At 61.9% G+C, this 56,284-nt stretch carries 57 protein-coding genes (1 of these 57 cut by a window edge); 42 read left to right on the top strand and 15 right to left on the bottom strand.

Annotated features, from left to right (window positions below; translation table 11 throughout):
* From rplO to EN845_RS00195, 17 genes are all read left to right on the top strand, one after another.
* Positions 1-324, top strand: the 3' portion of a protein-coding gene (rplO, locus tag EN845_RS00275) for a 50S ribosomal protein L15 (protein WP_095775807.1). Its footprint begins 150 nt before the window's first position; 324 of the gene's 474 nt are visible here — the last part of the coding sequence; its start codon lies beyond the left edge, outside the window; it ends in the stop codon at positions 322-324.
* Between the two features lie 193 nt (positions 325-517).
* Positions 518-1,858, top strand: coding sequence for a preprotein translocase subunit SecY (secY, locus tag EN845_RS00270; protein ID WP_015317976.1), 1,341 nt, complete (start codon positions 518-520; stop codon positions 1,856-1,858).
* Positions 1,855-2,451 (top strand): adenylate kinase, encoded by a 597-nt coding sequence (locus tag EN845_RS00265; protein ID WP_127869365.1) that lies wholly within the window; start codon positions 1,855-1,857, stop codon positions 2,449-2,451. Before secY ends, EN845_RS00265 begins: the two co-directional genes overlap by 4 nt.
* A 217-nt stretch (positions 2,452-2,668) precedes the next feature.
* On the top strand, positions 2,669-3,037 hold the full coding sequence (gene rpsM / locus EN845_RS00260; RefSeq protein WP_006205445.1) for a 30S ribosomal protein S13: 369 nt from the start codon (positions 2,669-2,671) through the stop codon (positions 3,035-3,037).
* Positions 3,038-3,198: 161 nt separating this feature from the next.
* Entirely contained in the window at positions 3,199-3,588 is a 390-nt protein-coding gene (gene rpsK / locus EN845_RS00255) for a 30S ribosomal protein S11 (RefSeq protein WP_006205444.1), read from the top strand.
* A gap of 102 nt (positions 3,589-3,690) precedes the next feature.
* Positions 3,691-4,701, top strand: coding sequence for a DNA-directed RNA polymerase subunit alpha (locus EN845_RS00250; protein ID WP_006205443.1), 1,011 nt, complete (start codon positions 3,691-3,693; stop codon positions 4,699-4,701).
* A 104-nt stretch (positions 4,702-4,805) separates the two neighbouring features.
* Entirely contained in the window at positions 4,806-5,234 is a 429-nt protein-coding gene (gene rplQ / locus EN845_RS00245) for a 50S ribosomal protein L17 (RefSeq protein ID WP_127279754.1), read from the top strand.
* Positions 5,235-5,415: 181 nt separating this feature from the next.
* Entirely contained in the window at positions 5,416-6,909 is a 1,494-nt protein-coding gene (locus EN845_RS00240) for a DegQ family serine endoprotease (RefSeq protein WP_127869364.1), read from the top strand.
* A gap of 41 nt (positions 6,910-6,950) precedes the next feature.
* The gene (locus EN845_RS00235) at positions 6,951-8,258 is read left to right on the top strand and encodes a replication-associated recombination protein A (protein ID WP_127279756.1); all 1,308 of its coding nucleotides are present in this window, start codon (positions 6,951-6,953) and stop codon (positions 8,256-8,258) included.
* A 17-nt stretch (positions 8,259-8,275) separates the two neighbouring features.
* Positions 8,276-8,935, top strand: a complete 660-nt coding sequence (locus EN845_RS35930; RefSeq protein ID WP_245511632.1) for a DUF930 domain-containing protein — start codon at positions 8,276-8,278, stop codon at positions 8,933-8,935.
* A 157-nt stretch (positions 8,936-9,092) separates the two neighbouring features.
* Entirely contained in the window at positions 9,093-9,923 is an 831-nt protein-coding gene (locus EN845_RS00225) for an aspartyl/asparaginyl beta-hydroxylase domain-containing protein (protein ID WP_127869363.1), read from the top strand.
* Positions 9,924-10,274: 351 nt separating this feature from the next.
* Positions 10,275-11,930 carry a hypothetical protein gene (locus tag EN845_RS00220; protein WP_127869362.1) on the top strand — a complete coding sequence of 552 codons (1,656 nt, stop codon included), beginning with the start codon at positions 10,275-10,277 and terminating at the stop codon, positions 11,928-11,930.
* 75 nt (positions 11,931-12,005) lie between these two features.
* Entirely contained in the window at positions 12,006-12,380 is a 375-nt protein-coding gene (crcB, locus tag EN845_RS00215; protein WP_127869361.1) for a fluoride efflux transporter CrcB, read from the top strand.
* A gap of 107 nt (positions 12,381-12,487) precedes the next feature.
* Positions 12,488-13,468: an RluA family pseudouridine synthase gene (locus tag EN845_RS00210; RefSeq protein WP_127869360.1), complete on the top strand. Its 981-nt coding sequence runs from the start codon at positions 12,488-12,490 to the stop codon at positions 13,466-13,468.
* 2 nt (positions 13,469-13,470) lie between these two features.
* Positions 13,471-14,388 carry a DMT family transporter gene (locus tag EN845_RS00205; protein WP_127869359.1) on the top strand — a complete coding sequence of 306 codons (918 nt, stop codon included), beginning with the start codon at positions 13,471-13,473 and terminating at the stop codon, positions 14,386-14,388.
* 11 nt (positions 14,389-14,399) lie between these two features.
* Positions 14,400-15,191, top strand: a complete 792-nt coding sequence (locus EN845_RS00200) for an ATP12 family chaperone protein (RefSeq protein ID WP_127869358.1) — start codon at positions 14,400-14,402, stop codon at positions 15,189-15,191.
* Positions 15,192-15,375: 184 nt separating this feature from the next.
* Positions 15,376-17,265, top strand: a complete 1,890-nt coding sequence (locus EN845_RS00195) for an MFS transporter (protein WP_127869357.1) — start codon at positions 15,376-15,378, stop codon at positions 17,263-17,265.
* An 80-nt stretch (positions 17,266-17,345) separates the two neighbouring features.
* Here EN845_RS00195 and EN845_RS00190 read toward each other — a convergent pair whose 3' ends face one another.
* Positions 17,346-17,540, bottom strand: coding sequence for a DUF2735 domain-containing protein (locus tag EN845_RS00190; RefSeq protein ID WP_127869356.1), 195 nt, complete (start codon positions 17,538-17,540; stop codon positions 17,346-17,348).
* Positions 17,541-17,852: 312 nt separating this feature from the next.
* Between EN845_RS00190 and EN845_RS00185 the strand changes: the two genes are divergently transcribed.
* Positions 17,853-18,893, top strand: coding sequence for a glutamine synthetase beta-grasp domain-containing protein (locus EN845_RS00185; protein ID WP_127280110.1), 1,041 nt, complete (start codon positions 17,853-17,855; stop codon positions 18,891-18,893).
* Between the two features lie 118 nt (positions 18,894-19,011).
* Here EN845_RS00185 and EN845_RS00180 read toward each other — a convergent pair whose 3' ends face one another.
* Both EN845_RS00180 and EN845_RS00175 read right to left on the bottom strand, forming a co-directional pair.
* Positions 19,012-20,178 (bottom strand): P1 family peptidase, encoded by a 1,167-nt coding sequence (locus EN845_RS00180; protein WP_127869355.1) that lies wholly within the window; start codon positions 20,176-20,178, stop codon positions 19,012-19,014.
* Positions 20,179-20,212: 34 nt separating this feature from the next.
* Positions 20,213-20,815, bottom strand: a complete 603-nt coding sequence (locus EN845_RS00175; RefSeq protein WP_127869354.1) for a TetR/AcrR family transcriptional regulator — start codon at positions 20,813-20,815, stop codon at positions 20,213-20,215.
* A 146-nt stretch (positions 20,816-20,961) separates the two neighbouring features.
* Between EN845_RS00175 and EN845_RS00170 the strand changes: the two genes are divergently transcribed.
* Positions 20,962-22,386: an APC family permease gene (locus tag EN845_RS00170; RefSeq protein ID WP_127869353.1), complete on the top strand. Its 1,425-nt coding sequence runs from the start codon at positions 20,962-20,964 to the stop codon at positions 22,384-22,386.
* A gap of 812 nt (positions 22,387-23,198) precedes the next feature.
* Here EN845_RS00170 and glnA read toward each other — a convergent pair.
* Together glnA and EN845_RS00160 are read right to left on the bottom strand one after the other, a co-directional pair.
* Positions 23,199-24,608 (bottom strand): type I glutamate--ammonia ligase, encoded by a 1,410-nt coding sequence (glnA, locus tag EN845_RS00165; RefSeq protein WP_127279623.1) that lies wholly within the window; start codon positions 24,606-24,608, stop codon positions 23,199-23,201.
* A 66-nt stretch (positions 24,609-24,674) separates the two neighbouring features.
* Positions 24,675-25,013, bottom strand: coding sequence for a P-II family nitrogen regulator (locus EN845_RS00160; protein WP_006205430.1), 339 nt, complete (start codon positions 25,011-25,013; stop codon positions 24,675-24,677).
* Positions 25,014-25,370: 357 nt separating this feature from the next.
* Between EN845_RS00160 and EN845_RS00155 the strand changes: the two genes are divergently transcribed.
* Positions 25,371-26,900 carry an NAD(P)H-hydrate dehydratase gene (locus EN845_RS00155; protein ID WP_127869352.1) on the top strand — a complete coding sequence of 510 codons (1,530 nt, stop codon included), beginning with the start codon at positions 25,371-25,373 and terminating at the stop codon, positions 26,898-26,900.
* Between the two features lie 26 nt (positions 26,901-26,926).
* Here EN845_RS00155 and EN845_RS00150 read toward each other — a convergent pair whose 3' ends face one another.
* The gene (locus EN845_RS00150) at positions 26,927-28,459 is read right to left on the bottom strand and encodes an acyl-CoA carboxylase subunit beta (protein ID WP_127869351.1); all 1,533 of its coding nucleotides are present in this window, start codon (positions 28,457-28,459) and stop codon (positions 26,927-26,929) included.
* Between the two features lie 411 nt (positions 28,460-28,870).
* On the opposite strand from EN845_RS00150, the gene EN845_RS00145 reads away from it, so the two are divergent.
* Positions 28,871-30,295 (top strand): DEAD/DEAH box helicase, encoded by a 1,425-nt coding sequence (locus EN845_RS00145; RefSeq protein ID WP_127869350.1) that lies wholly within the window; start codon positions 28,871-28,873, stop codon positions 30,293-30,295.
* A 104-nt stretch (positions 30,296-30,399) separates the two neighbouring features.
* On the opposite strand, the gene EN845_RS00140 is transcribed toward EN845_RS00145, so the two are convergent.
* Positions 30,400-31,374, bottom strand: coding sequence for an alpha/beta fold hydrolase (locus EN845_RS00140; protein WP_127869349.1), 975 nt, complete (start codon positions 31,372-31,374; stop codon positions 30,400-30,402).
* 92 nt (positions 31,375-31,466) lie between these two features.
* Positions 31,467-32,288, bottom strand: coding sequence for an SDR family oxidoreductase (locus tag EN845_RS00135; protein ID WP_127280474.1), 822 nt, complete (start codon positions 32,286-32,288; stop codon positions 31,467-31,469).
* A 225-nt stretch (positions 32,289-32,513) separates the two neighbouring features.
* Between EN845_RS00135 and EN845_RS00130 the strand changes: the two genes are divergently transcribed.
* From EN845_RS00130 to EN845_RS00105, 6 genes are all read left to right on the top strand, one after another.
* Positions 32,514-33,548, top strand: coding sequence for a cysteine synthase A (locus EN845_RS00130; protein WP_127869348.1), 1,035 nt, complete (start codon positions 32,514-32,516; stop codon positions 33,546-33,548).
* Positions 33,548-34,291, top strand: coding sequence for an alanyl-tRNA editing protein (locus tag EN845_RS00125; RefSeq protein ID WP_127869347.1), 744 nt, complete (start codon positions 33,548-33,550; stop codon positions 34,289-34,291). The genes EN845_RS00130 and EN845_RS00125 overlap by 1 nt, the downstream gene beginning before the upstream one ends.
* Positions 34,292-34,327: 36 nt before the next feature.
* Entirely contained in the window at positions 34,328-35,194 is an 867-nt protein-coding gene (gene sseA / locus EN845_RS00120; protein WP_127280901.1) for a 3-mercaptopyruvate sulfurtransferase, read from the top strand.
* A 4-nt stretch (positions 35,195-35,198) separates the two neighbouring features.
* Positions 35,199-35,762 carry a GNAT family N-acetyltransferase gene (locus EN845_RS00115; RefSeq protein WP_127280900.1) on the top strand — a complete coding sequence of 188 codons (564 nt, stop codon included), beginning with the start codon at positions 35,199-35,201 and terminating at the stop codon, positions 35,760-35,762.
* 98 nt (positions 35,763-35,860) lie between these two features.
* On the top strand, positions 35,861-36,418 hold the full coding sequence (locus EN845_RS00110) for an OmpA family protein (protein ID WP_127869346.1): 558 nt from the start codon (positions 35,861-35,863) through the stop codon (positions 36,416-36,418).
* A gap of 187 nt (positions 36,419-36,605) precedes the next feature.
* Positions 36,606-37,073: a DUF1203 domain-containing protein gene (locus tag EN845_RS00105; protein ID WP_127869345.1), complete on the top strand. Its 468-nt coding sequence runs from the start codon at positions 36,606-36,608 to the stop codon at positions 37,071-37,073.
* A 234-nt stretch (positions 37,074-37,307) separates the two neighbouring features.
* Here the strand turns inward: EN845_RS00105 and EN845_RS00100 are convergent, their stop codons facing one another.
* Both EN845_RS00100 and ald read right to left on the bottom strand, forming a co-directional pair.
* Positions 37,308-38,612: an outer membrane beta-barrel protein gene (locus EN845_RS00100; protein WP_127869344.1), complete on the bottom strand. Its 1,305-nt coding sequence runs from the start codon at positions 38,610-38,612 to the stop codon at positions 37,308-37,310.
* 215 nt (positions 38,613-38,827) lie between these two features.
* Positions 38,828-39,943 (bottom strand): alanine dehydrogenase, encoded by a 1,116-nt coding sequence (gene ald / locus EN845_RS00095; protein WP_019858003.1) that lies wholly within the window; start codon positions 39,941-39,943, stop codon positions 38,828-38,830.
* Positions 39,944-40,099: 156 nt separating this feature from the next.
* On the opposite strand from ald, the gene EN845_RS00090 reads away from it, so the two are divergent.
* Positions 40,100-40,573 (top strand): Lrp/AsnC family transcriptional regulator, encoded by a 474-nt coding sequence (locus tag EN845_RS00090; RefSeq protein ID WP_015317948.1) that lies wholly within the window; start codon positions 40,100-40,102, stop codon positions 40,571-40,573.
* On the opposite strand, the gene EN845_RS00085 is transcribed toward EN845_RS00090, so the two are convergent.
* Positions 40,570-40,992, bottom strand: a complete 423-nt coding sequence (locus tag EN845_RS00085) for a hypothetical protein (protein ID WP_127280884.1) — start codon at positions 40,990-40,992, stop codon at positions 40,570-40,572. The two genes, EN845_RS00090 and EN845_RS00085, sit on opposite strands and share 4 nt — an antisense overlap.
* Before the next feature lie 198 nt (positions 40,993-41,190).
* Positions 41,191-41,841, bottom strand: coding sequence for a 5-formyltetrahydrofolate cyclo-ligase (locus tag EN845_RS00080; RefSeq protein WP_127280883.1), 651 nt, complete (start codon positions 41,839-41,841; stop codon positions 41,191-41,193).
* Between the two features lie 164 nt (positions 41,842-42,005).
* On the opposite strand from EN845_RS00080, the gene EN845_RS00075 reads away from it, so the two are divergent.
* Both EN845_RS00075 and EN845_RS00070 read left to right on the top strand, forming a co-directional pair.
* Positions 42,006-43,271, top strand: coding sequence for an NAD(P)/FAD-dependent oxidoreductase (locus tag EN845_RS00075; RefSeq protein ID WP_127869343.1), 1,266 nt, complete (start codon positions 42,006-42,008; stop codon positions 43,269-43,271).
* A gap of 151 nt (positions 43,272-43,422) precedes the next feature.
* A complete protein-coding gene (locus EN845_RS00070) occupies positions 43,423-45,402 on the top strand; it encodes a bifunctional 2',3'-cyclic-nucleotide 2'-phosphodiesterase/3'-nucleotidase (protein WP_127869342.1) in 1,980 nt (659 codons plus the stop codon).
* Between the two features lie 181 nt (positions 45,403-45,583).
* Here the strand turns inward: EN845_RS00070 and EN845_RS00065 are convergent, their stop codons facing one another.
* Together EN845_RS00065 and EN845_RS36725 are read right to left on the bottom strand one after the other, a co-directional pair.
* On the bottom strand, positions 45,584-46,840 hold the full coding sequence (locus tag EN845_RS00065; protein WP_127280092.1) for a cyclopropane-fatty-acyl-phospholipid synthase family protein: 1,257 nt from the start codon (positions 46,838-46,840) through the stop codon (positions 45,584-45,586).
* A 143-nt stretch (positions 46,841-46,983) separates the two neighbouring features.
* Positions 46,984-47,052, bottom strand: coding sequence for a hypothetical protein (locus EN845_RS36725; RefSeq protein ID WP_348629826.1), 69 nt, complete (start codon positions 47,050-47,052; stop codon positions 46,984-46,986).
* 124 nt (positions 47,053-47,176) lie between these two features.
* On the opposite strand from EN845_RS36725, the gene EN845_RS36605 reads away from it, so the two are divergent.
* From EN845_RS36605 to EN845_RS00040, 6 genes are all read left to right on the top strand, one after another.
* Entirely contained in the window at positions 47,177-47,311 is a 135-nt protein-coding gene (locus tag EN845_RS36605) for a hypothetical protein (RefSeq protein WP_272482999.1), read from the top strand.
* Positions 47,312-47,467: 156 nt separating this feature from the next.
* A complete protein-coding gene (locus EN845_RS00060; RefSeq protein ID WP_127869341.1) occupies positions 47,468-47,758 on the top strand; it encodes a Dabb family protein in 291 nt (96 codons plus the stop codon).
* Positions 47,759-47,896: 138 nt separating this feature from the next.
* Positions 47,897-48,784 carry a VOC family protein gene (locus tag EN845_RS00055; RefSeq protein ID WP_127869340.1) on the top strand — a complete coding sequence of 296 codons (888 nt, stop codon included), beginning with the start codon at positions 47,897-47,899 and terminating at the stop codon, positions 48,782-48,784.
* On the top strand, positions 48,781-49,641 hold the full coding sequence (kdsA, locus tag EN845_RS00050; protein WP_127869339.1) for a 3-deoxy-8-phosphooctulonate synthase: 861 nt from the start codon (positions 48,781-48,783) through the stop codon (positions 49,639-49,641). Before EN845_RS00055 ends, kdsA begins: the two co-directional genes overlap by 4 nt.
* A gap of 85 nt (positions 49,642-49,726) precedes the next feature.
* A complete protein-coding gene (locus EN845_RS00045; protein ID WP_120015277.1) occupies positions 49,727-49,930 on the top strand; it encodes a dodecin family protein in 204 nt (67 codons plus the stop codon).
* Between the two features lie 83 nt (positions 49,931-50,013).
* Positions 50,014-50,379, top strand: a complete 366-nt coding sequence (locus EN845_RS00040) for a PRC-barrel domain-containing protein (RefSeq protein WP_127869338.1) — start codon at positions 50,014-50,016, stop codon at positions 50,377-50,379.
* A gap of 57 nt (positions 50,380-50,436) precedes the next feature.
* Here the strand turns inward: EN845_RS00040 and EN845_RS36600 are convergent, their stop codons facing one another.
* Entirely contained in the window at positions 50,437-50,562 is a 126-nt protein-coding gene (locus EN845_RS36600) for a hypothetical protein (RefSeq protein ID WP_127281032.1), read from the bottom strand.
* Positions 50,563-50,763: 201 nt separating this feature from the next.
* Between EN845_RS36600 and eno the strand changes: the two genes are divergently transcribed.
* The 6 genes from eno to EN845_RS00005 form a co-directional block, all read left to right on the top strand.
* Positions 50,764-52,038, top strand: a complete 1,275-nt coding sequence (gene eno, locus EN845_RS00030) for a phosphopyruvate hydratase (RefSeq protein ID WP_127869337.1) — start codon at positions 50,764-50,766, stop codon at positions 52,036-52,038.
* A 152-nt stretch (positions 52,039-52,190) separates the two neighbouring features.
* The gene (locus EN845_RS00025) at positions 52,191-52,514 is read left to right on the top strand and encodes a septum formation initiator family protein (protein WP_127869336.1); all 324 of its coding nucleotides are present in this window, start codon (positions 52,191-52,193) and stop codon (positions 52,512-52,514) included.
* A 191-nt stretch (positions 52,515-52,705) separates the two neighbouring features.
* The gene (pdhA, locus tag EN845_RS00020; protein WP_127869335.1) at positions 52,706-53,743 is read left to right on the top strand and encodes a pyruvate dehydrogenase (acetyl-transferring) E1 component subunit alpha; all 1,038 of its coding nucleotides are present in this window, start codon (positions 52,706-52,708) and stop codon (positions 53,741-53,743) included.
* Between the two features lie 14 nt (positions 53,744-53,757).
* Positions 53,758-55,158: a pyruvate dehydrogenase complex E1 component subunit beta gene (locus EN845_RS00015; protein WP_127869334.1), complete on the top strand. Its 1,401-nt coding sequence runs from the start codon at positions 53,758-53,760 to the stop codon at positions 55,156-55,158.
* Between the two features lie 12 nt (positions 55,159-55,170).
* Positions 55,171-55,458, top strand: a complete 288-nt coding sequence (locus EN845_RS00010; protein ID WP_127280532.1) for a hypothetical protein — start codon at positions 55,171-55,173, stop codon at positions 55,456-55,458.
* 3 nt (positions 55,459-55,461) lie between these two features.
* The coding region (locus EN845_RS00005) for a biotin/lipoyl-containing protein (protein WP_135897761.1) at positions 55,462-56,284 on the top strand (823 nt) is incomplete at its 3' end.

Here is a 56,284-nt window from a genome sequence, read left to right as displayed (position 1 = left end):
GGTGGCCAGATGCCGCTTTACCGGCGCCTGCCGAAGCGTGGCTTCAACAACATCTTCGCCAAGAGCTTCGTTGTCGTCTCGCTGGCCCGCATCCAGGAAGCCGTCGATGCCAAGAAGCTCGACGCCAAGGCAACCGTGACGGCCGAGGCGCTTGTCGCCGCCGGCGTCATCCGGCGCGTCAAGGATGGCGTGCGCGTGCTGTCCGATGGCGAACTCAAGGCCAAGCTCGCCTTCGACGTTGCCGGCGCCTCCAAGGCCGCGATCGAGAAGATCGAAAAGGCCGGCGGGTCGGTCAAGCTGCCGGAAAAGGCAGCTGCCGAGTAACGGCAATTTGAAGCGCGGTCGGCAAGAGTGGCATCCGTTTTTGCTTTCGATCGCGCTTTGATCTGCTCAATTTAGCGGCCGCGTCAACGCGGCCGCTTGCATGTTTACAGCCCGGAGCTTATCTCGTGAGCTTCGGTGAAACGCACCGCCTGACCTCACGGGCCATCAAGCGTTACCAAGCGGAGAATCAGGCATGGCTTCGGCTGCTGAACAACTAGCCTCGAATCTGAATTTCTCGGCCTTCGCCAAGGCGGAGGACCTGAAAAAACGCATCTGGTTCACCATCGGCGCGTTGCTCGTCTATCGCCTCGGCACCTATATCCCGCTTCCCGGCATCAATCCCGACGCCTTCGCCCAGGCCTTCTCCTCGCAGAGCAAGGGCGTGCTCGGCATGTTCAACATGTTCGCCGGCGGTGCCGTGCAGCGCATGGCGATCTTTGCGCTCGGCATCATGCCCTACATCTCCGCCTCCATCATCATGCAGCTGATGACATCGGTCATTCCCTCGCTGGAAGCGCTGAAGAAGGAAGGCGAGCAGGGCCGCAAGGTCATCAACCAGTACACGCGCTACGGCACCGTGCTGCTGGCGCTGGTGCAGGCCTACGGCATTTCGGTGGGGCTGGAGAACGGCAACGGCATCGTCAGCGATCCCGGCATGTTCTTCCGCATCTCCACCGTCGTCACGTTGGTCGGCGGCACCATGTTCCTGATGTGGCTCGGCGAGCAGATCACCGCGCGCGGCATCGGTAACGGCATCTCGCTGATCATCTTCTCCGGCATCGTCGCTGGTCTTCCGCACGCCATTTCCGGCACGCTGGAACTCGGCCGCACCGGCGCCCTGTCGACCGGCCTGATCCTGGCGATCATCGTGCTGGCCATCGTCGTCATCGCGCTCATCGTCTTTTTCGAGCGCGCCCAGCGCCGCCTGCTGATCCAGTATCCGAAGCGCCAGGTCGGCAACCGCATGTTCCAGGGCGATACCTCGCATTTGCCGCTCAAGCTCAACACATCGGGCGTCATTCCGCCGATCTTCGCGTCGTCGCTGCTCCTGCTGCCGGCCACCGTCGCCGGCTTCTCCCAGACGACCAACATGCCGGCCTGGGCGAGCACCATCCTGGCCTCACTCGGCCACGGCCAGCCGCTCTACATGGCATTCTACGCGGCGATGATCGTGTTCTTCGCCTTCTTCTACACTGCGATTGTCTTCAACCCGAAGGACACCGCCGACCAGCTCAAGAAGCATTCGGGCTTCATCCCGGGCTATCGCCCGGGCGAGCGCACCGCCGATTACATCGATTACGTTCTCACCCGCATCACCGTCGTCGGCGCCATCTATCTGGTGCTGGTGTGCCTGCTGCCGGAGTTCCTGATCTCGGCGACTGGCGTACCATTCTACCTTGGTGGCACATCGCTTCTGATCGTGGTCAGTGTCACGCTCGATACGGTTGCGCAGATTCAGGGTCACCTGATCGCGCACCAGTATGAAGGCCTGATCAAGAAGTCGAAGCTGCGCGGGGGGAAGAAAGCCAGATGAGGTTGATTTTGCTTGGGCCGCCGGGGGCGGGCAAGGGGACACAAGCACAAAGACTGGTAGAAAAACACGGCATACCCCAGCTCTCGACGGGTGACATGCTGCGTGCCGCCGTCCAGGCGGGTACCGAGGTCGGCAAGCGCGCCAAGGCGGTGATGGATGCCGGAGAACTGGTGTCCGACGCCATCGTCAACGCCATCGTCGCTGAACGCATCGATCAGGCCGACTGCGCCAAGGGATTCATCCTCGACGGCTACCCGCGTACGCTGGTGCAGGCCGATGCGGTTGAATCGATGCTCTCGGAGCGCGGCATTGGTCTCGATACGGTTATCGAACTCGTCGTCGATGACAGGGCCCTGGTCGGCCGGATCGTCAAGCGCGCCGATGATGCCAAGGCCGCCGGCCAGCCGGTGCGCAAGGACGACAATCCCGCTGTGTTCGAAGAGCGCCTGCGGGAGTACTACAAGAAGACCGCTCCGCTGACCGGCTACTACTATGCCAAGGGCAAGCTCAAGACTGTGGACGGCATGGCCAGTATCGACGCGGTGACCGCCGAGATCGAGACCGTGCTGGCAGCGGCCGCGAAGGCGCGGTAAGGGAATTTAAAGATTAAGCTTGACGGAGACGGTTCGCTGCGGTATGGCGGCCCGTCTTCCTATCAGGTGCGCACTTTGCTTGTCCGCAAGGGCAAGGCAGTCGCTTTGAACTGGAAACTCCCGCAAGGGCCGGCCTCCACCGGACGCGGGGAAATTTGAACAGCGCCGGGATCTACCTTGTTGAAGGTTGTCCGGTCCACATGGAGAAGAGAAGAACATGGCTCGTATAGCCGGCGTCAACATTCCGACCAACAAGCGCGTCGTCATCGCGCTTCAGTACATTCACGGCATTGGCAAGAAGTTCGCCCAGGAGATCGTCGACAAGGTCGGCATCCCGGCCGAGCGCCGCGTCAACCAGCTGACCGACGCGGAAGTGCTGCAGATCCGCGAGACCATCGACCGCGATTACCAGGTCGAAGGCGACCTGCGTCGCGAAGTGTCGATGAACATCAAGCGTCTGATGGATCTCGGCTGCTACCGCGGCCTGCGTCACCGCCGCTCGCTGCCGGTTCGCGGTCAGCGCACCCATACCAATGCACGTACCCGCAAGGGCCCGGCCAAGTCGATTGCCGGCAAGAAGAAGTAATTTTTTAGGGGAATAAGGGAGTAGGGGAGTAAGGCAGTAGGGAATGCCCGTCGATCGGGTCGCATTTTTCCCTACTCCCTTACTGCCCTATTCCCCTACTCCCTTAGTAAGGTGGAGCCGCTGGCATTACGGCGGTGTAGAGATCAACTGAAAGGACTACCATGGCCAAGGAAGCCGCACGTGTTCGCCGCCGCGAACGCAAGAACATTTCGTCGGGCGTTGCCCACGTCAATTCGACCTTCAACAACACGATGATCACCATCACTGACGCGCAGGGCAATTCGATCGCCTGGTCGTCGGCCGGTGCCCAGGGCTTCAAGGGTTCGCGCAAGTCGACCCCGTTCGCCGCCCAGATGGCTGCCGAGGACGTTGCCAAGAAGGCCCAGGAACACGGCATGCGCATGCTCGAAGTCGAGGTCTGCGGACCGGGCTCGGGTCGTGAATCGGCGCTGCGCGCCCTGCAGGCGGCCGGCTTCACCATCACCTCGATCCGCGATGTGACGCCGATCCCGCACAATGGCTGCCGCCCGCGCAAGAAGCGCCGCGTCTAACATTATTGAACGCCGCGCGAACGCTCACGAAAGCGTTCCTCCACGGTATTCCAGGTCGCCCGCCACGATTGGATGGTGGCGGGTCAACGGAAGGAAAGCATCATGATCCAGAAAAATTGGCAGGAACTGATCAAGCCGAACAAGATCGAGTTCTCGTCGAAGAAGAAGACGCTGACCACGCTGGTCGCCGAACCGCTCGAGCGTGGCTTTGGCCTTACCCTCGGCAACGCGCTTCGCCGCGTGCTTCTGTCTTCGCTGCGCGGTGCGGCTGTCACCGCCGTGCAGATCGACGGCGTACTGCATGAATTCTCGTCCATCGCCGGCGTGCGCGAGGACGTGACCGACATCGTCTTGAACATCAAGGAAATCGCCATTCGCATGGAAGGCGACGGCCCCAAGCGCATGGTCGTGCGCAAGCAGGGACCGGGTGCGGTTCTCGCCGGCGACATCCAGACGGTTGGCGACGTCGAGATCCTCAACCCCGACCACGTCATCTGCACGCTGGACGAAGGCGCTGAAATCCGCATGGAATTCACCGTCGACACCGGCAAGGGCTACGTGCCGGCCGAGCGCAATCGCGCCGAGGACGCGCCGATTGGCCTGATCCCGGTCGACAGCCTCTATTCGCCGGTCAAGAAGGTCTCCTACAAGGTCGAGAACACCCGTGAGGGGCAGGTTCTCGACTATGACAAGCTGACCATGACCATCGAGACCGATGGCTCGATCTCGGGTGAGGACGCGGTGGCTTTCGCCGCCCGCATCCTGCAGGACCAGCTTGGCCTGTTTGTCAACTTCGACGAGCCGCAGAAGGAAGTCGCCGCCGAAGCCGTCACCGAGCTCGCCTTCAACCCGGCGCTGCTCAAGAAGGTCGACGAACTCGAGCTTTCGGTGCGTTCGGCCAACTGCCTGAAGAACGACAACATCGTCTACATCGGCGATCTCATCCAGAAGACCGAAGCCGAGATGCTGCGCACCCCGAACTTCGGCCGCAAGTCACTGAACGAGATCAAGGAAGTGCTGGCGGCTATGGGCCTGCACCTCGGTATGGAAGTGCCGGACTGGCCGCCGGAAAACATCGAAGACCTCGCCAAGCGTTACGAAGACCAATATTGAGCATGAACTCCAAGGATCGGCGGCGTGAGCCGCTCGGTCCGACGGTCATGCGGAAAACCATCAGAGGCCGTGGCCTCTTGAACAACTGAAGAAGGAAAAGAGCCATGCGCCACGGTTTCAAAGGCCGCCGCTTCGCCCGCAGCATAAGCCACCGCAAGTCGATGTTCGCCAACCTGGCGGTGTCGCTGCTCGAGCACGAGCAGATCGTCACCACCTTGCCGAAGGCGAAGGACTTGCGTCCGATCGTCGAGAAGCTGGTCACGCTCGGCAAGCGCGGCGACCTGCACGCCCGCCGCCAGGTGATCGCGCAGATCGGCAATGAAGGCGTCGTCAAGCGCCTGTTCGACACCATCGCCCCGCGCTACGCCACCCGCAACGGCGGCTATCTGCGCATCATGAAGGCAGGCTTCCGTCACGGCGACAATGCCGCGATGGCCGTCATCGAGTTCGTCGACCGCGACACCGACGCCAAGGGCGCCGGCGACCGCGCCCGCCTTGAGGCGGAAGGCACGGACGAAGCCGCGGCCGCATAAGGCTTCGTCTTTCCAGATTGAATTAAAGGGGCCTGCGGGCCCCTTTTTCATATTCTGTGCGCGCCAGGCCGTGCCCAAAACTATTGATTGGCGCGAAAATAATCGGATTTCAGCGGCTTAGCCTTTCATTTTGCACATTCGTCGGGACAATGCGCCCGAACTCGCCTTGGAGGATTCGCGAATGCTCGCCAAAAGACTGTCCCTTGTTCTGCTTTGCGCCTTCATGGTGTTCGCAGCCGCACCGGCAGTCCGGCAGGCTCTGGCCGAGGACGCCGCCAAGCCCGCCGATCCGGGGCTCTCCGATGTGCTGACCGACCTGCTGCATGGCGTTGAAGGCGAGAATGCCACTTCAGGCCCGGACAAGCGCGTGCCGTTCGGTCGTGAGGAAGTGCAATTGTCGTTCGCGCCTCTGGTCAAGCAGACCGCGCCGGCCGTGGTCAATGTCTATGCCTCGCAGACAGCCAAGGTGACATCGCCTTTCGAAGGCGATCCGTTCTTCGAGGAGTTTTTCGGCCGCGCCCAGCCGCGTGCTCAGTCTTCCCTGGGCTCGGGTGTGCTCGTTGATCCGAGCGGTGTCATCGTCACCAATTTCCACGTCATCAAGGACGCCGACGAGGTCAAGGTGGCGACCGCCGATGGCCGTGAATTCGCCAGCAAGGTGATGCTGAAGGACGAAACGCTCGACCTTGCCGTGCTCAAGATTGAGTCCGACAAGCCGTTCCCGGTGATCGCCATCGGCGATTCCGACGCGCTCGAAGTCGGCGACCTGGTGCTGGCCATCGGCAATCCCTTCGGCGTCGGCCAGACCACCACCAGCGGCATCGTTTCCGCCCTTGCGCGCAGCCATATCGGCGTCTCGGACTCGGGCTATTTCATCCAGACCGACGCCGCCATCAATCCCGGTAATTCCGGCGGCGCGCTGATCAACATGGGCGGCCAACTGGTCGGCATCAACACCGCCATCTACAGCCGCAGCGGCGGCTCGATCGGTATCGGCTTTGCGATCCCAGCCAACATGGTGCGGGCTTTCGCCGATGCCGCCAAGGCCGGCCTCGATTTCTTCGAACGGCCCTATATCGGCGCCGAGTTCGAAGCGGTGACGCCGCAGATCGCCGAATCGCTCGGCATGGAAAAGCCTACCGGGGCGCTGGTCTCGTCCGTCGACGCGACAGGCCCCGCCGGCAAGGCAGGACTGAAGCCGGGCGATGTCGTGCTGCAGATCAATGGCAAGCCGGTCGAGAGCATCGAGGCGCTCGACTATCGCATGGCGACGCTGTCGATCGGCGCCAAGGCGAATTTCGCGATCCTGACCAAGGGCCAGCAGGCAGCGATGGATATCGCGTTGGAGCGGGCGCCGGAGGGTGCGAAAGCCTCGGAAGTGACGCTGCATGGCCGCAGCCCGTTCTCGGGCGCCAAGGTCTCGGAACTGTCGCCGCGGCTTGCCCAGAAGCTCGGCCTGCGCACGGACCTCAAGGGCGTGACGGTGATCGACATCAACCGTGATTCGCCGGCCGCCGATTTCGGTTTCCAGCCGGGCGACATCGTGCGCGAGGTCAACGGCACCAGCATCGACACCGCCGCAACACTGGCGCAGGTAGCCCAGCAGGATACGCGCTGGTGGCGCTTTACCGTCGAGCGCGGCGGGCAGATACTGCGCCAGGTGTTGCGTTACTGAGTTCGATCTGAAGGGATCGCGCTCCAAACCAAAAGAAGTGCATGGCCGATCTGTTCAGTGTCGATGAACCGGAAAAGGTGCCGCCCGGGCGGCCGCTGGCCGACAGGCTGCGGCCGAAAAACCTTGGCGAGGTCGTCGGCCAGGAGCATCTGACGGGTCCCGATGGCGCGCTGACCCGGCTGATCGGTTCCGGTTCGCTGGGGTCGATGATCTTCTGGGGTCCGCCCGGCACCGGCAAGACCACGGTGGCAAGGCTGCTTGCCGGCGAAACCAGTCTTGCCTTCGAGCAGATATCGGCCGTGTTTTCCGGCGTCGCCGATCTGAAGAAAGTGTTCGAGGCGGCCAAGCTGCGCCGCGCCAACGGGCGCCAGACGCTGCTCTTCGTTGACGAGATTCACCGCTTCAACCGCGCCCAGCAGGATTCTTTCCTCCCCGTCATGGAGGATGGGACGGTGGTCCTGGTTGGCGCCACCACCGAAAATCCATCCTTCGAACTCAACGCGGCCTTGTTGTCGCGCGCACGGGTCATGGTCTTCCATTCGCTCGGCGAAGACAGCATCGCCAAGCTGATGATAAGGGCGGAGGAGACGGAGGGTAGGGCGCTGCCGCTCGATGACGAGGCGCGGGCGATGCTGATCCGCATGAGCGATGGCGACGGACGTGCATCGCTGACATTGGCCGAGGAAGTCTGGCGTGCAGCCAAGCCTGGCGAGATATTCGATCCCGAAGGGCTGCAGCGCATCGTCCAGCGCCGTGCGCCAATCTACGACAAGGGCCAGGATGGCCATTACAATCTGATCTCGGCGCTGCACAAGTCGGTGCGCGGCTCGGATCCGGATGCCGCGCTCTACTATCTGGCGCGCATGTTCGATGCCGGCGAGGATCCGCTCTATCTTGGCCGCCGGCTGGTGCGTATGGCGATGGAGGACATCGGGCTGGCCGATCCGCAGGCACTGGTCGTCGCCAACGCCGCCAAGGATGCCTATGACTATCTTGGCTCTCCCGAGGGCGAGCTCGCTTTCGCCGAGGCCACCGTCTATCTCGCCACCGCGCCGAAATCCAACGCCGTTTATACGGCCTTCAAGGCAGCCACGCGGGCCGCGAAGGAACATGGCTCGCTGCTGCCGCCCAAGCATATCCTCAACGCGCCGACCAAGCTGATGAAAGAGGAGGATTACGGCGCCGGCTACCGTTACGACCATGATGAGCCGGACGCCTTTTCAGGCCAGGACTATTTTCCCGAAAAAATGGGTCGACAGACCTTCTACGATCCGCCCGAACGTGGTTTCGAGCGCGATATCAGGAAGCGGCTCGACTACTGGGCAAAGCTGCGCAAAGAGCGGGAATAGCCAGTTTGCGGAGACCGGTGGCCTTGGCGGTGCGAAACGAGGCCTCGCCCTGGGGGATTTCCACTTCGGTTCTCCTGCACGCGCTGCTCGCCGCCACGGTTATGTTGATACCACTGCCGAAGCCCCCGAACCGGCGTGAGGAGGAGGAGCGTGTGTCGGTCGCCATCCTGACGCCACAGCAGTTCGAGGCTTCGACAAGACCCCCTTTACCGCCCGCCGAGGCGCCCGGCGCGCCCATGCCCGCGGCCCCTGCGCCGACGCCAAGCGCTCCCCGGTCTCCGGTCGCGCCGGCCATGATTCACCCGACGCGGATGCTGTCGGCCAAGACGCTCGCCGATCCGCGCAGCAAGCAGGCCCGCGCCGATCTCGAGACCTTGGCGTCCGACGAGCGCATGGTGCAGCTTTGCAATCTGGAGGCCATGGATCAGATCCGCCAATGGCGCGCGGATTTCCAGCCGGAGCGGGTGGTGCCCTATGCAACCGCCGAGGAAAAGATCACCGGCACGACGATCGCCGCCGATGGTGCGGCTTTTCGCAGCGGTAAAAACTGGTACGGCCTGAAGTTCAAATGCCAACTCGCGCAGGACGGCGAAAGCGTCATCGGCTTTGAGTTTCTGGTCGGCGATCCCGTGGCCAGGGATAGATGGAACGAGCTTGGCTTGCCGGCGGTGCATTGACAGCCCGGCATGCTCCACCAGGCAGCCAGCCCGGCCGGATACCATGGCCGTTGTGCGGTGACCCAAAAAACCTTATCAAGGCGCACGGTCGGGCGGTGGCCGTTGCCATGATTTGGGCACCTCATTCGCAACAGGATCGCGCGTCGCGCGTGGAAAAATGACAAAAACCCTTCGCAAATCCCTTCGCAAATTCGCCATTGCCATCCCGCTTCTCGCCCTTGGCTTCTATTTCATCCCGATGCTGACGACGATCTTCATCGTCTGTGGCCTGATCGACGTACTGCGCAACAGCAGGAAGGATCTGGCGCTGTTCAGCGGCTACTTCCTTGGCAACGGGCTCTTCACCTGGTTGCTCTCACCCTTCAACCTGCTGGTCGATCTTCTGTGCTACAGAAATCCGGGCGTGTGGAAGCTGGAGCAGTTTCCCGCCGACTATCAGCGTGAGGTCAACGAGGTCCTTGATGTCTTCAAGGCGCGCAAGGACGAGATCATCGCCGACATCGACGCCAATTTCGGCACCGGCCGGCGTGGCATGTATGTCTATCAATGGTACGGCAAGCACCGGATCGACAACGTCGCTGAATTCAACAAGGATTTCAAATACATCAAGACCATTGCCGTTTCGGTCTTCAGGGGCAAGGAATCGACCTCCTGGCATTTCGGGCCGCTGCGGCTCAGCCTGCGCATTCTCTACAATCTGCTGCCGGTAAAGGCGGAGGTTTTCGTCGAGTGCAACAACGCCAGGAACTACTGGCATGACAATCCGCTCTACATTTTCGACGACACGCTGCTGCATCGTTCGGTCAACGAATATGACGGCCGCCGCTACTGCGTGTTCATGGACATTGTCAGGCCGTCGCCATTCCCGGGCCTCATCGCGGGGCTTCTCGCCATCGTCTCGGTGAGCGTCGAGCGCATCAATTCGATGTTCTACAAGAACTGGAAGATGATTGGCTCCACAAAGCCGAAGAAGGTCGAAACCACCTGAGTTGAAGATCCATCGATGCTGCCGGCTCTGCCGGCAGCATCCTGAATGCGTTAGGGCAGTTCCAGGAAACGCAGACGGCTTTCCGTCGCGAATTGCGTCAAACCAAGAGCCGCTGCCGGCGCTCCTGCATTGGTTTGAGCACCGCCAGGCAATGCTCTGACAAGCCATGCTCTGACAAGACGGGCAGCTTTAGCGTTACGTCGGTTCAGACCTCGGCCTCTTTGGGCCGTCGCCAATTCATTATATGACCTATGTCGCAGGATTCGCATTTGCCCGCACGGCTCCGGCTGCGTCAGGGTATCTCGATTCTGCCCTCGGCAGTTCTGTCTCTTCCTTCCTTGGCGGATCCAAGTGTCAAAGCACAAAGCCTTCGGAGTCTGGGCGGGAACCTACATATGCACCGTGATGCTAGGCATTGCCATCAGCGCCGCGTACATAAATCTTGAAGAACCGGTCTACTATTGGGACTACGCTGCTTATTTCAATGTGTTCAACCAGCAGGGCGCGCTCCTGGTCGAGGACCCCTTCAACTGGCTGAACCAGGTGGGTACTTCCATTGCCACGCAAGATTATGGTGTGGCTATCCTGGTGCCGTTGATGCCCTTTCACATCGTCTTCGGTGGTTCGAGGCTTTCCTTCGTCGCTGGAATAGTCTCGGTCTACCTGGTTCCAGCGGTTCTTTTCATAGGTAGAATAAGTTATCTCGAGGCGGTCTCCGAGGCACCTTCTCGCAGCTGGCCAGCCGTTTGGATCGCGGCCTTGCTCTACACGCCGTTCTGGGCGCCGACACTGCGTGGAATGCCTGATGTTGCCGGTTGTCTCGCTCTCACCGCGGCAACCTATGTCCTGTGGAAGTCAAAATTCCTGACCCGCGAACCGGTGGTGAGCGGAATATCGGTCGGCGCCAGCCTATGGTTGGCCTTCATGCTGCGGCGCTGGTACGCCTACGCTGCTATCGGGGTCACCCTTTCCGCGGCGTTCCTGGGCCTGCTGCAGATCGCAAGGGATCGGGACCTTCCGGCATTCCGCGCTGCGGCAGGGGGTGGCCTGTGTGCGATCTTCGTTGTCACCGCAACCGCATTGAACTTCCAGCTGCCGCTGATCGCCAGAATTCTGGGAACGAGCTACGGCGACCTCTACAGCGGATACAAGACGACCTTTGGCACTGAACTCGGTGAAATGGGGAGCCGGCTCAGCTATGTGAATTGGCTGCTGATCATTGCCGGGCTTTACATCTCCATTGCTCGCCGCAACAGGTTCTCCCTGTTCTGCGCCATCGCCTCGCTGCTGACATTTTTGATTTTCACCCGGACGCAGGATCCGGAACCCCATCATTCACTGCCGATGTTCCTTTGGCTTTTCCCTGCATACGTCCAAGCCATCGTCGCGATCGTTTCCGTGCCGGCGCTGAAATCGCGATGGTGGACCGCAGGCATGGCGGTTGCCGCTGGCCTCGCTTTCCTGGGCACATTTTTCCCGACAGGTCGTCAGCTCCTGTCTCCGATCGATTTCGTTTTTGCGCGGGAGGCCACACTCCCCCTCCACCTCGACAATCTCCCCGAATACAGGCGCATGATCGATGATCTGGCCGGCAGAATGGGGCCACAGGATCGCTTTTCGGTTTTTGCCTCGGGGGCAGTCATGAGCGACGCGCTGTTGTTCGGGATGGATCGGGACCTCGTTCCCCATATCGGCTGGATTTGCCAGGTGGATAGTCGTGACAGGTTTCAGCCGGACGCATTGAAATCCAGATTTGTGATTGTGACCGACCCGCCGGTTACTCATCTGCAACCGGGCGCGCAGATTTGCGTCACGCTTCCGAACCAATATATTCTTGACGGGCAAGGCATCGGTGCCGCGTACAAGCGCATTGCGCGGTACCAATTGTCCGGCGGCGTTACCGGCTATCTCTATGAGCAGATGCGCCCGGTCACGCAGCAGGAACTCAATGCGCTGTACGGCGAATTCAGGAAGAGATATTCGGACTGGACAACGCCTGTCTGGTGAACCGCGACAGGCGGATCTGGCGCTGACCGAGCCCAAGGGATTGACGCCGGCGGTCTCTCAGGGGCAGTAACGGCTATGTTCAATCTGCTTCTTGTTGCTGTCGGCGGTGGCATCGGTGCCGGCATCCGCCATTTGACCAGTATGGGCGCGCTGCGCCTCGTCGGCCCCAACTATCCCTGGGGCACGATGGCGATCAACATCATCGGCTCCTTTGCTATGGGGCTGTTCATCGCCATTCTGGCGCGCCGCGGCGGATCGAACGAGCTCAGGCTATTCGTCGCCACCGGCATTCTTGGCGGCTTCACTACCTTTTCCGCCTTTTCCCTCGATTTCGCGACGCTGTGGGAGCGGGGAGCCACGCTACCTGCGCTTGGTTACGCGCTTGCAAGCGTCATTGGTGCGATCACTGCGCTGTTTCTGGGACTTTGGCTCGCAAGAAGCCTGCCATAAAGCACGCGATGGCGTGCTTTGTGGTTTTGGGCGGCGTGCATTAGTGCTATTGCCGCGCCAAACGCAGGCCAAGAGCCCTGCTCGGGAAACGGATAAGCGAAAAAGACATGGCAGGCGTTGAACTGATCACGGTGGAGGCCGGCGAGGCGGGCATGCGGCTCGATCGCTGGTTCAAGACCCATTTCCCGGGTCTTGGCTTCGGCCATCTGCAGAAGCTGCTGCGCTCCGGCCAGATCCGCGTCGATGGCGGTCGGGTCAAGGCCGACACCCGTGTGGAGCCGGGCCAGATGGTGCGTGTGCCGCCGCTCGAGGTGGACAAAAAGGGCGAGAGCGCGCTCACGGGCCACTCGATCCGCAACCAGGGCGACGCCGATGTGCTCGCCAAGATGCTGATCCATGAGGACCCGAAGGTCTTCGTCTTCAACAAGCCGGCGGGCCTTGCCGTTCAGGGCGGCTCCGGCGTCACGCGCAATGTCGACGACATGCTGGAAGCCTGGCGCAACCAGAAGGGCGAGAAGCCGCGGCTGGTGCATCGGCTCGACCGCGATACGTCGGGCGTGCTGGTCGTCGCCCGTACCAGGCTGGCAGCCATGAAGCTCTCCGAGGCGTTTCGGGCGCGGGAAACCAAGAAGACCTACTGGGCGCTGGTCAAGGGCGTGCCACCCAAGCGCGAGGACAAGATCTCGACCTGGCTGATCAAGGAGGCGACGCCGGACGGCGACCGCGTGCGCATCGCCGCGCATGGCGAAAAAGGCGCCGACCACGCCGTGTCCTATTACCGCATCATCGAGCAGGCGGCACAGACCATGACCTGGCTGGAGATGGAGCCCTATACAGGCCGCACGCACCAGCTCCGCGTCCACGCCGCCTATATTGGCTGTCCGATCATCGGCGACCCGAAATACTTCGAGGCCGACACCAACTGGGATTTTCCAGGCGGCATTCAAAACCGCCTGCACCTGCACGCGCGCCGCATCATTATTCCGCACCCGGACAAGGGCGTCATCGATGTCACCGCGCCGATGCCGCCGCACATGCGCCAAAGCTGGAACCTGATCGGCTTCGACGACGCCAGCGCGGAGGATTGACCGTGAGCGGCGCCACCGACGCGCTCGATCGGCGCGACACGGTCGATGTGGCCGCCGCCGCCATCATGGTCGGCCTGACCTTTTCGTGGGGGCTGAACTACGTCGCCGCCAAAATCTCCTATGCCGGCTACGACCCCGTCTTCCTGTCGATCGCGCGTTCGGTCATAGGTGGTTTCTGCGTTTTCCTCTGGTGCCGCTGGCGCGGCATTGCGCTGTTCACCAGGGATGGGACACTGCTGGCCGGCATCGCGGTCGGCGTGCTTTTCGGCGTCGAGTTCCTTTGCCTCTATGTCGGCCTGGAGCATACGACCGTTGCCCGAAATACGCTGCTGGTCAACTCGATGCCGTTCTGGATGCTGATCGGCGGCCACTTCCTGCTCGGCGAACAGATCACCACGCGCAAGTTCCTTGGCCTGCTGTTGGCCTTTACGGGTCTCGCCACCGTTTTTTCCGACAAGCTTGGCGGTAGCGGAGACATGCTGTTCGGCGATCTCCTCAGCCTTGGTTCCGGGTTTTTCTGGGCTCTGACCAACATCCTCATCAAACGATCGAGACTGGTCGAGGCAACCGCGGAGAAGCTGCTGCTCTGTCAACTCGCCGGCGCGGCGGTCGTTGGCCTGTTGGTGATGCCTCTCGCGGGCCCGCCGGTTCGCGATCCAGCCTTGCTGCCGACATTGGCGCTGCTTTTCCAGGCGATCTATATCGTCGCCTTTACCTACGTGCTGTGGTTCTGGCTGCTGCGCCGCTATCCGGCCTCCGGCCTGTCGAGCTTCACCTTCCTCTCGCCGGTTTTCGGTGTTTTATGCGGCGCGATCTTCTTGAATGAGCCGCTGACCATTCGCATCTTCCTGGCACTTGGTCTCATCGCGGCGGGCCTGATCATCGTCAACCGGCCGGCGCGCAAGCTGACACCGGTGTGAAAGAGATTTTCATGCGTGATATCCTCAACGACCTCGAAGCGGGCAAGTATCTTTCCGATCCGGATCCGGTGCGTCGCGCCCAGATCCAGATGAAGACGCCCCTGCCCAAGCGCTTCTACAAGGAGGTCTCGGTCGTGCCGGTGGAAGCCGGCTTTGCCGTGCAACTCGACGGCAGGCCGGTGCGCACGCCGGGCAAGGCGCTGCTGGCGCTGCCAACCGAGGCGGCCGCGGCGCTGGTTGCCGGCGAGTTCGCCGAACAGGGCGAGACGATCAATCCGGTGACGATGCCGGTGATGCGGCTGGTCAACACTGCCATCGATGGCGTGGCCAGCGATCCTCAGGCGGTGCTGGAAGACATTCTGCGTTTCGCCTCGTCGGATCTGCTCTGCTATCGCGCCGACGCCCCACAAGGGCTGGTCGAGCGGCAGAACGAGCAGTGGGATCCCGTCATCGACTGGGCACGCGCCTCGCTCGGGGTTCGCTTCAACCTCGCCGAGGGTATCATCCATGTCGAGCAGCCGCGCGAGACCATTGCCGTGCTGGGCAGCCATCTGGCGCAGCGCGCCCAACCGCTGCGCCTTGCCGCCATTCATGTCATGACTTCGCTGACCGGCTCGGCATTGCTGGCGCTGGCGGTCGATTTCGGCGAGCTCGACGGCGAGGAAGCCTGGGCCGCCGGCCATGTCGATGAGGACTGGCAGATCGCGCAGTGGGGGCAGGACGCCGAAGCCGTCGCGCGCCGCACCGCGCGCAAACGAGATATGATGGCCGCCGTCAGTCTGCTCGAAGCGCTGCAGGCCTGAGCGCTTCGCTCCGCCTTCGCACTGCACCTAATACGAAAGTCATAATCCCATCGTCGCGGTGCCTTTCCCCGGCGCTTTCTGCCATTTTTCCTGTGTTGGCTGTGTCTTGTGAGTCCGTTTTCGGAGGAGAACGCGGACGTTGGCGCACAGCATCAAGGACTGGGTCTCACGGGAGGATAACTCAATGGCAATGGCATCGACCGCCGGCGGAACGAGCCGCGGCATGACGCGGGAGGAGAAGAAGGTCATCTTCGCTTCGTCGCTCGGCACCGTTTTCGAATGGTACGATTTCTATCTCTACGGCTCGCTGGCGGCTTTCATCGGCTCGACCTTTTTCAGCCCGACCATTCCCGAGGCAACGCGCAACATCTTCGCGCTGCTTGCCTTTGCCGCGGGCTTCCTGGTGCGCCCGTTCGGCGCGCTGCTGTTCGGTCGCATCGGCGACCTTGTCGGCCGCAAATACACGTTCCTGGTCACCATGACGATCATGGGTCTCTCGACCTTCCTGGTCGGCCTGCTGCCCGGCTATGCGACCTTGGGCATCGCGGCTCCGGTGATCCTGATCGTCCTGCGCATGCTGCAGGGCTTGGCGCTGGGCGGCGAATATGGTGGCGCGGCCACCTACGTCGCCGAGCACGCGCCCGATGACCGTCGCGGCTTCTACACCTCATGGATCCAGACGACCGCGACGCTCGGCCTGTTCCTGTCGCTGATCGTCATCCTGATCGTGCAGGGATCGCTGAGCAAGGAGACCTACGCCGCCTGGGGCTGGCGCATTCCTTTCATCGTCTCTTTCCTGCTGCTCGCCGTTTCTATCTGGATCCGGTTGTCTCTGTCGGAGTCCCCGACCTTCCAGAAGATGAAGGAAGAAGGCAAGGGCTCCAAGGCGCCGCTCTCGGAAGCCTTTGGTCAGTGGAAGAACGCCAAGATCGCGCTCCTGGCGCTGCTTGGCCTCACAGCCGGTCAGGCCGTCGTCTGGTACAACGGCCAGTTCTACGCGCTGTTCTTCCTGCAGAACGTGCTGAAAGTCGACGCGCAGTCGGTCAACATCATGATCGCCATCGCGCTGGCGCTCGGCTCGATCTTCTTTGTCGTGTTCGGCTGGCTCTCCGACAAGATCGGCCGCAAGCCGATCATCATGGCTGGCCTTGCGCTGGCCATCGTCTGCACCTTCCCGCTGTTCAAGGCGTTGACCTGGGCCGCCAATCCGGCGCTCGCCAAGGCACAGCAGAGCACCCGGGCAACGGTGACGGCGGCACCCGGCGACTGCAGGTTCCAGTTCAATCCGGTCGGCACGGCGAAGTTCACGACATCCTGCGACATCGCGACTTCGTTCCTGACCAAGAACTCGGTTCCGTACGATGTGGTATCAACGGCGGCCCCCGGGACGGCTGCGTCAGTCAAGATTGGTACAGAGACGGTGCCGTCCTACGATGCGGTCGCGGCCGGCGATCAGGCCAAGGCCAAGGACGCGGCCTTCGTCAAGGCCGTCAACATATCCCTGCGGGACGGCGGTTATCCGTTGAAGCGTGCGCCGATCAAGGTTGCGGACCAGAAACTCGATGCCTTCATCGCAGCCAATCCTGAACTCAAGCTCGACGCAGCCGCGATCCGCGGCGGCGAGAAGGCAGCGGTGCCGACCGATCAGGCGGTCAAGGACAAGCTCTTGACCGCCGATGAGGCCGCGGGCGCACCCGAGGTCACCATCTACAACATACCGGACGGCGGTGCCTTTGCCATGTTTGCCGATCCGGCGGCGGTGAACTGGCCGATGACAATCGGTATCCTGTTCATTCTGGTGCTGTTCGTGACCATGGTTTACGGGCCGATCGCGGCGATCCTTGTCGAGATGTTCCCGACTCGCATTCGCTACACCGGCATGTCATTGCCCTACCACATCGGCAATGGCTGGTTCGGCGGCCTGCTGCCGGCGACGGTGTTCGCGCTCAGCGCCTACAAGGGCGACATCTACTATGGCCTTTGGTACCCGGTGGTCATCGCGGCGATGACGCTGATCATCGGCATGATCTTCGTCAAGGATACGCTGGGAACCGACCTGCACGCCAAGGAGTAGTCGATCGGCTCATACGAACGAAAAGCCCGGCGCGAGCGATCGCGCCGGGCTTTTTCATGCGAGATCGACGTGGAGCGGCTTCAGCTCTTCCGTTGCGGGTTTTCTTCCTCGACGGCGGCCTCGTGGTACCAGCCATCGAAATCGGCGTGCTCGCCGGGAAGCGCGGCAAGCTCTGCCGCGAATTTGGCCTTGGCGCCTAAATTTAAGGCAGTCCTGCGCGCTGCCAGCGGGAACATCAGGATTTTCGCCGACGGACGCGATTGCGTGACTTGCATTGCCGATCTCCCTGCTTTTTCAGAAGCTCGTCGATTCAGTTCTCACCAAAATAGGTTCTGCGATTCATTTAGGCAATATGCCTACGAAAAGATCATGATTTGCCTATGATTTAAGCAGTATTGCCGCTTGTGCGATCCGGACGCATTGCTGAGACGGCTCAGCAAAATCAAAGCCTTGGCATGAGCATTTTGCCGCACCCGTCGGAGGCCGAGTGGCATACGAATTGCTTTTTAATCATCGGCAGGCCGGCCTGTTTCGGCCATGCATCGACACCGCCTGCTTGCGGTGTCCAAGCAACGAGAGGCTCTAGAATGACCAAATACAAGCTCGAGTATATCTGGCTCGATGGATACACCCCGGTCCCCAATCTTCGCGGCAAGACGCAGATCAAGGAATTCGCCGAGTTCCCGACGCTCGAGCAGCTGCCGCTGTGGGGCTTCGACGGGTCCTCGACACAGCAGGCCGAAGGGCATAGCTCCGACTGCGTGCTGAAGCCGGTCGCGGTCTATCCCGATCCGGCCCGCACCAACGGCGTGCTCGTCATGTGCGAAGTCATGATGCCCGATGGCGTGACGCCGCATGCATCCAACAAGCGCGCCACCATCCTCGACGACGAAGGCGCCTGGTTCGGCTTCGAGCAGGAGTATTTCTTCTACAAGGACGGCCGTCCGCTCGGCTTCCCCGAGAGCGGCTATCCCGCACCGCAGGGCCCGTACTATACCGGCGTCGGCTATTCGAACGTCGGCTCCGTCGCGCGCCAGATCGTCGAGGAACATCTTGATCTCTGCCTCGCGGCCGGCATCAACCACGAAGGCATCAACGCCGAAGTGGCCAAGGGCCAGTGGGAATTCCAGATTTTCGGCAAGGGTTCCAAAAAGGCCGCCGACCAGATGTGGATGGCCCGCTATCTGATGCAGCGCCTGACCGAGAAATACGGCATCGACATCGAATACCATTGCAAGCCGCTCGGCGACACCGACTGGAACGGCTCGGGCATGCATGCCAATTTCTCGACCGCCTATATGCGTGAAGTCGGCGGCAAGGCCTATTTCGAAGCGCTGATGGCGGCTTTCGATAAGAACCTGATGGACCACATCGCCGTCTACGGCCCGGACAACGACAAACGTTTGACCGGCAAGCATGAGACAGCGCCGTGGAACAGGTTCAGCTATGGAATCGCCGATCGCGGCGCCTCGATCCGCGTCCCGCATTCGTTCGTCAAGAACGACTACAAGGGCTATCTGGAAGACCGCCGTCCGAACTCGCAGGGCGACCCCTACCAGATCGCCTCGCAGATCCTGAAGACGATCGCTTCGGTGCCGGCGAGCGCGGAGGTTTCGGCCGCCGCCTGATGTCTTTGCGGCGCATGCAACTCCGCGCCGCGAACGGATGCCCATTATGAAAAAGGCCCGGGCGGAAGCGCCCGGGCCTTTTTCGTCAAGCAGTTTGCCGGATTGGCCTCCGTTACTGTCAATCGGCCATGACTCCACGCGCGTTCAGTGCCGTCACCACCTTGGCATGCGGCAGGGCAGGGCTCCGATTGCCGTCGCGGCCGATCATGTCGCTGTTGGCAACAAGCGCGTTGAGCACGGCCTCTTCGGCTGCTTGCACGACGGCTGCGTAGAAATCATCCATGCGACCCCACGGGATGAAATCCATGTGCCCATAGCTGTGTTCGGTCGCCGGTCCTTGCGGGAAGCGGCCGTTGAGGGCGTCGCGGTTGGCGGTCGAGAAAGCGAGAAAGATATCGCCGGAGAAATGCGAGCCGGTGGTGCCTGTCCGTGCGAGGCCGAGCGGCACGCGCCTGGCCAGCGCCTTGCACTGGCCAGGCAGCAGCGGCGCATCGGTGGCGACGATGCCGATGCAGGATCCGGCGCCCGTCGGGCCGCCGCTGAAATAGGCCTCCATCGGGTTGTCGTCGACCAGTTCGTTGCCGATTGGCGCGCCGGCAATGGTGAGTTCGCGGCGCGAGCCGAAATTGGCTTGCAGGAAGACGCCGACCGTGTAGGCGCGATGGCCGTAGTCGACGATCCTTGAAGCCGTGCCCGAGCCGCCCTTGAAGGCGTAGCAGTTCATGCCCGTGCCGCCGCCGACCGAGCCTTCCTCGATGTGCCCGCTCGTCGCATTGTCGATCGCCGCGATCGCATGGTCGACCGTGACATGCGAGCCGTTGATATCGTTGAGATAGCCATCCCAGGTTTCGGCCACCACCGGCAGCAGCCACTGGTTGGCGACGTCGGGCTTGTGGCGCGCCACCCAGTCGATGATGCCGCGATGACAGGGGCCGACCGCATGGGTGTTGGTGATCAGGATCGGCAGGCTGATGCAGCCGGCTTCCTCTATCCACGAGGCGCCGGTCATTTCGCCATTGCCGTTGAAGGAGTGATAGCCGGCGGCGCAGGCCATGCCGACGCCGTCATGGCCGAACGGCAGTATGGCCGTCACGCCGGTGCGCACCGGTCCCTGTCCGAGCGTGAGCCTGCCTTCGCCCTTGATGATCGTGGAGTAGCCGACCAGGACGCCCCTGACATCGGTGATGGCATTGGCGGGGCCGGGCGTGCCCTGCAAGGGAATGGCGAGCGCCCGGGCGCGGGCCTTGCCGGCTGGCGTGGTGGTATGGGTCGGCAGTTGGTCCATGCTGGGGTTCCGCTCCGTTGACTGATATTCTGGCTCAGCGAAGGCTGCAGCCCGTCGCAAGCTCGGCATAGCTGGTCAGGATCGCCATCGCCGAAGGCTGATCGACCGCGGGCACGACATTGACGAGATGCAGCCCCAGGCCGTCCTCCAGCACGACCAGGCTGCGTGCGATCGTCTCGCTGGTCGCCCGTAGTTTAAAGATGCCGGTGGCGGCGCCCGCCTCCAGTATGCCGACATAGATCGACACCTGCCGCTCGAACAAAGTGATGTGGCGGGCCGCGTAGCTCGCATCCGAGCGCGAATAGGCGCCAAGTTCGAGCAGCAGCCGGCAGAGCTGATCGTCCGTGTCCGTCGGCAGTCCGCTTTCAATCATCGTTTTCAGCCGCAGCCGCGGATCGGCGATCTCGGCAGCCGACGCAGCGCGTATGGTGCAGAACCGCTCGACGGCTTTGCGTTGCACATCGTCCAGCAGGTCCTTCAGCCCCGGATAATAGTAGAGCAGGGCGCTCGAACTCATCCCTGCTTCATTGGCGACGTCGCGCAACGTGACGCCGGCAAGGCCGCGCTTGGCGATCATCGATTCCGCTGCCGCGACGAGCGTGAGGCGACGATCGGTCTGGGTTTTGGGTCGTCCCATCTTCGTTTCCTGAATTTGATTCAGTTTAAAACAGCCTCATGAAATTTCGCAAGCACCAACGCGCTATATTTATTGACGATATCTGACTCCGTCGATAGGTTCCTCATCGGAGGAAATTTTTATCTTATTAAAAAAAGGGGAGGAAGATGTCTACAAACGAAGCAACGACAGGGGCAACCGCCAAGGCCGCGCCCGCCGCCAAGGGACTGGATCGGGCACTGAATGCGCTCGGCACGCTGATGATCGTGCTGTCGGCAGTGACGCCGGCATCCTCGGTGTTCATCATCGTGCCGGGCGTCATCGCGCTGGCCGGCACCGGTTCATTCCTCAGTTTCGTCATTGCCGCGGTCATCGGGCTGTTCATGGCCTTCGTGTATGCCGAGCTCTCGTCGGCCTATCCGATGGCCGGCGGCGAATACACCATGATCGGCCGCACGCTCGGCCGCTTCTGGGGCTTCGTCACGCTGGTGCTGGTGTTTGTCTCGATCGTGCTGATCGTCGCCGTCATCGCGCTTGGTGTCGGCACCTATCTCGGCGTGCTCATCCCCAACCTCAGTCCGCAATGGGTCGGCGTGGTGACGATCGGGCTGGCCGGCACGGTCGCGGCGATGCGAATCAAGCTCAATGCCTTCGTCACCGGCATTTTCCTCGGCATCGAGATGCTGGCGCTGCTGATCCTGACGGGTCTCGGCTTTGCCCATGTCGAACGGCCGCTCTCCAGCCTGTTCACCTCGCCGCAATTGCTCGACGCCACCACGAACACGCTTGTTCCGGCCTCGGCCGGCATCATCCTGGCATCAACCGCTGTTTCGCTGTTTGCCTATAACGGCTATGGCGCGGCCGCTTATTTTGGCGAGGAGACGCAGGATGCCAGGCGCAACATCGGCAAGGTGGTGCTCTGGGCATTGGTGATTACCGTCGCGGCCGAACTCATTCCGCTGACGGCGGTGCTGCTGGGGTCTCCGGACCTTCCCGGCCTGCTCGCGGCACCCCAGAAGATCGAGTATTTTCTGGAAGCGCGCGGCGGCCATGCGCTGACGGTTCTGATCAGCCTTGCCATCGTCGTCGCCATCTTCAACGCCGTCATCGCCATCATCCTGCAGGCGGCGCGGCTGCTGTTCAGCTCCGGCCGCGACAAGACCTGGTTCGGCCCAATCAACGCCGCCGTCGCCTCGGTCCACGGCAGCTACGCATCGCCCTGGATCGCCACCATTGTCGTGGCGGTCCTGGCTGCGCTCGCCTGCTTCATCGATCTCAATCTGCTGCTGGTGGTCAGCGGCACGTCGCTGGTGGTGATCTACGCACTTCTTTGCGTGGCGGTGTTTGCCGGCCGCCGCAATGGCACCACGGCTGGCGGACACTACCGCATGCCGCTGTTTCCAGTGCCGGCCGTCCTCGCCTTTGTGGCGCTGGTCTATGTCGCCTACCAGAACCTGCTCGATGCCGCGTTCGGGCGCCCGAGCCTGATCGCGACGCTGCTGATCATGGCAGCGGCGGCGATCTACTATCTGCTGATCCTGGCCAGGCGAGCGGACTGGAACCTGCACGGTCCCGACGAACTTGCCGGATAGGCGTTACCCTCCGACGCTCTGTCCTTGCGAGAACCCCGGCCTTCGCCGGGGTTCTTTTTTCTGGCGGCCCGTCCATTCCGGAGAGACTCGCTCCGGGATGCCCCGTTAACAGCGAGTGGGCGGAACAGGTGCTGAACGTCCATCAAAACCGATCGAACAGCCGCGACTTGAATACACCCAAAAAAAGTCAGGCTGAAAGGTAGGGTCACCTTCAGCGAATGAGGAGGCTTTTGGTCGGCATGCCATACCCTTCATCGATGGCTTGCGTTTCTATATTTGGTGAAAAAGCCCGGAAAACTGCCTGTTTCCGGCTCGTCCGTACACCAACGAACCCTTGTATAAGCCACTGTTCATACAAGGAAATCGCCAGTTTGTGCCATACCTCGAGTGGCGTTGACATATGACGCCGCGGCATGCGTATTCGTGGCTATGGGGTTACGCCAAAGCGATGCTGTTCGAACGGGGCGGGGGTTTCGTGAACGACTGCATTGGCGGGGGCGCCGGACGAGCGGGCATTGCAGCCTGAGGCAGTGCGCCGCTCGCTCCTGGCGTTCGATTGCGCTCGAAAGGCTACGGCTACTTGCTCGAATGAGCGCTGGCTGGGTCCTGCCGCCCGTGACCTGAGGTCTTTCGCCGGCGGCCGCCGCGAGGCCCGGCAGCTCCAGCTGCGATCCGTCCTTCAAAACCTAAGCAAGTTGACCATTGTGCGTGGCTGTCCGCAAACAATCCATCGACAGAGCCCTTTGGATCAGCAAAAAGCCCTTGAAGGGGGAAATCCTTCAAGGGCTTTGAAACATTATCCGAACGGAATCCTAGACCGAATAGTACATGTCGTATTCGACCGGATGCGGGGTCATTTCGAAGCGCATCACTTCCGCCATTTTCAGTTCGATGTAGCTATCGATCTGGTCGTCGTCGAAGACGCCGCCGGCCTTCAGGAAGCCGCGATCCTTGTCGAGGCTTTGCAGCGCTTCACGCAGCGAGCCGCAGACGGTCGGGATCTTCTTCAGCTCCTTCGGCGGCAGGTCGTAGAGATCCTTGTCCATCGGCTGTCCCGGATGGATCTTGTTCTTGATGCCGTCGAGGCCGGCCATCAGCATGGCGGCGAAAGCGAGATAGGGGTTCGCGCCCGGATCCGGGAAGCGGACCTCGACGCGCTTGGCCTTTGGCGACGAGCCGAATGGGATGCGGCAGGAGGCCGAGCGGTTGCGCGCCGAATAGGCGAGCAGCACCGGCGCTTCGTAGCCAGGCACCAGACGCTTGTAGGAGTTGGTCAGCGGGTTGGTGAAGGCATTGATCGCCTTGGCATGCTTGATGATGCCGCCGATGTAGAACAGGCAGCTCTCCGACAGACCGGCATATTCATTGCCGGCGAAGGTCGGCTTGCCGCCCTTCCAAATCGACTGGTGGACGTGCATGCCCGAGCCGTTGTCGCCGAAGATCGGCTTCGGCATGAAGGTGGCGGTCTTGCCATAGGCGTTGGCGACCTGGTGCACGACATACTTGTAGATCAGCATCTTGTCGGCGTTGCGGACCAGCGTGTCGAACTTGATGCCCAGTTCGTGCTGGGCGGCGGCCACCTCATGGTGATGCTTTTCGACGCGCACGCCCATTTCGGCCAGCACTGTCAGCATTTCGGAACGCATGTCCTGCGCCGAATCGATCGGCGGCACCGGAAAATAGCCGCCCTTGATGCGCGGCCGGTGACCGAGGTTGCCGGTTTCGTAGTCGGTGTCGTCGTTCGACGGCAGTTCGGTCGAATCGAGCTTGAAGCCGGTGTTGTAGGGATCGGCCTTATACTTGACGTCGTCGAACACGAAGAACTCGGCTTCCGGGCCGACGTAGATGGTGTCGCCGATGCCTTCCGCCTTCATGTAGGCCTCGGCCTTCTTGGCCGTGCCGCGCGGATCGCGGTTGTAGGATTCGCCCGAGACCGGGTCGAGGATGTCGCACAGGATAACCATGGTCGACTGCGCGAAGAACGGGTCCATGTGGACCGTGTCCGGATCGGGCATCAACACCATGTCGGACTCGTTGATGGCCTTCCAGCCGGCGATCGAGGAGCCGTCGAACATGACACCGTCGGCGAACATGTCTTCCTCGACCTCGACGACATCCATCGTCACGTGCTGCAGCTTGCCCTTCGGGTCGGTGAAGCGCAGGTCGACGAATTTCACGTCGTTGTCCTTGATCTGCTTCATGATGTCTTTGGCTGTCGTCATGTCATGTATCCCTGTGTGCTGACGTTTTTTGATGGATGACGTTTCTTAGAGGATGGCCGGGTCGGATCAAACCGCGTCCATGCCGGTTTCGCCGGTGCGGATGCGCACGACTTCCTCGATGTTGGAGACGAAGATCTTGCCGTCGCCGATACGGCCGGTCTGGGCCGCCTTGCGGATGGCCTCGATCGCGCCTTCCACGGCATCGTCGCCGAGCACGACCTCGATCTTCACCTTGGGCAGGAAGTCGACGACATATTCGGCGCCGCGGTAGAGTTCGGTGTGACCCTTCTGGCGCCCGAAACCCTTGGCCTCGGTCACGGTAATGCCTTGCAGTCCGGCCTCCTGAAGCGCTTCCTTCACTTCGTCCAGCTTGAATGGCTTGATGATCGCTTCGATCTTTTTCATGTAAAAAGTGGCCTCCACTGCCAAAAAAACGGGTTGTGAGCCCCCGCTTGCGCCTCCATCAAGCACGAACTGTGCCAGTCGGAGGGAACAGAAGCGGTGTCATACGATTTCAAAGCCATGTCACCCCCAGATGTAAATTCGCGTCATTCGCTGCATTGGAAGCGGCATGAAGGGCAACAGCCTATCCGGCGTCACTGTACGTGTCTGCCCAATATCTGGGCAAATTGCTCATCTTGCGGGCAGCTTGGTGCCTGCGATCCTTGCGCCGATCGACGTGGCCATGACAGCGGCAACTCCTCCCCGTTTGCGTCGAGCCGAAAACTGGACAATGCTTGATCGAATGCGGATCGGCAATCCATGAGCCACGAACTTCTTACTTCCGCCGAGATGGGCGAGGCGGATCGGCTGACTATTGCAGCAGGTCCAACCGACGGCATTGGATTGATGCGGCGTGCCGGGCAAGCCGTCGCGGCGCAAGTGCTCAGGCGCTATCCCGCGGCGGCGCACGTCCATGTGTTGTGCGGCCCGGGCAACAATGGCGGCGACGGTTATATCGTTGCCCAGGTCCTTGCCGGCAGCGGCGTCGCCACCACGGTCTGGGCGCATGGTCCGCCAAGGCCGGATAGCGACGCGGCACTCGCCGCCGCGGAATGCTCCGTCAGGCCCCAGCCGCTATCGGACTTTGATGCCGGACCCGGCTCGATCGTGGTCGATGCGCTTTACGGGGCAGGGCTGTCCAAGCCGTTGTCCGGCGAGGCCGCCAGGGCGGTCGATCTCGTGAGCGACCTGCATCTGTCGGTTGTCGCGGTCGACCTGCCTTCCGGTATCTCCGGTGACAGCGGCAAGGTGCTCGGCACATCGTTCTCAGCCGACCTCACCGTGACCTTCGCGCGCAAGAAACCCGGCCATCTGCTCCTGCCCGGCCGGGAACGATGCGGCGAGATCGTGCTTGCCGATATCGGCATCGGCGCGCAGATCATCGCAACGCTCCAGCCCCGGACATTCGAGAACGGACCGGAGCTTTGGTTGCGCGGTTTGCCGGTGCCGGCCGTCGACGCGCACAAATACAAGCGCGGCCATGTCGGTGTCTTTTCCGGTGGACCCAACGCTACCGGCGCGGCGCGGCTCTCGGCGCTTGCCGCCGCCCGAAGCGGGGCAGGGGCGGTGACGCTTCTGTCGCCGGGCAACGCCATGCAGGTCAATGCCGCGCACCTGACCTCGATCATGTTGCGCAGGACCGACGACACTGCCGACATTGAGGCATTTGTCGGGGAACGTCGGCCATCGGCCTTTGTTCTCGGACCCGGCTTTGGCGTCGGTGAAAAAACCAAGGCGTTCGCGCTCGCGCTGCTCGCGTCGGGCAAGCCAGCGGCCGCCTCCACCGGAATTGACGGCCTGGTCTTCGACGCCGACGCGATCACGAGTTTTCGGGAGGCGCCAGACGTTTTGTTCGAAGCCGCCCGTGGGCCGGACGCGCCGGCGCTGGTGATGACACCGCATGAAGGGGAGTTCGCCAGGCTGTTTCCTGGTATCGCCGACGACAATGCCTCCTCGAAGCTGGACAAGGCACGCTCGGCTGCCGCGAATGCCAATGCCGTCATCGTCTACAAGGGCGCCGATACGGTGATCGCCGCTCCGGATGGCAGGGCGGCGATCAATTCCAACGGCGTGGCCTGGCTTGCCACAGCGGGGTCGGGCGATGTGTTGTCCGGCATCGTGGCCGGACTGCTTGCCCAAGGCATGCCGGCATTCGAAGCGGCCTGCGCGGCGGTCTGGATCCATGCCGAGGCGGGCAGTCGGTTTGGGCCGGGGCTGATCGCCGAGGACTTGCCGCTGGCGCTGGTGCCGGTGCTGCGCGACCTGGTGGCTGCAGGAGACGGGCGCTGATCAACCGCGATGCCCGCGACACCAGTTCACAGCGGAATGTTGTCGTGCTTCTTCCAGGGGTTCTGCATGTCCTTGTTGCGCAGCATGCGAAGCGCCCGGGCGATACGGCGGCGGGTCGAGTGCGGCATGATCACCTCGTCGACATAGCCGCGCTCGGCGGCCACGAAAGGCGACAGGAAGCGATCCTCGTAAGCCTTTGTATGGGCAGCGATCTTTTCGCCATCGCCGATGTCCTTGCGGTAGATGATCTCGACCGCGCCTCTGGCGCCCATCACCGCGATCTGCGCCGTCGGCCAGGCATAATTCATGTCGCCGCGCAGATGTTTTGACGCCATTACGTCATAGGCGCCGCCATAGGCCTTGCGGGTGATGACGGTGATCTTCGGCACGGTCGCCTCGGCATAGGCGAAGAGCAGCTTGGCGCCATGCTTGATCAGGCCGCCATATTCCTGCGCGGTACCCGGCAGAAAGCCGGGAACATCGACGAAGGTGACGATTGGGATTGAAAAACAGTCGCAGAAGCGCACGAAGCGTGCCGCCTTGCGGCTGGCGTCGGAATCGAGCACACCCGCCAGCACCATTGGCTGGTTGGCGACAAAGCCGACCGTGCGGCCCTCGACCCGGCCGAAACCGGTGACGATATTCTTCGCAAAGCTCTGCTGGATCTCGAAGAAATCGCCCTCGTCGGCGACCTTCAGGATCAATTCCCTGATGTCATAGGGCTTGTTGGCGTTGTCGGGGATCAGCCGGTCGAGCGACATGTCATGATCGGTGACCGACTGGTAGCATTCGATCTCGGGAATCTCTGATGTGTTGGAAGCCGGTAGCAGGTCGATCAGCCGGCGCATCTGCAGGAGTGCTTCGACGTCATTGTCATAGGCGCCATCGGCGATCGAGGATTTCGTCGTGTGAACGGAAGCACCGCCGAGGCTCTCGGCTGTCACCGTCTCGTTGGTCACGGTCTTCACCACGTCCGGCCCGGTGACGAACATGTAGGAAGTGTCGCGCACCATGAAGATGAAATCGGTCATGGCCGGCGAATAGACGTCACCGCCGGCACAAGGGCCCATGATGACGGAGATCTGCGGTATGACGCCCGAAGCGAGCACGTTGCGCTGGAAGATTTCGGCATAGCCGCCGAGTGCCGCCACGCCTTCCTGGATGCGCGCCCCGCCGGCATCGTAGAGGCCGATGATCGGCGCACGGTTGCGCAGCGCCATCTCCTGCACCTTGATGACCTTTTCGGCATGGGCTTCCGACAGCGAGCCGCCGAACACTGTGAAATCCTTGGCGAAGAGATAGACCGGGCGGCCATTGACCGTACCCCAGCCCGTGACGACGCCATCACCTGCGATCTTGGTCTTCTCCATGCCAAAATCGGTCGAGCGATGCTCGACATACATGTCGAACTCCTCGAACGAGCCTTCGTCGAGGAACACCTCGATTCGTTCGCGCGCGGTGAGCTTGCCCTTCTTGTGCTGGGCGTCGATGCGGGCCTGGCCGCCACCCATGCGGGCGATGTCGCGCCGCCGCTCGAGTTCCTTCAGCACGTCCTTCATCGCTCGGTCCCCAGAAAACGGAAGCTGCGTTTGTGGTAATGATGCCCGACGGGGAGCGCAAGCGTCGGCTTTTTGGTCCGTTTTTGTTGCGCTGCAACATGGAGCCCTTGCATTTCGGGGCGAACTCAGCCATATGCAGCGGCATAGGCGCTTGGGCCGGACTCACCGGCCTTCTCGACGAATGAGACTGGTTGCGTCTGTTTTCCCTCTTTCCGGTATATCGGCCCCTCTTTCCGGTACATCACAAAGTGGCGAAAAAGCCCCGTGGCATGATGCCTGCGGGCACGACAGCGCAGCCGCGCGGACAATCCTGTCCGCCGCCTTGTCGTTCCATGACAGTTTATCCGACGGCAGGTTGCGCCCTGCCGCCATTGATGTTTGCGGCCAGAGGCCGCGTGAAAGAAGATTATTTTGACCAACGAAAACACTTTGCCCGGCAATGAAACCGCGGAACTCTCCGGTTTCGCGGCGCTGGGAATTACGGGTGCGCTGCTCAAGGCAACCCACAATGCCGGCTTCGCCGAACCGAAGCCGATCCAGATGCAGGCGATCCCGCCGCAGCTGGAAGGCCGTGACATTTTCGGCATCGCGCAGACCGGCTCCGGCAAGACCGCAGCCTTCGCGCTGCCGATCCTGTCGAAGATCATTGCGCTCGGCACCAAGCGGCGCGCCAAGACGACCCGTGCGCTGATCCTGGCGCCGACCCGTGAACTCGCCGTGCAGATCGAGGACACGATCAAGATCCTCGCCAAGGGCGCGCATGTCTCGACGGCACTCGTACTGGGCGGCGTCTCGCGCTTCAGCCAGGTGAAGAAGGTTGCTCCCGGCGTCGATATCCTCATCGCCACGCCCGGCCGCTTGACCGACCTCGTGCGCGAGGGCGACCTCATCCTCTCCGACACCAAATGGCTGGTGCTGGACGAGGGCGATCGCATGCTCGACATGGGCTTCATCAATGACGTCAAGCGCATTGCCAAGGCGACCGCGCCCGACCGCCAGACAGCCCTGTTCTCGGCCACCATGCCGGACGAGATCGCGGAGCTCGCCAAGGGCCTCTTGAAGAACCCGGTCCGCATTGAAGTTTCGCCGCAAAGCACCGCGGCGGCCGAGATCGTGCAGGGCGTCGTCTTCGCCCGCACCAAGCAGAAGCGCCAGGTTCTGTCGACGATGCTCGCTGACGCGGCGATGAAGTCCGTCATCATCTTTTCGCGCACCAAGCATGGTGCGGACCGGGTGACCAAGGACCTCGAGCGCGACGGCTTCAAGGCCGCCGTCATCCATGGCAACAAGTCGCAGAATGCCCGTCAGAAGGCGCTGAATGACTTCCGTGACGGCTCGGTGCGCATTCTGGTCGCGACCGACATCGCCGCGCGCGGCATCGACGTGCCCGGCATCAGCCATGTCGTGAATTTCGACCTGCCGGATGAGGCGGAAAGCTACGTCCACCGTATCGGCCGCACCGGCCGCAACGGCATGGATGGCATCGCGATCACGCTTTGCGATCCTTCGGAGAACAGCAAGCTGCGCCAGGTCGAGCGGATCATCCGCACCAAGCTGCCTGTTGTTGCCGACCATCTCGGCAGCCCCGATCCGGCACGCAATCCGGCTGAGAAGAACGAGCGCTTCGAACCCGCCAACGATCGCAGCGACCGTAACGGCCGTCGCGACGGCCGGCGGCCGGGCGGCGAGAAGAAGCAGAACAACGGCTTCGGCAAGAAGCGCTTCGGCGACAAGCCGGCCTTTGCCGGCGAGCGCAAGCCCGAAGGCGCCAAGCCCTTCAAGGGCAACAACAAGCGCCGCTTCGGCGGCAAGCGTCCGGCAGCGCGGGCTGCTTGATAGGCCTCACGGACGCCTCCAATCCCTGGGGTTGGCTGGTTGACCGGATAGCAAAGAAGAGGGCGGCCGAGGCAATGCTTCGGCCGCCCTCTTCTTCTTGAAGCCTATTTCGCCACCGCTTCGATCCAGACGGCAATCCGTTGCGCCAGGAACGCCGTGGTGGATGGCGACAGCGCGTCGCCGGCAATGACATGATTGTCGGGATCGCCGGTGCTTTCCATGGGCACCAGCTCATGCGCGCCGCCCCAGCGCGCGGCGATTTCGCGGGTGCGGTCGGGCCGTACTACCTTGTCGATATCCGAGAAGATGAACAGGGCGGGGATCGTCGCCTTCTCCATAGGCGCGCCATAGGCAAGCTCGGTCAGGGCCTGCATCGGCATCGTCGCGGCGATCGGATATCTGGTGGTCCACAATTTCTCATGCAGCGCATTGCGTGGCACGAAGCTGCGCTCCTTGCCGGCGACGAGTTCGGCGATCTGCTTGCCCCAGGGCATGGTCAGGATCTCGGCGCCGGATGCCGTCACGCCGAAATTGGGCGAGATGAATGCAATGGCCGCCACACCCTCGGATGCCCCGGGCTGCGTCGCCGCCCAGGCCGCCAGCGAGCCGCCGGTCGACGTCGAGATGACGATCACCTTGTCGCCGATTGCCCGGCCGATGGCGATCGCCTCCTCATAGTCGTTGATCCAGGCATTGACGCTGCCTTGCGTCATCGCTTCGCCGTCTTGGCCATGACCGGTGAGGCGGGTGTAGAACAGGTTGGCGTCGAGCTGGTCGGCCACGTCGTCAGGTAGCGGGCGCACCTCGCCCTTCGAGGCGGAAAAGCCGTGGATGTAGACGATCGACAGCGGGGTCTTGGCATGCACCATCGGGTTGGCCCAGACGATCTCCTTTTCCAACCCGTCTCGGATATTGGGTACGGTGGCCTCCACTTTTGCCACATAGGCTTGTGGGTCGTCGCCGATGACGGAAGGATCGAAGCGGATCGTGGTGTCGATCGCTACGCGTGGACCCAGTACGAAGGTCAGTGCAAGGATGGCGACCAGGCCCAGCACAGCAAGCACGATCCGTCGCCCCATCGCAGACTCCACGCAACAATATTCAACCTATGGCGGTGGCCATGGACAGGCAACGGCCGTTCAGGCAGCCATGCCAGCAATCCTGTGGGCATCTATTCGTTGGGCGGTTTGCGCTCGTAATGCAGCGGCCGTGCCTTCCAGCTGGTCGTCAGGATGATCACCCATCGGCATAAAGGCCTTGGCAGCATGCCAAGAATTTTCAGCGGCCAGCTCGTCCGGTAAGGGAAGGTCACTTCGAAGCCACCGGACTTGATGCCCCGCACCATGCGGCGGGTCGCGCGGCCGACCGGCATCAGGCCCGGCATCGGCAGCATGTTCTTTTCGGTCAATGGCGTATCGACAAACCCGGGATTTATCACCTGAACGCGGATGTTCATCTTGTCGAAATCATACTTCAGCGACTCGGCCAGGATGTTGATGGCCGCCTTGGTGCCGCCATAGGCGGCCGTGGTCGGCCAGCCAAAATAGGCGGTCACCGAGCCGACCAGAACGACATGGCCGCGCGCGCGCACCCGCATATGCTCGACGACAGGCACCAGCCCATTGATGATGCCGAAATAGTTGACCTCGAAGGAGCGGCGGAAGTCCTTGACGACGAGGGATTCGCCGGGTGTCGAGATGTAATTTCCAGCATTGAATATGGCGAGCACGATCGGTCCGAGGTCCTTCTCGATCGCGGCGACCGTTCTTGCCATGCGCGGCTCGTCGGTGACGTCGCAGGGAAAGGACACGACCTTGCCCGGCATCTGCGCGGTCTCGACGATGAGCGTGTCGATCGGATCGTCGTCCAGCGCTGTCACCGCCACCGCATAGCCTTGTGACGCCAGGTCCCTGGCCAGCGAACGGCCAATGCCGCTGCTGCCGCCCGTGACCCAGGCGACGCCGTGTTTCGGATCGGCCCGATAGAGTGTCATGCTGCGCCCTGCCGAGTTGTTGGTGCCTTGCTCTAGCGGCGAAGAAATCGAATGAAAAGAGTGCTTTTCCACCACAGGTGCAAATGAACTGTGTGATATCGAGCCCGGTCGCGGCAAGGTCGGCACCCGCAGGGCCGGAAATGCGACTGGACCAGACGAATTCTTGCCTTGAAACCGCAGCGTTGGGTTTCTAGGGTTTCGGCGCATGTACACAAGGAATCCTGAATGCCCCGTTCTGTGATCGACGCGATCGGCAACACGCCTCTGATCCGCCTCAACAAAGCTTCCGAGGAAACCGGCTGCGAGATCCTGGGCAAGGCCGAGTTCATGAATCCGGGACAGTCGGTCAAGGATCGCGCCGGCCTGTTCATCATCCGCGACGCCGAACAACGTGGCCTGTTGAAGCCGGGCGGTGTCATCGTCGAGGGGACAGCCGGCAACACCGGCATCGGGCTGACGCTCGTCGCCAAGGCGCTCGGCTACCGCACCGTCATCGTCATCCCGGATACGCAAAGCCAGGAAAAGAAGGATACGATCCGGCTGCTCGGCGCCGAGCTGATCGAAGTGCCGGCCGTGCCCTACAAGAACCCCAACAATTACGTGAAACTGTCGGGACGGCTGGCCGAGCAGATGGCGAGGAGCGAGCCGAACGGCGCCATCTGGGCCAACCAGTTCGACAATGTCGCCAACCGCGATGGCCATATCCGCACCACGGCCGAGGAAATCTGGACCCAGACCGGCGGCAAGGTCGACGGTTTTGTCTCGGCGGTGGGTTCGGGTGGAACGCTGGCCGGTGTCGGGCTCGGATTGAAGGCCAAGAGCAAGAACGTCAAGATTGCGCTCGCCGACCCTCTTGGCGCCGCGCTCTACAGTTTCTACACCAGCGGTGAGCTGAAGTCCGAAGGCAGTTCGATCACCGAGGGCATCGGGCAGGGGCGCATCACCGCCAATCTCGAAGGTTTCACGCCTGACTTCTCCTACCAGATCAAGGACGAGGACGCGCTGCCGATCGTCTTCGACCTGATCCAGGAGGAAGGCCTGTGCGTCGGCGGCTCGACCGGCATCAACATTGCCGGCGCGATGCGGCTGGCCAGGGAATTGGGCCCGGGCCACACCATCGTGACCATCCTTTGCGACTACGGCACGCGCTATCAGTCGAAATTGTTCAACCCTGACTTCCTGCGCGACAAGAAGCTGCCGGTGCCGGGCTGGATGGAACTGCAGAGCAAGATCTCGGTGCCGTTCGAAAAGGTTGCGTGATGGCGCACAAGACGGAAGCGCTGTTTCGCGACGATGCCTATCTCAGGACGGCTGACGCCACGGTCGTCGCCATCAATGAGCGCGGCGGCATCATTCTCGACCGGACGATCTTCTACGCAACCTCGGGCGGGCAGCCGGGCGACACTGGTCAAATCGAACGTGCCGATGGCAGCCGCATCGCGATCGCCGCCACGATCACCGGCGAGACCAAGGACGAGATCATCCATGTGCCGGCGTCGGAGCAGGCCATGCTGCGGATCGGTGAGCGCGTGAACCTGCAGATCGACTGGGAGCGCCGGCACCTGCTGATGCGCATGCACGCTGCCTGCCATCTGCTGACAGTCGTCTGTCCATTCCCGATCACCAGGGCGGCGGTCTCCGAGGACGACAGCCGTGTCGATTTCGACATTCCGGACGCCAGCTTCACCAAGGAAGAGGTGACTGCCGGCATGATGGACCTGGTGCAGGCTGATCATCCCATCTTTACCAGGCTGATCAGCGACGGGGAATTGGGCGCCAATCCCGGCCTGGTAAAATCCAAGAATGTCAGACCGCCTGTTGGCACGGGCAAGATCCGTCTCGTCTGCATCGGTGAGAACGCCTCGGTGGACAGCCAGCCCTGCGGCGGTACCCATGTGAAGAGCACCGGCGAGATCGGCGAAATCCACATCGGCAAGATCGAGAAGAAGGGCCGGGAAAACAGGCGCTTCCGCATCCGCTTCGGCCCGATGCCGGTAAATTGAACAGACAGACACCGTCAAAGAGCGGCAGGAGAAAAGATGGCCGAAGACAGCGCTTTCACCGTCGATGCGGACTGGCTGCAGGAGCGGTTGGGCCAGCCGGGCCTGACGATCGTAGACGCCTCCTGGTATCTGCCGGCGCAAAAACGCGACGCGCGCGCCGAGTATGATGCAGCCCATATTCCAGGCGCCCGTTTCCTGGACCAGGATGCCGTTTCGGACCCCGACGCCGCCTTGCCGCATACGCTCGCATCGCCGCAGCATTTTGCTCAGTATGTCGGCGCGATGGGCGTTTCTGCGGATGACACCATCGTCGTCTATGATGGCCCAGGCTTTTTCTCCGCGCCCCGGGCATGGTGGATGTTCCGCGTCATGGGCGTCTTCCAGACCTATATTCTGGACGGCGGCTTCGATGGCTGGAAGGCGTCCGGCCGGCCGATAACGGCCGAACCGACCAAGATCGCGCCAAGTGTCTTTCATGCCGATTTCGACGCTGGTCGCGTCGTCGGCCTAGCCGACATGCGCCGGATCGTCGATACGGGGGCAAGCCAGATTGCCGACGCGCGTGGGGCAGGGCGCTTTACCGGTTCAGAGCCCGAGCCCCGCGTTGGCATCCGCTCCGGCCACATGCCGGGGGCACGCAATATCCCCTATTCGGCGCTTTCCGAAAACGGCAGGCTGCTGCCGAAGGACCGTTTGCGCAAGGTGATTGAGGACGCCGGCATCGACCTGTCGAAGCCCGTTGTCACATCCTGCGGCTCCGGTGTCACGGCCGCGGTGGTCACGCTGGCACTGGAGACGGTTGGCCACACCGACAACAGGCTTTATGACGGCTCATGGACCGAGTGGGGCGGATTGCCCGATACGCCAGTCGTGACCGGCCCAGCCACTACCGGCAAGGAATGAATTGATGGAAAACGGAGTGCTGCAGGACATTGAAGTCACGGTGACTTTTCTCGAAATGCATGCACCTCCGGCCGCCTCGCCACCGGTGCCCTACAACCGCCAGGTCGCACTGCTGAAGACCAGGGACATCCCCTTGCATTTCTACCGCTACCTGATGGACCGGGTGGGGCGCAAATGGCACTGGGTCAATGTTCTGAGGCTGAATGACGATGAGCTGTCGGCCGGAATCCACCGCGAGGATCGCGACATCAGGGTGCTCTATCTCGACGGCTCGCCGGCAGGCTTCTTCGACCTCAAGCCGCATCTGCCTGAGGAAGTCGAGCTCGCCTATTTCGGCATGATGGAACACGCCACCGGGCAAGGCATCGGCCGCTGGTTCCTTGGCTCGGCGATTGCCGCGGCATGGTCGCATGGGCCGAAAAGGGTGACGGTGCAGACCTGCACGCTCGACCACCCCGCAGCCCTGCCGCTCTACCAGAAGCTTGGTTTCAAGCCGGTCGCGCAGAAGAAGGAAATCGTGCATCCCCTGCCTTTCGCCGAGCGCTCGGCAAGCGTCATGCGGCCGTAACTCCAGCCGGAATCTGAACCTTCCGTTCATCGGCGCTTCAGCCTGTCTTTGGCATGTTGCCCGCATTGCCAATGCGGCCGAGGCCGAAGGAGAAAGACATGCTGACCCGACGTACTCTTGCCGCCGCGCTGATTGCGGCGATTGCCATGCCGAGCCTTGCCGCTGCCCAGGCGACGACGCCCTCGGCCGCGACGATCGAGCGAAAGCTCGAGGCGGCACCCCGGGTCAAGCTGCGGCCGAACGAGCGCGTCACCATCCGTGAATTCAAGCGCCGGCCGGACCTGCGCCGCATGGCGCGCTCGATCGATATCCAGTCGATCAATTTCGCCTTTGGCTCCGCGGCGATTTCCAGTTCGCAGTATAACAAGATCGATAACATCGCCGATGCGCTGCGCCGCATCCTGCGTCGCGACCCCGGCGCGCGTGTGCTCATCGAGGGTCATACCGACGCTGTCGGATCGTTTCAGTCGAATCAGGTTCTTTCCGAACAGCGCGCCGCTTCGCTGAAGCGCACGCTGGTGCGTGAATTCGGCGTGCCCGGTTATGCATTGGAGACTGTCGGTTACGGCGAGGAATTCCTGCTGGTGCCGACTCAGAGCGAGAACTGGCAGAATCGCCGGGTGACATTGCGCCGCTTCGACGATTTCATCCGCTGAACGCAGGCGCCGATTCAAACTGATTAGCCGGCTTATATTGTCCCGGCTGGCAATATCGGCGCTTATCCCATTTGGTCTCGGGCCCGATTTGCCGACCGCAGGTCGGCCCTCGACTCTTGGCAGGAATCGGGTGGGAAGCATCGAAGGGGAAGCATAATTTCCGCTCAACCACACCGGAGATCATGCGATGACCATCCAGTTCAAAGCTCTGCCGACCGAAGATGTGCAAGCGCTGCAGGGGGGTGGGCCAGACGCCTATGGCAACACGCCCGAGCGCCAGGTTTCCGACGGTGACGGCATGCCTTGCCGGCATTGTTTGAAGAACATCGCCGCCGGCGATGACTACCTCGTCCTGGCCTACCGGCCGTTCCCGCAGCTTCAGCCTTATGCCGAGACGGGCCCCATCTTCCTGCACGCGCAGGAATGCGAACGCGCTGTTGAGGCGGAGATCATTCCCGAGATACTGGAAAGCGCCGACTATATCGTGCGCGGCTACGGCAAGGACGACCGCATTGTCTATGGCAGCGGCGGCGTCATCCCAACCGACGCTATAGTAGCGCGGGCGGAAACCCTGTTTGAGCGTGAAGACATTGCCTATGTGCATGTCCGCTCGGCGCGCAACAATTGCTACCAATGCCGGATCGAGCGCGCGTGAGGGCCAGGGATTGGCGATAGAAAGCTTCTGTCGCACTGCTGTCGCACGAACGCGCTAGAAAGCCATTGTCGATCGATTGGCCGACCGCGGATGAACCGGCGGCAATCTCGATATCGAGGAAGCGGGGCTTTGGCTCCGCTTTTTTGTTGCCCAGATTTCACCGCGCCATATCTCAAGCAACGAAAAAGCCCGCCGGCAACGCCGGCGGGCTTTTTGTAGGTTTGCCTGGAGGGCTTAGTTGAACTTGTACTTCGCGCCGATACGCACGGTATGGAAGGACGACGTAGAGGTAATGGAGTCGTCAGGCAGCCCCACCTCGGATGAGAAATCTTTCTTGGCGAATTGCGAGTAGCGATACTCAACACCCAAGGTAACATTGCTGGATATTGCCGTTTCCAGACCACCACCAACAGAGAAACCGCTGGAGCCCCAATCGAGGATGTCGCCGACCGGGTCCGAAGCGTTCAAGTCGAAATGCTGCCAACTGTAGCCAGCCAGCGCGTAGGCGAGGGTCGATTCATTCATTTTCATGCCGGCGCGGCCAAGCACATCGAAACCGTAGTCGGTATCGACATTGATCGATCCGCCGCCGAGGTCCAGCTTCGAGGTCATGCCGGAATAGCGGGCGTCCACCATGATGCCAGCGACCCAGCTGCCGAAGTCGTGGTCATAGCCGACATTCAGCTCGCCAAGCACGCCTTCACCGCCGAGGCCGTTGAACTTCGCGCCGCCAAGCGGTGGGATTTCGATCTGGTGCACCGACGCACCCGCGCCCAAACCGCCACCGATATAGAAGCCGGACCAGTTATAGGCGGGCGTTTCAAACGAAGTGGCGGCACCGTTCTGCGCCCCGAAGCGATAGCTGGCGGCAACCTGGAATGTGTGCCGCGACGTATCGAGATTGAGAAGGCCATCCGGAGCCCCGATAAGGCCGGCCTCGGAAAGGAGATCGTCCTTGGTGCCGAAGCGTGTATAGCGATACTCGGTCTTGATCGTCCAATTGCTGTTAATGGCCGTTTCGAGACCACCACCGACGAAATATCCGCTCTGGTCCCAATCGAAACCAAAGCCGGCGTTGGAATCAAGCTTGTACTTCTGCCAGGAATAGCCGCCCAGCACGTAGCCCAGCGTGTTCGGGGTAAGCAGATACCCTACGCGCAGACCAGCGTCGAAACCGTATGTCTCCTGGATCGAGGCGTTGAAACCACCGGCGTCGAGCTTGGTTTTGATGTCGCCGGCATGGACGTCCAGCAATCCGCCGAGCAGGAAGCGGGGCGAGACCATGTAGTCGTAGCCAGCGGTAAGTTCGCCGTAAACGCCTTCACCGCCAATGCCATTCAATGACAAGGGAGCAAAATCGCTGCTCAACTTATGGACGTTGGCTCCGGCGCCTACGCCGAAGCCGACATAAACGCCGCTCCAGTTAAAACCGGATGCCTCTACTGGCTGCACGACGTCGGCCGCATGAGCCGCCGACATCAAAGCCACGACAGAAACCGCGCCGAGAAGAATAGATTTCGCAGTAATGCGAACAAACATAGCCCGTACCCCTAATGAATAAACCCGGGGTGTTCCTAGCAGGGAGTCGGCCAATACAGGTATGACAAAAATGCAACAGCGGGAGGCTAAGTGCCCTTACGGCACACGCTTCGATGGATCCCCTGGGAAGCAGGTTTGGAGCATCATTGCCAAAAGAAAAAGCCCGCCGGAGCGAACCGGCGGGCAAAAGTGTAAGTTGACTTTTTCTGGGTGTATCAGGCTGCGAGCACGGCTTTCGGCTCGACCAGTTCGTAGCCGAGCGCTTCGGCGACCGCGCGGTTGGTGATCTTGCCTTTGTGGACGTTGAGGCCGTTGCGCAAATGATGGTCGTCGACCAGCGCCTTCAGGCCCTTGTCGGCGAGCTGCAGGCCGTAATGCAGCGTTGCGTTGTTCAGCGCATGGGCCGAAGTGACCGGCACAGCGCCTGGCATGTTGGCGACGCAGTAGTGGATAACGCCGTCGACTTCGTAAGTCGGCTCGGCGTGGGTGGTCGCATGAGAGGTCTCGAAGCAGCCGCCCTGGTCGATGGCGACATCGACCAGCACCGAGCCCTTCTTCATGCCGGACAGCATTTCACGGGTGACCAGCTTAGGCGCGGCCGCGCCCGGGATGAGCACGGCGCCGACGACGATGTCGGCCGAGAAGCATTCTTCCTCGAGCGCCTCGACGGTCGAGTAACGGGTGTGGACCCGGCCGGCGAAGAGGTCATCGAGCTGGCGCAGACGCGGGATCGAGCGGTCGATGATGGTGACATCGGCGCCAAGGCCGGCGGCCATGCGGGCCGCGTGCAGGCCTACGACGCCGCCGCCGAGCACGGTGACCTTGCCTGGCAGCACGCCGGGCACGCCGCCGAGCAGCACGCCGCGGCCGCCATTGGCCTTCTGCAGCGCCGTGGCGCCAGCCTGGATCGACAGGCGACCCGCGACTTCCGACATCGGCGCCAGCAGCGGCAGCCCGCCACGATCGTCGGTCACGGTTTCATAGGCGATCGCCGTGACGCCCGAAGCGAGCAGGCCCTTGGTCTGCTCCGGATCCGGGGCCAGGTGGAGATAGGTGTACAGGATCTGGCCTTCGCGCAATTGCACCCACTCATTGGGCTGCGGCTCCTTGACCTTGACGATCATGTCCGACTTGGCGAACACGTCGGCGGCGGTCTTGGCGATGGTGGCGCCTGCAGCGCGATAGGCGTTGTCGTCGGCGCCGATACCGGCACCGGCACCAGCCTCGACCAGCACTTCGTGGCCGTGGGCCACATATTCGCGGACCGAACCCGGCGTAAGGCCGACACGGTATTCGTGGTTCTTGATTTCCTTGGGGCAGCCGACGCGCATTTTCTTCTCCTGATCCGGGCCCTTTTGGGCTCACTCCCTGATTGTCGGAGTGAACCATGAATCGGCTCGCAAGTGTTTGCGAATGCGCTTGCGCGAACAGGAGGGTTTCGATAATCGTTGCGTGAAATAGCAGTATATTCGCAGGATTCACGAAGAATGCCGCTCGACAGGATTGATATCGCCATTCTGGAGACATTGCAGAAGGATGGCCGGATGCCGAACGCGGCCCTTGCCGAAAAGGTCGGCCTGTCGCAATCGGCCTGTTCGCGCCGGCTTGATAATCTGGAAAAATCCGGAACCATCCGCGGCTACCACGCCCGGTTGTCCAATGCGGCCCTTGGCCACCAGATGACGGCGATCGTCCACATATCCCTCTCCGGCCAGTTCGAGAAGACGCTGTCGGATTTCGAGGCGGCGATCAAACGCTGTCCGAACGTGCTGTCGTGCCACCTGATGTCGGGCGAGTACGACTATATCCTGCGGATCGCGGCCAAGGATCTCGTCGACTACGAGCGCATCCACAAGGAATGGCTGTCGGCGATGCCGCATGTAACGAAGATCAATTCGTCCTTCGCCTTACGTGAAATCGTCGACCGGACGGCCATGGGGCTAAAGCCGGAAATGGCTTAACGCCAAAGGCACACCCGGACGTCCTTCCCAATATAGCATGCGCCTTCGCGGTGAAGGTCTTCCCAACGTTCATCACCGTGAGTCGCGCGAATGTCCGAGTTACCATAGCCGTCCCAAATATCGCCGTCCTTGTAGACGGCGGCCCAGTAATCCTCGGACATTTCACCAGCCCCACTATGCGTGTCAGGATAGTCGATACCCGCGAAAACTTGCCGGGGTCCCTGGATATTGAAATCGCCGCCCTTCTCGATTTGATAGGAGCATTTTCCGGATATGCGGGTCTGACCGTCAACAACAAGCAGGCAACGGCCCCATTTGTAACCGCTCGGCAAACGATGTCGTTGCGCGAGCGCGGGCGAAAAGGAAACAGCGATTGCAACGGCAGCCGCCATGGTACGCCCGATCATCTTGTCACCCATCGTGAAGCAGCCACTCTGAGGAGCGACCGGACAGTGTTGGTTCCCCCGGGGGCGCATGTCTAGGCAATCCCCCGCGGCACCGTGCTTTGAAAATCAGATTATTTATCGACCAAGTCGGATTTTTGTCACGTGACATTTGCGCTGCTTCCGCGCGGGGTGACCAGAAATCCGACCGGTCTCATTGGACCAAACAGGCTCTTACGCCTCCGTCACGATCCGATCCATCGGGATGTCGTGAGGTTGCGGATAGATGGTCGCGATGCGCTGCAATTCGTAGCCGACGCCGATGACCAGCGGCTTGAACGGCATGGCGGCCAGTGTGCGGTCGAAGAAGCCGCCGCCATAGCCCAGCCGATAGCTTGCCGGATCGATGCCGACAATGGGCGAGATGACTATGTCCGGCAGTACCGGATCGCCTTCGGCCGGGATCGGGATGTTCCAGACGCCTTTTTCCAACCGGTCGCCCGGTTTGTAGGCGCGGAAGATCAACGGTTGACCCTTTTCGACGACGATGGGCAGCGCGGTGCGGCCATCGCGTTCGTTGATAGACGCCATCCATGGCCGTAAATCCGGCTCGCCCCGAAACGGCCAGTAAAGGCTGACCATCCGGCCCGCTATATCACCGATGATCGTGTCGAGGCCTTCCGCGATGCGCCGCGACATTGCGGTTCGGGCATCGGCGGAAACGGCAAGGCGCGCCGCGATCAGGCGTTCACGCTCGGCCTTTCGCCAGCGTCTCACGTCGGTCCAGTCGCTGAGTGGTGCCTGGAACGCGGGATCGAGTTCATGCATGAAGCAGGGCGGCGAAGAATACTGCGCCGGTCCTTCGTCCTCATGATCGTTGGTCATGCCTCACCTCATCTCGTGTTCGATGACGCTATACCTCGCGATACGATACAACATGTGCGTTCACGACATGGAACGACGAGTCTCGGGCACTGTCCTGCCATTGTTGCATTGCACAAAAACACCTACATCCAGGGCAGGCAATCTTGCCCATCAGGGGTGATGAAATGAGCGATGCCAGACTTCATCTCGTCGTCGTCGGCGCCGGGTTCGGCGGCCTCGAATTCACCCGCGCGCTGGCTGGCGCGCCGGTGCGCATCACCATGATCGACAAGCGCAACCATCATCTGTTCCAGCCGCTGCTCTATCAGGTGGCAACCACGGCGCTGGCGACCTCGGAGGTGGCCTGGCCGATCCGCCATCTCCTGCGCAAGCGCAAGGACGTGACCACGTTGCTGGCCAATGTCACAGGAGTAGACCGGACCGGCAAACGTGTTGTGCTCGATGATGGCAGCGCCGTCGCCTACGACACGCTGGTGCTCGCCACCGGCGCGCGGCACGCCTATTTCGGCCATGACGAATGGGAGCCTTTCGCGCCGGGCCTGAAGACGCTGGAGGACGCCACCACCATTCGGCGCCGCATCCTTCTGGCCTTCGAGCAGGCGGAACGGGAACCCGACCCTGCCAGGCGCCAGGCGCTGCTGACCATTGCTATCGTCGGCGGCGGGCCGACCGGCGTCGAACTTGCCGGAACCATTGCCGAACTGGCGCATGACACGCTGCGCAGTGAATTCCGCAACATCGACACGCGCCAGACGCGCGTGGTGCTGATCGAGGCCGGCGACCGCATCCTGGCCAATTTCGCGCCGAAGCTCTCCAATTATGCCGAGAAGGCGCTGGAGCGGCTTGGTGTTGTGGTTGAGCTTGGCCGGGCCGTTACGCGCTGCGATGCCGAAGGCGTGGTTTTTGGCGATACCGTTCTGCCGGCCCGCACGATCCTGTGGGCAGCCGGCGTTGCCGCTTCGCCCGCCGCTGAATGGCTGGGCGCGAACGCGGACCGGGCCGGCAGGGTATTGGTCGAGCCTGATCTCAGCGTGCCCGGCAGCCCGGAGATTTTTGTCATCGGCGACGCCGCGCTTGTACTGCGGCCCGACGGACGACCGGTGCCCGGCGTGGCGCCTTCCGCCAAGCAGGAGGGCCGCCATGTTGCCGCGACCGTCAAGGCCAGGCTTGCCGGCGACACGAGCCCGCGGCCCTTCCACTACAAGCACGCCGGTGATCTGGCGACGATCGGCAAGCGCGCCGCCGCGATCGATTTCGGCTGGATCAAGCTGACCGGCTGGCTCGCCTGGTGGCTGTGGGGCATTGCGCATATCTATTTCCTGATCGGTTTCCGCAACCGGCTTGCCGTTTCGCTGAGCTGGCTATGGATCTATGTCACGGGCCAGCGCAGCGCCCGGCTGATTACCCAGGGCGACGACGACAAGACCTGACTTTCTTCACCGCGCCTTTCATCCGGCCGTCATCTGTTGCTGATGGATTGGCGTGCCGATGCGCGCGACTTCTTGAGTGGACTTGAGCCGATTTCAGCGCGAAGTTCGCTTCGGGGCAGGGGCATGTCAGGTCGTCGAAGAAGGAGAAAACATGTCGCAACTGCTCCATCCCGTCTCTCGCCGTGGTCTCCTTGCGGGGGTCGCCGCCACAGGGGCGCTGATCATGCTTCATCCCTTCTCCGCCCGTGCGCAGGCCAACCAGGCGCATCTGAGGATCATGGAGACCACCGATATCCATGTGAACGTGCTGCCCTATGATTATTACGCCGACAAAGCCAATGACACGATGGGCCTGTCGCGCACGGCGTCCCTCATCGACGCGGTGCGCAAGGAAGCCGCCAATTCGATGCTGATCGACAATGGCGACCTTTTGCAGGGCAACCCGATGGGCGACTACATTGCCTATGAGAAGGGCCTGAAGGAGGGCGATCTCCATCCGATCATGAAAGGCATGAACCTGCTCGGTTACGAGTGTTCGACACTTGGCAACCACGAGTTCAACTACGGCCTGTCCTTTCTGGACAAGGTACTGGCCGGCGCCAATTTCCCGTTCGTCTGCGCCAATCTGATCCGGGGCACCGAGCTTGCCGCCAACCCGCGCGACGACAAGCTCTACCTCAAGCCCTACATAATCCTGGACAAGAAGATCAAGGACGGTTCAGGCACCGAGCAACCGATCAAAATCGGCATCATCGGCTTCGTACCGCCGCAGGTCATGGTCTGGGACCTCAAGAATCTCGAAGGCAACGTCAAGACGCGCGACATCGTCGAAGCGGCGAAGGCCTGGGTGCCGCAGATGAAGGAGGAGGGCGCCGACATCGTCATCGCGCTCTCGCATTCCGGCATCGACGTCAAGCAGGGTGACATGATGGAGAACGCCTCGTTCTTCGTCGCCGGCGTCGAAGGCATCGACGCGGTCTTCACCGGCCACCAGCACCTGGTCTTCCCCGGCAAGAAGGATTTCCAGGGGCTCGAGGGCGTTGACGCACAGAAAGGCACGCTGCAGGGCAAGCCCGCCGTCATGGGCGGTTTCTGGGGCTCGCATATGGGCCTGATCGACCTGATGCTGGAACGCGATGGGTCGAAGTGGAAAGTGGTCTCGGCGACCTCGGAGGCGCGGCCGATCTTCGAGCGTGTCGACAACAAGAACAAGCCGACTGTTGCCGACGACAAGCGCATCATCGCTGCTCTCGAGCAGGACCACCAGGCGACGCTCGCCTATGTGCGCCGCCCTGTCGGCAAGACCTCGGCTCCGCTCTATTCCTATTTCGCGCTGGTGGCCGATGATCCTTCGGTGCAAATCGTCAACCAGGCGCAGAGCTGGTATCTCAAGGATATCCTGAAGAGCACCCAGTGGAAGGACGTGCCGATGTTATCGGCGGCGGCGCCCTTCAAGGCCGGCGGGCGCAACGGCGCCGACTACTACACCGACGTGCCGGTGGGCGATGTCGCAATCAAGAACGTCGCCGACCTCTATCTCTATCCGAACACGGTTCGCGCGGTTGAGATCACGGGTGCGCAGGTCAAGGAATGGCTGGAGATGTCGGCCGGCATCTTCAAGAAAATCGAGGCAGGAAAAGCTGACCAGCCGCTGATCGACACCGAATTCCCATCCTATAATTTCGACGTCATAGATGGCGTAACCTACAAAATAGATTTGTCGCAGCCACCGAAATACGATGCCAAGGGCGCCGTCGCCAATGCCGGTTCCAATCGCATTGTCGACCTGAAATTCGACGGCAAACCGATTGATCCAGCAGCGAAATTCGTCGTTGCGACCAACAACTACCGTGCCGGCGGCGGTGGCAACTTTCCCGACATCAATGCCTCGAAGATCATCTACGAAGCGCCGGACACCAACCGCGACGTCATCGTCCGCTACGTCGTCAGCCAAGGCACCATCAACCCGTCGGCGGATGGCAACTGGTCGTTCGCGCCGCTGCCGGGAACCAGCGTCGTCTTCGAGACAGGCGTCAAGGCAAAGGACTTCATCGCCGATGTGAAGTCGCTCAAGATCGAGCCGGTGGGCGAGGGCGAAGCTGGTTTTGCCCGATACCGCATCCTTCTCTGATCGACTATCAGGGCTGGATGCGGCCGGTCTTGGCCGCATCCCCGTGCGGGAGATGACCTCGCCATAGCGAGGGAGGAGCAGTCGGATCGCTCGGCACGGTCAAGAGCCTCATCCCCGCGGGTGCATGGACCTCGTGGATGGTCGATGTCCGGGTGTTGTCGATGAGATCGCTGTCCCCAGCCTACGCCTTGTAGACCACCTGGCGCACGTCGATATAGCTGGTGCGGAAACCGGCTTCGCAATAATGCAGGTAGAATTCCCAGAGCTTCTTGAAACGGTCGTCGAAGCCGAGCGGCACGATCTTCTCCCACGACCCCCGGAAACGCTGGCGCCATTCGGCAAGCGTGCGGGCATAGTCCTCGGGGAAAACGTGTTCGCGTAAATGGGCAAGGCCGTGCGCGGCGCCAAGCGACTTCAGGATGGACGGCGTCGGCAGCATGCCGCCCGGGAAGACGTAGCGCTGGATGAAATCCGGCCTGGCGCGATAGGTGTCGTAGGCGGCTTCGTTGATGGTGATGATCTGCAGGCCCGCGGTGCCGCCGGGCTTCAGGCAGGCCTTCATCTTGGAGAAGAATACCGGCCAGTATTTCTCGCCGACCGCCTCGAACATCTCGATCGAGGCGATGCGATCGTAGGTCCCGGTTTCATCACGGTAATCCTGCAACTTGATGTCGACCTTGTCGGCAAGCCCGGCCTTGGCGATGCGCGCCTTGGCGAAATCGTGCTGCTCGCGGCTGATGGTCAATCCGGTAACCCGGCAGCCGATTTCGCGTGCCGCGAACTCGGCAAAGCCGCCCCAGCCGCAACCTATCTCCAGCACGTGATCCTTTCCGCCGATGCCCGTATCCCTGGCCAGCGCCCGGTATTTGGCGGCCTGGGCGCTCTCGAGATCATTGGCGCCATTAGCGTAAAGCGCCGAGGAATAGGTCATGCTCGGGTCGAGCCATTCCTTGTAGAAGGCGTTGCCGAGATCGTAATGCGCCGAGATATTGCGCTTTGACCCTTTGCGTGTGTTCTCGTTGAACCAGTGGCGGATGCGCTGGGCTGTGTTGATGAGCCAACTGGCGCCGCCCGCGACGCGTTCGCCGATCGCCGAATTGACCACGAACAGTTCGAGGAAGCTGGTGACGTCAGGGCTTTCCCAATCGCCGTCCATATAGGATTCGGCAACGCCGATCGTGCCGCCGGAAAAGGCGCGGCCCGGCAGACGCCAGTTCTTGAGCACAAGTTCGGCGTCGGGGCCTGGCGCCTTGCCGCCGACGAGGACGGCACGGCCGTCCGGCATCCTGACTTTCAGCGAACCACGCGGCAGGTTCATGGCCGCCGACAGCACCATGCGCGCCTTGGCCGGCAGGCCCTTGACGATCTCGGCGAAATTGAATTCGTCGAGCCTGACCGCGTCGCCCGGCGCTATGCCATGATGTTCCCCGTGTGCCATTCCATGCCCCTGGATCTCCGTGCTGTCGGCGCAATTGCCAAGCCACGGTTCTCTTGGATCATCCGCCGGGTTCAAACACCGTTGCCTGGTCCCGGCAGCTGCGGGTTCGACGGCAGGTGGGCTCGAACGAAAGCGCGCGCCCCTTAGCAGAGCTTCAGCGCTTCCCAGTGAATGCCTGCCACAATCTTCCACGCCATGAGGGGGAACTTCAAGAGGCATGCCGAGAGCTGGACTGTGCCACGCGGCGCCCGGCATCTGCCGCCCTGCGTCAGGCCGCTGCGGCCCGAAATCAAAAACGCCTATGGCAGCCGCATCGCTTGTGCGATAGCTTTAGCCATGCGTTATGTAATCGTCATTGCCGCCATCGCGTTCTTCCTGATCTGGGACGGTCTCTACAATCAAGGCCGGTATCTCGACGTCGCGGTCAGGGAAGTTTCCCATGCGGTGCGCTACGTCACCGGCAAGGCCTAGACGTCCCTGGGCAGGCCGGCGCTTCATCCCTGATCCGCGCGAACCGAGGTCCAGCACCGATCGAGGCGCGTCGCAAGGACGCGTGGCGCCATGACCGGTTGACGCAAAGGGACCGCCGTCACAAAAGACCCCGACATTCAGATCGAGGAGGCGGGATTGATCCGGCATATCGTTTTCTTCAGCGCGCGGCGCAAGGAAGATGTGGAAGCAGTTCGTACCGGGCTGCTGGCGCTCGGCGACATTCCTCATTCCAGCCTCTTCGAGGTCACGTTGAACACCAAGGTCGACCCGCTGTCGGATGAAGTCGATGTCGTCGTTTACGCGGAATTCACCGATGACGCGGCGCTGGCAGCCTACAAGGCGCACCCGCTCTATGCGCGGACCACCAGCAAGGTCAAACCATTGCGCGAGCTGCGTTATTCGGCCGATGTCGTGGCCGGACGCTGATCCGGCGCCTGCTCCAGAAGGCGCCGTTCGCGGCGGCGCGTTTGCCGATAGATCGTGCTGCGCGAACCATGCGCCGCCGCCGGCGGCATTGCGATCAAGTCTTGAACCGACCTTCGGAATGATGCACATCGCGCCTGCATGACCCCAACCACATCAGCCATTCATCCGCTCGATCATCTGGTTCTGCCGACGCAGACCGTCGACACCGCGCGGATCCGGCTCACCGCGCTGGGCTTCGTCGTCGCTCCGACCGGCATCCATCCCTTTGGCACGGAAAACTGCTGCGTGTTCCTTGCCGACGGCACCTATCTGGAGCCGCTCGCGATTGGCAGCGAACAGGCTGCGACGGAGGCTGCCGCCGAGGGCAACGTCTTCGTTGCGCGCGATCGCCTCTATCGCGAAAGCCTTGGTAACGAGGGATTTTCTGCGGTGGTTCTTGGCACTGACAATGCCGATGACGACCATGAACGCTATGTCGAAGCCGGCCTGTCGGCGGGAGACACGCTGAGCTTCTCGCGAGCCTTCACCGACACGGCTGGCAAAAGCGATACCGCCTCGTTCAAGCTCGCTTTTGCTTCGGCCAATCATGCCAGGGACGCTTTTCTTTTTGCCTGCCAGCGCATCAACGCGCCGAAAGTGGACCGCGCGGCCTTGCAGGCTCATCCCAACGGCGTCGATGGGGTCGTCGAGGTGATTGCAATCAGCAGTGCGCCCTCCGAACAGCACAGGCTGATCGCGGTGGCGGTCAATGAACCGTCCGCCGGCGGTCCGGACGGCGCGTTCGCCTTGCCGAACGCAACATTGCGTGTGCTCGGTCCCGCGTCTTACGCCGCGCGCTTTGGCATCCCGACCGGCCCGGCGACGGAGCTTCGTTTCGCCGCCGTGGTATTTGCGATCCGAAGCGCCGATGCCGCTGCGAGGCTGCTTGCAGCCAACTCAATCCAGCACGATATAGCGGGCACCGACATTGTCGTGCCGCCGGCAGCCGGCCAAGGCGCGGCTTTCATCTTCCGGGAGACCAAATGAGCAAGTCCCAAGCACCAAATTCGACGGCGCCCAATTCTTCGGTAACGGTCGGCAATGTCATCTTCGACAATGCGGCACCCTTGGCGCTGATCGCTGGCCCGTGCCAGTTCGAATCGCGCCAACACGCCTTCGACATGGCCGGTGCGCTGAAGGAGCTGACCGGCAGGCTCGGCATCGGCCTCGTCTACAAGACCAGCTACGACAAGGCCAACCGCACCTCGCTGTCGGCGACGCGCGGTGCCGGCATGGACGCCGCACTTCCCGTGTTCGACGAGTTGCGAAAGGAATTCTCGCTGCCGGTGCTGACCGACGTTCACACGGAGGAGCAGTGCGCCATCGTTGCACCGCATGTCGATGTGCTGCAGATACCGGCCTTCCTGTCGCGCCAGACCGACATGCTGGTCGCCGCCGCGAGGACGGGCAAGGTCATCAATGTGAAGAAGGGACAGTTCCTCGCCCCCTGGGACATGAAGAACGTGGTCGCCAAGATCACCGGTTCCGGCAATGCCAATGTGCTGACCACCGAGCGCGGTGCTTCTTTCGGCTACAACACACTGGTGTCGGATATGCGCGCTCTGCCTATCATGGCCGAGATCGGCGCGCCGGTGATCTTCGACGCCACCCATTCGGTGCAGCAGCCGGGCGGGCAGGGCGGGTCGTCTGGCGGGGAGCGCCGCTTTGTCGAGACGCTGGCCCGCGCGGCCGTTGCCGTCGGCGTTGCCGGCGTCTTTATCGAGACTCATCAGGACCCCGACAATTCGACCTCCTCCGACGGTCCGAACATGGTGCCGCTGAAAGATATGCCGGCGCTGCTCGAAAAGCTGATGGCGTTGGACCGGGTAGCGAAGGGCCACTAATCCTAGGCTTTCTGCCCGTGCTTGTGGTTGCCAGGGGCCAGTTGTACGCTCGGCAGGCAAATGAGCGTTTTGGCAGGAGGAAGCCATGTCCGTCGCCCGCGTCACCGAAATCACCTCATCGTCGAAGAAGAGCTTTCAGGACGCCATCGAGAAAGGAATCGCCCGCGCCGCCAAAACCCTGAAGAATGTCGAAGGGGCCTGGATCCAGGATCAGAAGATCGTTGTCGTGGACGGCAAGATCGCGGCCTATCGCGTCAACATGAAGGTGACTTTCATCCTCGCGGAGTGATCGGGCAGCCGCCAAAAAGTCGGGAACTTTCGCCCGCGCGCCTCATTGTCAAAGTGCAGATTAACGACAACGAGGAGCAAACAATGACAACGCAAACAGGCCACACCGAAGCCATTGCCGCTTCGCGAGTGATCGGCACTACCGTCTACAATACCCAAGGCGACAGCATCGGCAGCATCGAGGACGTCATGCTCGACAAGACGTCGAACGGCATCATGTTCGCGGTGATCGGATTTGGCGGCTTTCTCGGTATTGCCGAGAAGTACCATGCCATTCCCTGGGCGAGCCTCGACTACGACGAGGACAAGGGCGGCTATGTCGTACCCTTCACCAAGGAACAGCTGAAGGCAGCGCCCGCCCATTCGATCAACGAGTTGGCCGGCGCCGATGGCGAGAGCGTGCGCGACGAGTCATACGAATATTACAAGGTTACGCCCTACTGGCACTGACGCCACAACCGAAAAGGGGGCCGTTTCGACGGCCCCCTTTTCGATTCGAGGCAAACGCTACTCGCTAATGTGCAAGGCCGGCAAAGGCGCAATGGCCTTTGGCGGTGGCTGCTGATTGTCGCACGACGTCAGGAACGCCGCCGCGATCAGGAACAGACTGACGATACCGCTCAACTCGGACATGGCGAAACTCCTCCTGTTTCGCCCCGCGCGACAACAGCCTTAACCCGGAATGCGCCCCTTGTGGCATGACTTATGATGACAGAAACTTGCGCTTCGTGAATCGCGCGGGCGGCAATATTCGGCCAGGGCCCGATTGCCTTTTGCGTCGCTTTGGCTAAGACGGGCGCGACGTTTTCTCCAGATCAAATCGAGGACATCGCAATGACCGCCATCATCGATATTGTCGGGCGTGAAATCCTGGACAGCCGCGGAAACCCGACCGTCGAGGTCGATGTCGTTCTCGAAGACGGTTCAATGGGCCGCGCCGCGGTACCGTCGGGCGCCTCGACCGGCGCCCATGAGGCCGTCGAATTGCGCGACGGCGGCGCCCGCTACCTCGGTAAGGGCGTGCTCAAGGCCGTCGAAGCGGTCAACGGCGAACTGTTCGAGGCGATCGGCGGCATGGAAGCCGAAAACCAGATCCATATCGATCAGATCATGATCGAGCTTGACGGCACGCCTAACAAGAGCCGGCTCGGCGCCAACGCCATTCTGGGCGTTTCGCTGGCGGTGGCGAAAGCCGCGGCCGATGCCGCCGGCCTGCCGCTCTATCGCTATGTCGGCGGCACAAAGGCGCATATCCTGCCCGTGCCGATGATGAACATCATCAATGGTGGCGCGCATGCCGACAATCCGATCGACTTCCAGGAATTCATGATCCTGCCGGTCGGCGCGCCGACGCTGCGCGAAGGCGTGCGCTGGGGTTCGGAAATCTTCCACACGCTGCGCAAGAAGCTGAAGGATGCCGGCCACAACACCAATGTCGGCGACGAGGGCGGCTTCGCGCCGAACCTGAAGAGCGCGCCGGTGGCGCTCGATTTCATCATGGAATCGATCGAGAAGGCCGGTTTCAAGCCGGGCGAAGAGATCGCGCTCGGCCTCGATTGCGCCGCGACCGAATTCTTCAAGGACGGCAACTACGTCTATGAGGGTGAGAAGAAGACACGCGATCCCAAGGCGCAGGCCAAGTACCTCGCCAAGCTCGCCGCCGATTACCCGATCATCTCGATCGAGGACGGCCTTGCCGAAGATGACTGGGAAGGCTGGAAATACCTGACCGACCTGATCGGCAAGAAGACGCAGCTTGTCGGCGACGATCTTTTCGTCACCAACACGGCGCGGTTGCGCGACGGCATCCGCATGGGCGTTGCCAATTCGATCCTGGTCAAGGTCAACCAGATCGGCTCGCTGACCGAGACGCTCGACGCGGTCGAGACCGCGCACAAGGCAGCCTACACCGCCGTCATGTCGCACCGTTCGGGCGAGACCGAGGATTCGACCATCGCCGATCTCGCCGTCGCCACCAATTGCGGGCAGATCAAGACCGGCTCGCTGTCGCGCTCCGACCGCATGGCCAAGTACAACCAGCTGATCCGTATCGAGGAAGAACTCGGCAAGCAGGCACGCTACGCCGGCAAGTCGGTGATCAAGAGCTGATCCGGCCGCGCATCATTGGTATCGAAAGGGCGGGACATCCCGCCCTTTTTCATTTCAGGCCGGGCTGGGCCGCCGCCCGTAACCGTCCGTTAAGCACAATCAGGCGAAAAAGGCGTCGAGCCGCTTGAGTTCGCGGCCACGGGGAATCGGTCATGTGGACGCGTCAGCACAAGCAGAGAAACACCGGGCGGCTGATCATTCCCTCGCTGTGCGTGGTGTTCCTGGCCTATTTCGGCTTCCACGCCTATCACGGCGAATTCGGCATCAATTCCAAATACAAGCTGGAGGCCGAAACGGTCGCGCTGCAGGGTCAGCTCGAGGCGATCAAGGCGCGCAGGATGGAACTCGAGCGGCGCGTCAAGCTCATGCATGATGGCACGCTGGAGAGGGACATGCTCGACGAGCAGGCGCGTAAAGCGCTCAATCTGTCCCAGGCCGATGAGATCACCATCATGCTGCCGGTTTCGGAAAAGTAACCGATATCAGGTTAATCGGCAATATTTTCAATGATTTTAATCGCTTAGGCGCATGCCAGCTATGCAATTTCGACATGGCGGAACGCCTTTCTACGTGTTAGCCTCCCATAAATCGAAGGGGAGGGCGATCTCCCCGGAGCAGGTTGATCTTGCTCCAGTGTCCGCAAAGAGACGCCAACAGGGAGTGATGCATGGCCACCGCAGCCAGAAAAGCGCCTGCCAAATCGAAATCCGACGGCAAATCCGGCCTGTCAGCACCCAAGCCTGCTGACTTCACCAAGGACGAAGAGCTTGCCGCATACCGGCACATGCTGCTCATCCGCCGGTTTGAGGAAAAGGCCGGCCAGCTCTATGGCATGGGCTTCATCGGCGGCTTCTGCCACCTCTACATTGGCCAGGAAGCCGTGGTCACCGGCATGAAGATGGCGCTGATCGACGGCGACCAGATGATCACGGCCTATCGCGATCACGGCCACATGCTGGCGATGGAGCTTTCGCCGCGTGGCGTGATGGCTGAGCTGACCGGACGCCGCGGCGGCTTGTCCAGGGGCAAGGGCGGCTCCATGCACATGTTCTCCAAGGAGAAGCATTTCTATGGCGGTCACGGCATCGTCGGCGCGCAGGTGTCGCTCGGCACCGGTCTGGCCTTCGCCAACCGCTACCGCGACAACAACAATGTCTCGCTGACCTATTTCGGCGACGGCGCAGCCAACCAGGGCCAGGTCTATGAGAGCTTCAACATGGCCTCGCTGTGGAAGCTGCCGGTGATCTACATCATCGAGAACAACCGCTACGCCATGGGCACCTCGGTGTCGCGCTCTTCAGCGGAGACTGACTTCTCGCACCGTGGCGCTTCCTTCAAGATTCCCGGCATCCAGGTCGACGGCATGGATGTGCGCGCGGTCAAGGCCGCCGGCGATCTCGCCACCGAATGGTGCCGCGCCGGCAATGGCCCGCTGATCCTCGAAATGCAGACCTACCGTTATCGCGGCCACTCGATGTCCGATCCCGCGAAATACCGGTCGAAGGAAGAAGTGCAGAAGATGCGCTCCGAGCATGACCCGATCGAGCAGGTCAAGGCGCGGCTGATCGAGAAGAAGTGGGCGACCGAGGACGAGCTCAAGACCATCGACAAGGAGGTTCGCGACATCGTCGCCGACGCCGCCGAATTTGCCCAGAACGATGCCGAGCCGGATCCGTCCGAGCTCTGGACCGATATCGTATTGTAAGGGAGGGCCAGGACATGCCGATCGAAATTCTCATGCCCGCTCTCTCGCCGACCATGGAAGAGGGCAACCTTTCCAAGTGGTTGAAGAACGAGGGCGACAAGGTCGTCGCCGGTGACGTCATCGCCGAGATCGAGACCGACAAGGCGACGATGGAAGTCGAAGCCGTCGACGAAGGTACGCTGGGCAAGATCCTGATCGCCGCCGGCACCGAAGGCGTCAAGGTCAACACGCCGATCGCCGTTCTGCTCCAGGACGGCGAGAGCGCCGCCGACGTCGGCAAGTCCGCGGCGGCTCCCGCCAAGGCGGAAGTACCGGCAAAGGCGGAAGCGCCGGCCGAGGACAAGGCGGAGGTGGCAAAGCCGGCCTCTGCACCAGTCGCGGCCGCACCGAAAACGGAAATCGCCGCCGATCCGGATATTCCCGCCGGTACCGAAATGGTCTCAACCACGGTGCGCGAAGCGTTACGCGACGCCATGGCCGAGGAAATGCGCCGCGACGGCGATGTCTTCGTCATGGGCGAGGAAGTTGCCGAATACCAGGGCGCCTACAAGATCACGCAAGGCCTGCTGCAGGAATTCGGGCCGCGTCGCGTCGTCGACACGCCGATCACCGAACATGGTTTTGCCGGCGTCGGCGTCGGTGCTGCGATGGCGGGCCTCAAGCCGATCGTCGAGTTCATGACCTTCAACTTCGCCATGCAGGCGATCGACCAGATCATCAACTCGGCCGCCAAGACGCTCTATATGTCCGGCGGCCAGATGGGCGCGCCAATCGTGTTCCGTGGGCCGAACGGCGCGGCCGCCCGTGTCGCCGCACAGCACTCGCAGTGCTATGCCGCCTGGTACAGCCACATTCCAGGCCTGAAAGTCGTGATGCCGTATACGGCCGCCGACGCCAAGGGCTTGCTCAAGGCGGCGATCCGCGATCCGAACCCGACCATCTTCCTCGAGAACGAAATCCTCTACGGCCAGTCCTTCGACGTGCCGAAGCTGGACGACTTCGTGCTGCCGATCGGCAAGGCGCGCATCCACAAGACGGGCAAGGATGTCACCATCGTCTCCTTCGGTATCGGCATGACCTATGCGGTCAAGGCGGAAGCCGAGCTGCGCGGCATGGGCATCGACGCCGAGATCATCGACCTCAGGACCATCCGTCCGCTCGATCTCGACACCGTCATCGCCTCGGTCAAGAAGACCAACCGGCTGGTCGTGGTCGAAGAAGGCTACCCGCAGAATTCGGTCGGCGACCATATCGCCAACCAGGTGTCGCAACGCGCCTTCGATTTCCTCGACGCGCCGGTCATCACCATTGCCGGCAAGGACGTGCCGATGCCCTATGCGGCCAACCTCGAAAGGCTGGCATTGCCGAATGTCGGCGAGGTCATCGAGGCCGTCAAAGCCGTCGCATATCGCTAGGGAGCAATGCGGATGCTGTCTTTCTGGACGTTGGCAGCCATCATTGTTCCCACTGTCGTGGTCGCCTTTCTCGTGCGATCGATGACGGGGAAGTTCGATGCGGTTCTGTTGATGCTCAGCGGTGCCGCGTCGCTGGTTCTTGCTATTGTGGCAACTGCTTCCGCAAAGGTCGACCAGACCGGCAGCATGATGACGCTCGAGATGGGCAAGGGTAGCTACCATTTCGGTGTCTTGCCACCTGTGTTCATCGTCGCCACGCTGACCGTCATGCGCGGCCTTTTCAAATTCATCCAGGAGTGAGCGATGCCTATCAACATCACCATGCCGGCCCTGTCGCCCACGATGGAAGAAGGCAATCTGTCAAAATGGCTGGTCAAGGAAGGTGACAAGGTTTCGCCGGGCGATGTCATTGCCGAGATCGAGACCGACAAGGCGACGATGGAAGTTGAAGCCGTCGATGAGGGCACTGTCGCCAAGCTGGTCGTGCCGGCCGGAACCGAAGGGGTCAAGGTCAACGCGCTGATCGCCGTGCTTGCCGCCGAAGGCGAAGATGCGGGCGCTGCCGCGAAAAGCGGTGGCGCACCGGCGAAAGCCGAGGCCAAGCAGGACAGGGCGCCAATCTCCCCACCCGTGGGGGAGATGTCGACGAAGTCGACAGAGGGGGGCGCTGTTCCTCCAGCAGCCAAGAGCGAGGCGCCCCCCTCTGGCCTGCCGGCCATCTCCCCCACAAGGGGGGAGATCAGCCAATCGGCCGAGCGCACCTTTGCGTCGCCGCTCGCGCGCCGCATCGCCAAGGAGGCGGGGGTCGATGTGTCGGCCGTGACCGGCACCGGTCCGCATGGCCGGGTGGTGAAGGCCGATGTCGACGCCGCGATCGCCGGTGGCGGCGCCAAGGCAGCACCGGCAGCCAAGGCTCCGGCTGGTGCGCCTTCCGCTGCTCCGGCTGTAAAGGCAATGTCGGACGATCAGGTGCTGAAGCTGTTCGAGCAAGGCTCTTACGAACTCGTCCCGCACGACAATATGCGCAAGACCATCGCGCGGCGCCTGGTCGAGGCCAAGACCACCATCCCGCATTTCTACCTGACGCTCGACTGCGAGCTCGACGCGCTGCTTTCGCTGCGCACGC

This window comes from Mesorhizobium sp. M8A.F.Ca.ET.202.01.1.1, assembly GCF_004791595.1.
Lineage (GTDB): Bacteria > Pseudomonadota > Alphaproteobacteria > Rhizobiales > Rhizobiaceae > Mesorhizobium.
The sequence above is the reverse complement of the archived record's forward strand: the minus strand, read 5'-3'. Positions and strand labels throughout refer to the sequence as shown.

What these genes read in the sequence shown, in the direction of transcription:
- secY (WP_015317976.1), top strand. Translation starts at nt 518, where the DNA reads ATGGCTTCGGCTGCTGAACAACTAGCCTCGAATCTGAATTTCTCGGCC.
- EN845_RS00265 (WP_127869365.1), top strand. Translation starts at nt 1,855, where the DNA reads ATGAGGTTGATTTTGCTTGGGCCGCCGGGGGCGGGCAAGGGGACACAA.
- rpsM (WP_006205445.1), top strand. Translation starts at nt 2,669, where the DNA reads ATGGCTCGTATAGCCGGCGTCAACATTCCGACCAACAAGCGCGTCGTC.
- rpsK (WP_006205444.1), top strand. Translation starts at nt 3,199, where the DNA reads ATGGCCAAGGAAGCCGCACGTGTTCGCCGCCGCGAACGCAAGAACATT.
- EN845_RS00250 (WP_006205443.1), top strand. Translation starts at nt 3,691, where the DNA reads ATGATCCAGAAAAATTGGCAGGAACTGATCAAGCCGAACAAGATCGAG.
- rplQ (WP_127279754.1), top strand. Translation starts at nt 4,806, where the DNA reads ATGCGCCACGGTTTCAAAGGCCGCCGCTTCGCCCGCAGCATAAGCCAC.
- EN845_RS00240 (WP_127869364.1), top strand. Translation starts at nt 5,416, where the DNA reads ATGCTCGCCAAAAGACTGTCCCTTGTTCTGCTTTGCGCCTTCATGGTG.
- EN845_RS00235 (WP_127279756.1), top strand. Translation starts at nt 6,951, where the DNA reads ATGGCCGATCTGTTCAGTGTCGATGAACCGGAAAAGGTGCCGCCCGGG.
- EN845_RS00225 (WP_127869363.1), top strand. Translation starts at nt 9,093, where the DNA reads ATGACAAAAACCCTTCGCAAATCCCTTCGCAAATTCGCCATTGCCATC.
- crcB (WP_127869361.1), top strand. Translation starts at nt 12,006, where the DNA reads ATGTTCAATCTGCTTCTTGTTGCTGTCGGCGGTGGCATCGGTGCCGGC.
- EN845_RS00210 (WP_127869360.1), top strand. Translation starts at nt 12,488, where the DNA reads ATGGCAGGCGTTGAACTGATCACGGTGGAGGCCGGCGAGGCGGGCATG.
- EN845_RS00200 (WP_127869358.1), top strand. Translation starts at nt 14,400, where the DNA reads ATGCGTGATATCCTCAACGACCTCGAAGCGGGCAAGTATCTTTCCGAT.
- EN845_RS00195 (WP_127869357.1), top strand. Translation starts at nt 15,376, where the DNA reads ATGGCAATGGCATCGACCGCCGGCGGAACGAGCCGCGGCATGACGCGG.
- EN845_RS00190 (WP_127869356.1), bottom strand. Translation starts at nt 17,540, where the DNA reads ATGCAAGTCACGCAATCGCGTCCGTCGGCGAAAATCCTGATGTTCCCG.
- EN845_RS00185 (WP_127280110.1), top strand. Translation starts at nt 17,853, where the DNA reads ATGACCAAATACAAGCTCGAGTATATCTGGCTCGATGGATACACCCCG.
- EN845_RS00180 (WP_127869355.1), bottom strand. Translation starts at nt 20,178, where the DNA reads ATGGACCAACTGCCGACCCATACCACCACGCCAGCCGGCAAGGCCCGC.
- EN845_RS00175 (WP_127869354.1), bottom strand. Translation starts at nt 20,815, where the DNA reads ATGGGACGACCCAAAACCCAGACCGATCGTCGCCTCACGCTCGTCGCG.
- EN845_RS00170 (WP_127869353.1), top strand. Translation starts at nt 20,962, where the DNA reads ATGTCTACAAACGAAGCAACGACAGGGGCAACCGCCAAGGCCGCGCCC.
- glnA (WP_127279623.1), bottom strand. Translation starts at nt 24,608, where the DNA reads ATGACGACAGCCAAAGACATCATGAAGCAGATCAAGGACAACGACGTG.
- EN845_RS00160 (WP_006205430.1), bottom strand. Translation starts at nt 25,013, where the DNA reads ATGAAAAAGATCGAAGCGATCATCAAGCCATTCAAGCTGGACGAAGTG.
- EN845_RS00155 (WP_127869352.1), top strand. Translation starts at nt 25,371, where the DNA reads ATGAGCCACGAACTTCTTACTTCCGCCGAGATGGGCGAGGCGGATCGG.
- EN845_RS00150 (WP_127869351.1), bottom strand. Translation starts at nt 28,459, where the DNA reads ATGAAGGACGTGCTGAAGGAACTCGAGCGGCGGCGCGACATCGCCCGC.
- EN845_RS00140 (WP_127869349.1), bottom strand. Translation starts at nt 31,374, where the DNA reads ATGGGGCGACGGATCGTGCTTGCTGTGCTGGGCCTGGTCGCCATCCTT.
- EN845_RS00135 (WP_127280474.1), bottom strand. Translation starts at nt 32,288, where the DNA reads ATGACACTCTATCGGGCCGATCCGAAACACGGCGTCGCCTGGGTCACG.
- EN845_RS00130 (WP_127869348.1), top strand. Translation starts at nt 32,514, where the DNA reads ATGCCCCGTTCTGTGATCGACGCGATCGGCAACACGCCTCTGATCCGC.
- EN845_RS00125 (WP_127869347.1), top strand. Translation starts at nt 33,548, where the DNA reads ATGGCGCACAAGACGGAAGCGCTGTTTCGCGACGATGCCTATCTCAGG.
- sseA (WP_127280901.1), top strand. Translation starts at nt 34,328, where the DNA reads ATGGCCGAAGACAGCGCTTTCACCGTCGATGCGGACTGGCTGCAGGAG.
- EN845_RS00115 (WP_127280900.1), top strand. Translation starts at nt 35,199, where the DNA reads ATGGAAAACGGAGTGCTGCAGGACATTGAAGTCACGGTGACTTTTCTC.
- EN845_RS00110 (WP_127869346.1), top strand. Translation starts at nt 35,861, where the DNA reads ATGCTGACCCGACGTACTCTTGCCGCCGCGCTGATTGCGGCGATTGCC.
- EN845_RS00105 (WP_127869345.1), top strand. Translation starts at nt 36,606, where the DNA reads ATGACCATCCAGTTCAAAGCTCTGCCGACCGAAGATGTGCAAGCGCTG.
- EN845_RS00100 (WP_127869344.1), bottom strand. Translation starts at nt 38,612, where the DNA reads ATGTTTGTTCGCATTACTGCGAAATCTATTCTTCTCGGCGCGGTTTCT.
- ald (WP_019858003.1), bottom strand. Translation starts at nt 39,943, where the DNA reads ATGCGCGTCGGCTGCCCCAAGGAAATCAAGAACCACGAATACCGTGTC.
- EN845_RS00090 (WP_015317948.1), top strand. Translation starts at nt 40,100, where the DNA reads ATGCCGCTCGACAGGATTGATATCGCCATTCTGGAGACATTGCAGAAG.
- EN845_RS00085 (WP_127280884.1), bottom strand. Translation starts at nt 40,992, where the DNA reads ATGGGTGACAAGATGATCGGGCGTACCATGGCGGCTGCCGTTGCAATC.
- EN845_RS00080 (WP_127280883.1), bottom strand. Translation starts at nt 41,841, where the DNA reads ATGACCAACGATCATGAGGACGAAGGACCGGCGCAGTATTCTTCGCCG.
- EN845_RS00075 (WP_127869343.1), top strand. Translation starts at nt 42,006, where the DNA reads ATGAGCGATGCCAGACTTCATCTCGTCGTCGTCGGCGCCGGGTTCGGC.
- EN845_RS00070 (WP_127869342.1), top strand. Translation starts at nt 43,423, where the DNA reads ATGTCGCAACTGCTCCATCCCGTCTCTCGCCGTGGTCTCCTTGCGGGG.
- EN845_RS00065 (WP_127280092.1), bottom strand. Translation starts at nt 46,840, where the DNA reads ATGGCACACGGGGAACATCATGGCATAGCGCCGGGCGACGCGGTCAGG.
- EN845_RS36605 (WP_272482999.1), top strand. Translation starts at nt 47,177, where the DNA reads ATGCGTTATGTAATCGTCATTGCCGCCATCGCGTTCTTCCTGATCTGG.
- EN845_RS00055 (WP_127869340.1), top strand. Translation starts at nt 47,897, where the DNA reads ATGACCCCAACCACATCAGCCATTCATCCGCTCGATCATCTGGTTCTG.
- kdsA (WP_127869339.1), top strand. Translation starts at nt 48,781, where the DNA reads ATGAGCAAGTCCCAAGCACCAAATTCGACGGCGCCCAATTCTTCGGTA.
- EN845_RS00045 (WP_120015277.1), top strand. Translation starts at nt 49,727, where the DNA reads ATGTCCGTCGCCCGCGTCACCGAAATCACCTCATCGTCGAAGAAGAGC.
- EN845_RS00040 (WP_127869338.1), top strand. Translation starts at nt 50,014, where the DNA reads ATGACAACGCAAACAGGCCACACCGAAGCCATTGCCGCTTCGCGAGTG.
- EN845_RS36600 (WP_127281032.1), bottom strand. Translation starts at nt 50,562, where the DNA reads ATGTCCGAGTTGAGCGGTATCGTCAGTCTGTTCCTGATCGCGGCGGCG.
- eno (WP_127869337.1), top strand. Translation starts at nt 50,764, where the DNA reads ATGACCGCCATCATCGATATTGTCGGGCGTGAAATCCTGGACAGCCGC.
- EN845_RS00025 (WP_127869336.1), top strand. Translation starts at nt 52,191, where the DNA reads ATGTGGACGCGTCAGCACAAGCAGAGAAACACCGGGCGGCTGATCATT.
- pdhA (WP_127869335.1), top strand. Translation starts at nt 52,706, where the DNA reads ATGGCCACCGCAGCCAGAAAAGCGCCTGCCAAATCGAAATCCGACGGC.
- EN845_RS00015 (WP_127869334.1), top strand. Translation starts at nt 53,758, where the DNA reads ATGCCGATCGAAATTCTCATGCCCGCTCTCTCGCCGACCATGGAAGAG.
- EN845_RS00010 (WP_127280532.1), top strand. Translation starts at nt 55,171, where the DNA reads ATGCTGTCTTTCTGGACGTTGGCAGCCATCATTGTTCCCACTGTCGTG.